Here is a 56,079-nt window from a genome sequence, read left to right as displayed (position 1 = left end):
TTTCACGGTGCCGCACGCCGTGGGCGGCTGCCACCGGGGTGTCGGTGCCGCCGTCGCGAATCGCCCATTACCGACGGGTCCGAAGGCCCGCTGTTATACGCCTATGTCCGTTCTCCGGCTACTCGATCCGTTTCCATGGGAATGGCGTACGGATAGTTCTGATGATTCCGTTCAATACGTTCAACACGCCCGATGCCGCCCCTGAACTCCGGGCGAATCGGGCACATTTCATGCCCGTGCAACATTCGGAGCGGTTCGTCGGAGGCCGGCGCCGGAGTTCCGCGACCGTGCTGTCCTCGGGTGCCGTAAAAATTGGGAGTCTTCAAAGAATCTGCACACCGAATGCGCAGTCGGCACCCGCTCTTCAGTGACCCATCCCCACGCTGACCTGCACGTCAGCGGTTTGGTGTGGGAATGTCCTGTTCGTCGAACGAGGGGTTACCGGTGGGTCGGAAGTGAAACTGGAGAAGGTGTGAAGAAGCTGCCACCAAGTCATGGACATGCGTGCACTTCAGGGAATTCAGGGGGGCGTTGGGGTCCGGATCAGCGGTTCTCGGATTAGCAGCACCACGCGCCCGCATGCTTTGATCCTTCGCACCGCGGAAGTCACACCATCGGTTCCCGATTTCGGGTACCGGACTGCCGCAGCAGCGGCCGGGCCACCCCACCGGACGGTTCGGGCGCAGCTTTTTCGAGATATTCATCCGAAGGGAAACATCATGAACTCCACCCCCCAGGTTCAGACCCAGGAAATCTCCGACGCCGACCTGGACAACGTGTCCGGTGGCCTCCTCAACGGCGCGGTCGGCACCGCCGCCAACACCGTTGACTCGATCGCCCCGGTCTCGGGCGCCGTGGGCACCGCCACCGGCCTGGTCGACGGCGCCACCGGCCTCAACGCCTCGGGCGTCGTCGGCACCGCCACGGGCCTGGTCTCCGGTCTCTGAGTCGAATCCTCTGTGCCGCTGAGCGGTACAGCCGGCTTTGAACGGTGACAACGGCAGGTCGGCGCCCCCTCCTTGCCGACATGCCGGGCCGAGTGCCCCGGATCCCTGGCTCAGCCCGGGACCGGGGCGCCCGGCCGCCACCCGTCTGACACAGACCATTGCAGTTGAGGGAAGAGTGTCGTGCAGTTCCGCCAACAGGCCCTTTCCAAGCTGCAGTCGCCCGAGGAAATCGATCTGCCGGTGCGCTTCGCCCGCCCCCGGGGCTGGCTCGTGCTGACCGTCACGGTCCTGTTCGTGATCGCCGCGTCCGTATGGGCGGTGACCGGCACCGTGTCGTCCACCCTCAACGCACCCGGAATCCTCACCCACGGCCAGGGCAGCTATGTCCTGCAGAGCCCCGTCGCGGGCCAGGTCACCGCCGTGCTCGCCGAAGAAGGCAAGCGGGTGGCCGCCAACACCCCCGTTCTGAAGCTCCGCACCGCCCGGGGCGCCACCGTCGTCCGCACACTCGCCGCCGGCCGGCTGACCACCATGGTCGCCACGATCGGCTCCGTCGTCACCACCGGTGCGGATGTGGCCTCCGTGGAGCGCGTCGCCCACCCCGGCGACCCCCTGACGGCGACGCTGTACGTACCGGCCGAGAGCGGCGCCTCCGTCCCCGTCGGCGCGGCCGTCGACCTCACCGTCCAGTCCGTGCCCAGCCAGCAGTACGGCGTACTGCGCGGGCGGGTCAAGGCCGTCGGCAGGACCGCGCAGACCCGCCAGCGGATCGGCGCCTACCTGGGCAACAGCCAGCTCGGCGAGCAGTTCTCGCAGCACGGCCAGCCCCTCGCCGTCCTGGTGCAGCTCGACCCCGCCCCGCACAGTGGGTCCGGCTACGCCTGGTCGACCTCCGGCGGCCCGCCGTACAAGATCGACTCCATGACGCCGGCCAGTGGCGCCGTCCACCTGGCCGCGCAGCACCCGATCGATTGGCTGCTGCCGTGACCGCACCCCACGACTCCGCAGCCCCGCAGCAGCAGCTGCCGCCTCCCGGGCGCGGCCGGCACCGCCCGGAGCCCGCACCCGGCGCGCGCCGTACCCGCCGCGCCGCGCCGCCCGCTCCGAAGCCCAAGAAGACGAAGTCCGTACGCACCCCCACCATCCTCCAGATGGAGGCCGTGGAATGCGGCGCCGCCTCGCTGGCCATGGTGCTCGCCCACTACGGACGGCATGTGCCGCTGGAGGAGCTGCGGATCGCCTGCGGGGTCTCCCGCGACGGCTCGCGCGCCAGCAACCTGCTCAAGGCCGCCCGCAGTTACGGGCTCCAGGCCAAGGGCATGCAGATGGAACCGGCCGCGCTCGCCGAAGTGCAGGCGCCGGCCATTCTGTTCTGGGAGTTCAACCACTACGTCGTCTACGACGGCCCCTGCCGCCGCTTCGGCCGCCGCGGCGTGCGCATCAACGACCCCGACAAGGGCCGCCGCTTCGTGGCGATGGAGGACTTCGACACCAGCTTCACCGGTGTCGCCCTGGTCTTCGAGCCGGGCGAGGACTTCCGCAAGGGCGGCCGCAAGCCCGGCGTCCTCGGCGCGGTGCCCGCCCGGATGCGCGGCACCACCGGCACCCTGCTGGCCGCGCTGCTCGCCAGCCTGCTGCTGGTCGCGGTCGGCGCGGCGGTGCCCGCGCTGAGCCGTACGTACATCGACATGTTCCTGATCGGCAACCAGACCTCGCTGCTGGGGCCGCTCTTCGCGTCGATGGCCGCGATGGTGGCGCTGACCGCCGTACTGACCGGTCTGCAACAGGCGAATCTGCTGCGCGGCCGCATCATCTCCTCCACCCTGACCAGCGCCCGGTTCCTGCGCCATCTGCTCAGACTCCCGGTCACCTTCTTCGCCCAGCGCAGCCCGGCCGACCTGGTCCAGCGGCTCCAGTCCAACGACGCGGTGGCCGAAACCCTGGCGCGCGACCTCGCCGCCGCGGGGGTGGACGGGATCGTGGTCATCCTCTACGCCGTCCTGCTGTGGACCTACGACCCGCAACTGACGGTCATCGGCGTGGGCATCGCCCTGCTCAACGTCGTCGCCATGCGGATCGTGATCCGGCTGCGGTCCACCCACACCCAGAAGCTGCGCGCCGACACGGCCCGGCTCACCAACACCTCCTACACCGGTCTCCAGCTCATCGAGACGATGAAGGCCACCGGCGGGGAGAACGGCTACTTCCGCCGCTGGGCCGGCCAGCACGCCACCACGCTGGAGGTGCAGCAGCGCCTCGGTGTGCCCAGCGCCGCGCTGGCCGTCGTCGCGCCCACCCTGGCCACGCTCAACAGCGCACTGATCCTGTGGATCGGCGGACTGCGGGCGGTCGAGGGCCATATCTCCATCGGTCTGCTGGTCGCCTTCCAGGCGCTGGTGACCCGCTTCACCGCACCCATCACCCGGCTCAACGGAGTGGCCGGCCGCATCCAGGACTTCGCCGCCGACGTGGCCCGTCTCAAGGACGTCGAGAGCTTCCCCGTCGACACCCTCTACTCGCGTCCCGAGCCGGACGCCGACACCCGCAGGCTCAAGGGCCATGTGACGCTGGAGGGCATCACCTTCGGCTACAGCCCGCTGGACAAACCGCTGCTCACCGGCTTCTCGCTGGCCGTCGGCCCCGGCCGGCAGGTCGCCCTCGTCGGCGGATCCGGCAGCGGCAAGTCCACCGTCTCCCGGCTGATCTCCGGCCTCTACAGCCCCTGGGAAGGCACCATCCGCATCGACGGACAGCGGCTGGAGGACCTCTCCCGCAGTGCGCTGGCCGCCTCCGTGTCCTTTGTCGACCAGGACATCTTCCTCTTCGAGGGCACGGTCCGCGACAACGTGGCGCTGTGGGACCCCTCGATACCGGACGACGCGGTCATTACCGCCCTCCAGGACGCCGCACTCTACGACGATGTGATCGTCCGCCGCCCCGACGGCATCTACAGCCGGGTCGAGCAGGACGGCCGCAACTTCTCCGGCGGGCAGCGGCAGCGGCTGGAGATCGCCCGCGCACTGGTCCGGCGCCCCAGCATCCTGGTCCTCGACGAGGTCACCAGCGCACTGGACGCCCGGACCGAACAGACCATCATGGACAACCTGCGGCGGCGCGGCTGCGCCTGCGTCGTCATCGCCCACCGGCTGAGCACGGTCCGCGACAGTGACGAGATCGTCGTCCTCGACCACGGCGTGGTTGTCGAACGCGGCCGGCACGAGGACCTGGTCGCCGCCGGGGGCCCGTACGCCGAGCTGGTCAAGGAGCACTGACGTGTCATCCGTACCCCCGCCCGCGCTCGTGGGACCGGGCTACACCGACGCGGTGACGCAGGCGCTGGGCGGCGTCGGCACCCCCGTCGACTGCACCGGACTGCGCAACGTGCCCCTGGAGGGCCCGCATGTGCTGTGGCTCGTCACCGGCGGGTGGCTCGACCTCTTCGCGGTCGACGTCGCCCAGGAAGGGCACTGGCACTTCCTCGGCCGGCTCGAAGCGGGCACCCTGCTGCTCGGCCCGGTCGCGGGCCCGCAGCACACCCTGCTCGGCCGGCCGTCACAGGACTGCCGACTGCGCCGGATCCCGCTGCGCGAGCTGCCCCGGTACGAGTACGGCGAGCAGTGGGACACCGGTTCCTACCCGCAGTACGGCACCCAGGGCGGCTACGGCCACGACCCCGCGTACGGCGGCCAGCGCGAGGCACCCTCCGCGCTGGAGCACGCCTTTGCGCTGGGCACGGCCCGCAGCCTGGGCGTGCTGTTCGAGGCACCGCTCGACGGCAGGCCCGCCGACGAGGCGGTGGCCGACGACGACATCCTGTGGATGCCGGTGCCGCCCGGCAGCGTGCAGTACGGCGCCTCCTACAGTGCGGAGGCGGCCGGCGATCTGCTGGTGGACCCCGAGCTGTGGCAGCAGATGGTCAATCAGCAGTACCGGCTGCTGTCCGCCGTCGACCGCTGGATCGAGCACCTGGAACGCGCTCACGAGGACCGTACGGCGGCCGGCATCAAGGCGGGCGAGACCGTCCGCGAGCGGGCCGACCAGGCGCTGATCGCCTCCATCGGCCGCCAGGACCGGGCCGGCCGGGGCGGCACCGGGATGGACCGGGCCGGCGACGACGCCACCTTCGCGGTCTGCCGCACGGTCGCGGAGGCGGCCGGGATCACGCTCACCGAGCCGCCGAAGGGCGCCGCCGCCAACGACCGCATCACCCCGGTCGAACGGATCGCGGTCAGCTCGCGGATCCGCACCCGCGCCGTCCGGCTCCAGGGCCGCTGGTGGCGGACCGACACCGGCCCCCTGGTGGGCCACCGCGCCAAGTCCGGTGCCCCCGTGGCGCTGCTGTGGCGCCGCGGCCGCTACGAGGCGGTCAACCCGGCCTCCGGGCTGCGGATGCGCATCGGCAAGGACAACGCCGACGAACTCGAACCGCGCGCCGTCATGTTCTACCGTCCGCTGCCGGAGCGGCCCATGAACATGTGGCGCCTGATGCGCTTCAGCCTGCGCGGCACACGGCTGGACCTGCGCAATCTGGCCCTCGCCGGACTGGTGACGGTCGGTCTCGGCGCCCTCGTGCCCATCGCGACCGGCAAGGTGCTCGGGGTGTACGTCCCGAGCGCCGACAAGAGCCTGATCGTCCAGGTCTCCCTGGCCGTCATCATCACCAGCGTCGTCTCCGCCGCCTTCATGCTGTTGCAGAACCTCACCGTGCTGCGGATGGAGGGCCGGATCGAGAGCGCGTTGCAGCCGGCCGTGTGGGACAGGCTGTTGCGGCTGCCGACCAAGTTCTTCACCGAACGCTCCACCGGAGAGCTGGCCAGCGCGGCGATGGGCATCAGCGCCATCCGGCGGGTGCTCTCCGGACTCGGCCCGGTGGCCGTGCAGGCCACCACGGTCGGCGCGATGAACCTCGTGCTGTTGCTCGTCTACAGCGTGCCGCTGGCACTGGCGGCCGTCGCCATGCTGCTCGTCATCGGTGCGGTGTTCCTCGCCATGGGCCTGTGGGAGCTGCGCTGGCAGCGACGCCTGGTCAAGCTCGGCAACAAGCTCAACAACCAGGCGTTCCAGACCCTGCGCGGGCTGCCCAAGCTGCGGGTCGCCGCGGCCGAGAGCTTTGCGTACGCCGCCTGGGCCCGTGAGTTCGCCCGCTCCCGCGAACTCCAGCAGAAGGCCGGCCGGATCAAGAACCTGACCACCGTGCTCAACGCGGTCTATCTGCCGCTCTGCTCGCTCGCCATGTTCATGCTGCTGGCCGGACCGGCCCGCGGCAGCATGTCGGCCGGCTCGTTCCTCACCTTCAACACCTCGGTGACCATGCTCCTGACCTCGGTCACCCAGATCACCGGCGCCTTCGTCTCGGCCGCCGCCGCGCTGCCGATGTTCGAGCAGATCCAGCCGGTGCTGGACGAGAAGCCCGAAGTGCGCGGCGCCAGCGCCCAGCCCGGCGCCCTGTCCGGCGGCATCGAAGCCAAGAAGCTGTCCTTCCGCTACACCGACGACGGCCCGCTGGTCCTCGACGAGGTCTCGCTGCGGGTCGAGCCCGGCGAGTTCGTGGCCGTCGTCGGCCCGAGCGGCTGCGGCAAGTCGACCCTGCTCCGGCTCCTCATCGGCTTCGACAAGCCCTCCTCGGGCAATGTGCTCTACGACGGCCAGGACCTGGCCGCCCTGGACCAGGCGGCGGTGCGCCGCCAGTGCGGCGTCGTCCTCCAGAACGCGCAGCCGCTCACCGGATCGATCCTGGACTGCATCTGCGGTGCCGAGTCCTTCACCCAGGAAGAGGCCTGGGCGGCTGCCGAGATGGCGGGCCTGGCCGAGGACATCAAGCGGATGCCGATGGGACTGCACACCATGATCTCCGGCGGTGGGGCCATCTCCGGCGGTCAGCGGCAGCGGCTGATGATCGCCCAGGCACTGGTCCGCCGCCCGCGGATCCTGTTCTTCGACGAGGCCACCAGCGCCCTGGACAACGAGACCCAGCGCATCGTCAGCGACAGCACCCGACAGCTCAGTGCCAGCCGTCTGGTGATCGCCCACCGGCTGTCCACGGTCATGGACGCCGACCGGGTGATCGTCATGGCGGAGGGCCGGATCGTCGAGCAGGGCCCGCCGGCCGAGCTGCTCGCCGACACGGGCGGCCGGCTGCACGATCTGGTGCGACGTCAGCTGGCCTGAGCCCGCCGGACCCCGGTCCGCCGCCTCCCCGGCCGGTCGAGCCTTCCCGTCATCCCCGCGAAGCACCGCATATCGTGCAGGCAGCGAGCGGAGGATGCGATGGCCACCATCAGACACCTGTTCCATGCGATGCCGCCCGACCGGCGCCGGCAGCTGACCGACCTGGCCGTCGAGGTGTCGATGCCGCGTGGCACCCGCCTCTTCGAGGAGGGCCGGCGGGCGGACCGCTTCTGGATCATCCGCAGCGGGCAGATCGCGCTCGACCAGCGCGTGCCGGGGCGCCGGGCGGCGATCGTCGAAACCCTCGGCCGCGACGAACTGCTCGGCTGGTCCTGGCTGTTCCCGCCCTACCTGTGGCACCTGGGAGCGGAGACCGTGGGCCCCGTGGAGGCCGTGGAGTTCGACGCCGGCGTGGTCCGCGCGTTGTGCGAGTCCGATCCCGTCGTGGGCCGGGCGATGTACCGCTATGTTGCCGAGACGGTGGCCGAGCGGCTGCACGGCACCCGCATCCGCCTGCTGGATCTGTACGGCCCCCAGGGCAGCGGCCTCGACCCGTGAGCGCCGTCTCCCGACCCGGTACGGGGTGCCCGACAGGCGCTGAGCACCGCCCGGCCCTTAGGAGGCGCGACCGCGCCCGGGGGCCCGTCGTGACAGACGCCAGCGCAGGAGTACCAGCCCGGCGCACAGCACCCCGGCCCCGCCGAGCGGGTACGCCCACCAGCCGAGATGGTGGAGGCCGGTCAGCAGTGCCACGGCGAGGCAGGCGACGGACAGGACGAGCAGATTGACGTTCCGCCACCCGAACGAACCGGTCGCCGCGGCCACCCGCCGGTCGAAATCCGCATGTCCGGCCCGCTCGTACGCCTCCCGCGCGTACGTCATGGCGTAGGTCTCCTCGACGTGGTTCATGCCTTCGACGAAGTCCGGCTCCGCTCCACGGCGGCCCCGTCTGCGGCGTGGGAAGCGGAGATTCATCATGCCGCGCCTCATGTCGCGTCTCCCTCCTGTGGCCCGCTACGCAAGTGCCAGCGCTGCGCCCAGAAATCCGGCCAGGGATTTCATGAGGTCGACATGGATGTCCTGGAGATCGCTGTCACCGGGCGCGTCGACGGCGAGAACACCGAATTCCCGGCTGCCCGCCACCACCGGTACGGCGATGACGGACCGGTATGTCGTACTGAACTGATCGACCTTGCTCACGAGGCGGGTCCCCTTGCCGACATGGTACGGCGCCCCGCGCTCCAGGATGTCGTGGAGAAAATGGCTGCCGGCCGCGCCGTCGATGATCGGGCGTGGTGTGGGCGGGGCGCCGGCCCAGTCCTCCAGCGTGAACTCGTGCCGGGCGCGGTCGGCGAGGCGGTAGAACGCACACCGGGCCCTCGGGAGGTGGGAGGCGGGGTCCGGCTCGGCGGTCAGGACGGCGGCGCCGACAAGGACGGTCCTGCGGATCACCGCGGACTGCGCGGCTTGTGTGCTCGCGAGACCGGCAGGGGGCGTGGCTCCTGTCCCGGAGTAGGCCGCCGCGTACTCCTGGGAGAGCGTCGCCAGTGCCTCGGAGAGCGGGGCGAGCGTCGAGTGATACGTGAGGGCCAGGGCGGCCGCCGCACGCCCCGCTTCTTTCCGGGCGCGCTCCTTCTCCCGTTCGTTCAGGGCGGTTTCACTGGCCGTCACGAGGACGACGGCCACGGCGAGTACGGCACCGACCCGGAGGATGCTCTCGTGGTTCCTGTCTTGCTGGTCCCCGGCCAGTACCGAGGCCACGAACACCCCAGCGGCGAGTGCGCTGGAGCAGCTCAGCAAAAAGAGCTTCAACCCGTATCTGCGAAGCCAGCCCATCCTGCCCCGTCGTGTCCGTTGTGGTGAAGAGTGGCCGGGCACGGGTCCGCTGAACGGACTCGCACCCACCTTGGACAGACGCCGGCTCCCGCACCAAAGTTCCCGCGCTGTAGGTGAGTTGAGGGCGAGGTACCGGCTCGTACCGGACCCCGGCGGTACGCGGCCGCGCGGACGAACCCGTCGCGGCGCGTCTGGCCCGCCACAAGGCGCTGGCCGACCTCGGCACCCCCGTCCTCGACCGAGCCGTCGCGGCCCGGCTGCTGCCCCGGCCGACGGAGCTGGAGCGGACCCGGGCGGAGCCTGCCGCCCGCCGGCTGCGTCATCCGACCGGGGTGCTGGGGGACTGCTTCGAACCAAGCGAACTGGCGGCCCAGAGGCGCCGCCGGCCCCTCCGGCGGAAAAGGACCCGCCGCCCTGGAACCGCCCCCGGTACCCGGCCGACTACCTGTGCCGGGCAGCGTCTGCGGCTCGCCCGCCGCGGATGCGCCCGCTCTTCACCCTCCGCAACATTGGCGGCGCCGATGACGTCCTGACCGGCGTCACCGGCCCCACCGGCCATCGCGCGAGGCTCAGCCGCACCGTCGACATCGGCCACAACGCCCGGAGCATGGCGATGGTCCGCGCCGCCACCATCCCGGCCGGCGGCGCGCTGACCATGACGCCGACCACCCCGGACGTCATGGTCAGCCCACCGCCACGCCTCGCGCCCGGCGACCGGCTCACCTTCACACTGCACTTCCGCGGCAGCCCGTCGCGGACCGTGGGCGCACGGGCGGTACGTCCCGGCGGGTGACCCCGCCGCGCCGGACACCCCAGGGGCCCATGGGCCGGCCCTCGCCCGCCCATGAGCCCCGTCGCCTCCCGCGTGCGGCCCGTCAGGCCACGGCACCCGCGAAAGCGCGCGGCTCCTCGGCCGGTTCGAGGCGCTCCGCCTCCGCCAGCCGTGCGACCAGCGTCTCCCGGGCGCGCGCCACCCGGGAGCGCACGGTCCCCACGGGGCAGCCCATCACCCCGGCCGCCGCCGCGTACGGAAGCCCCAGCAACTGCGTGAGCACAAACGCCTCCCGCCGCTGCGGCGCCAGCGCCGCCAGCAGTTCGGCCAGCGCGACGCCCTCGTCGAACCCCGGCACACCCCGCGGCTGCATCCGCTCCGCGGCCGTCTGCCAGTCGTCCGTCGCGGCCAGCAGCGGCCGCACCGCATGGGACCGGATACGGTCCGCCACCACCCGCCGGGCGATGGTCAGCAGCCAGGTCCGTGCCGACGACCGGCCCTCGAACCGCGGCAGACTGCGCAACGCCCGGACGTAGGTGTCCTGCACCAGGTCGTCGGCCGCCTGCGGATCGCCGCTGAGATGCGTCACATAGCGCCGCACATCGAGCTGGGTGGCCCGCACGAACTGCTCCACGGCCCGCTCGTCCCCGCTACGGGCGGCCAGCGCCCAGCCCGTCACCGCCTCGTCATCCCGCATCGTGCGACCGCCCCTCGCCGCACACCCGCGCGTCGGGGAGGATGGCCGCATGCTCTGCTCGCGCATCCGTACGGCACTCTCCGCCCGCCTCGACGGCGAGGAACTGCCCGCCGGGCTCACCCCCCGCCGGCTCGACGACCACCTCACCGGCTGCCGGGACTGCCGGCGATGGGACGCGCAGGCACGGACCCTGACGGCCGGCCTCGGCCGCGCCACCGCACACCGCGAAGACGACCCGGCGGCCGCCGATGCGCTGCTCGCCCGGCTGCGGTCGGCCTCCGCAGTGCCGGGAGCGGTGTCTCCCGGTACGACGGACCACGGCGGCACACGGGCCGGCTGACGCGGCGGCCCGGGGGCGCCCGCGCTCCTCGGCCGGGGCGCCGGGAGCGGATGCGGGCAGCAGCGCCACCGGCATCCGGACAGGAAACATCATCTGGAGTCCTTCGCATGATCCGGTCGCCGCGCGCGGCGGGACCGGTGATGTCGAAGCCGGGACGTCTGCGGGCGCGCTCGGCGCCCGGCCGTCCGCCGGCTCGGGAATTCGACCGTGCTGTCAGCCGACAGCCGGCTCATGCGGCGGACCCCGCAACGACCTCGTATGCGCCAGCAGCAGCCGCATCACACGCCGCGGCTCCTGACGGGCGGCGCGGACGGCGGGGCGCGGCTCGGGCAACAGGACCCGCAGGACCAGCACCAACGGCGCGAACAGCCGGGCCGACAGGCTCCGTACGAGCCGGAACGCCGCCCGCTCGCCGCCCCACAGCCACCCCGCACTGAGCAGTGCGACCAGCAGGTGGGCCGCCAGCATGCCGATCGCACTGCCGTGCATCCCCGGCATCGGATCCGCGGGGGCCATGCTGCCCATGTGCTCCATGCCGTGCATGTCCGGCATCCGGCTCGCATGATCCATCGAGGACATGGCCGTCATCTGTTGACGCACCAGATGCAGCAGCTGTGCGCTGTCATGGCCGGAGAGCCGCGTCCCCTGTGCGCCGCACAGCCAGGCCTGCGACCACTGCTGCGCGAGCGCACGCCCGCCCCCCGCGGTATGGGAGATGGCCTGGCCGAAAGAGAAGGCAGTGTGCAGGGCCGCCTGGGTACCGACGGTCAGCAACCCCACCACCAGCGGCCCGCGTTCCCGGCCCGCACAGCACCAGGCACCGGCCGCGGTCCCCACCCCGGCGACGAGCAGCATCCACGCGGGTATCACGGCATCCGACATCACCATGTGCCCCAGCGCGGCGAGCAGCACACAGACCGCCGCGAACACCGCGGCCCGTAGCCCCCTGAGAACCTGCCCCGCATCCATGACAGGCCCATCGTTGCACCCCGGCTCTCCGGCGGAACGACAGGGGCCCCGACCTGCTACATCGGCCGGCCGGCGGGCCCGCACGGAGCGGATGCGACCCCGGTCCGAACTCTCGGCCCGGCCCTCCCGATGGCCCGCCAGGGACGTCAGCAGCCCTCATCCAGCAGCAAACGGGGCGCGGTCGGTCACCCGCCACACCCCGTCAGCCGCTGCCGGGCCCTACTTTCACCGAACCGCGGACCCGGTCACCGGAGCGGGGCCCGAGAGCCGGGCCTCAGGGCCGGGGCCCGACGATCTCCGCACCGTCCCGGACGGTGATGGCGACGGCCGGGCAGACATCGGCGGCGTCCAAGGCACGCTCGTCCTCGTCGATCCGTTCCTTCAGCGGACGGGCATGCTCACCGTCCAGGACGAACAGATCGGGTGCGATGGCGGCGCAGGATCCCGAGGCCATGCACTGCTGCGGGTCTATCTCCACCTTCCAGGTCATCAGCTCACCACCCCACCGGCATGACCCGCGGACCGCGCACCAGCATCTGGCTCTTCCACACCACATCGCCGGCCAGCCGCAGTTCAGGGAACCGGGTGATCAGGGCGATGAGGGCCTCCTGAAGCTCCAGACGGGCCAGCGGCGCGCCCAGACAGTGATGGACACCGTGGCCGAACCCGAGGTGCTGGTTGTTCCCGCCCCGGGAGATGTCCAGCGTCCCCGGTGAGTCGAAACGCAGCGCATCCCGGTTGGCGGCGCCCACCGCCACCAGGACCGGGGTGCCGGCCCGCACCAGCGTCCCGCCGACCTCGACGTCCTCCGTCGCATAACGGGGCTGGCTCGCGCCACTGCCCAGCGGTACGAACCGCAGCAACTCCTCCACCGCCCCGTTGATCAGCTCCGGCTGGGCGCGCAGCAGGGCGAGCTGGCCCGGGTGATCCAGCAGCGCCAGCACGAAGTTGGGGATCTGTGTGGCGGTGGTCTCGTGCCCGGCGACCAGAACCCCGACGCACAGGTCGACGAGTTCGAGCTCGGAGAGCCGGTCGTCGACATCCCGGGCGTCGATGAGCGCCGTCATCAGATCGTCCTGCGGGGCGCGCCGGTGCTCGTCGATCAACTGCGCCATATAGGAGCGGAGTTCTGCAAGATTGGCGTCGAATTCCGCCGCGGTCAGGGAACTTGTCGACAGCGCGGCATCGCTCCACACCCGGAACCGCGGCCGGTCCTCGGCCGGCACACCGAGCAGCCGGCAGATCACGGCGACGGGGATGGGCAGCGCGTAACGGTCCACCAGGTCGGCGGGCGGGCCGGCTGCCGCCAACTCGTCGAGCAGCTCGTTGGCCAGCTGCTTGACCTGCGGCCTGAGCTTCTCGACCTGGCGGACGGTGAACGCCTTGGCCACCAGCGTGCGCAGCCGGGTGTGATCGGGCGGGTCCATGCCCAGGATGCCGCTGTCGCGGCGCCCTTCGGACTGCCGGGGCTCGTCGTGCAGGGCGCCCGCGGCGCGGCTGAAGCGCTGGTCGCCGAGGACGAACCGGGCCTCGGCGTACCGGGTGACGAGCCAGGCGGGCTCGCCGTAGGTCATCCGCACCTTCAGCAGCCCGGGACGGTTGCGGGCCTGCTCGTACTCGTCGGAAAGCTCAAGGCTCTCGGGGATATTGAAGGGGTAGGAGAGGGGTGCTGTGTCGGCTGTGGTCATGGTGACCTCCCTTGTGTAAGCACCTGCTTACATAAGGTAGGCCGCCCCGTCGGGGCGGTCAACGATGCATGCTGGCCGTCACCGTGACGGGCCAACGGAGAGGAGCGGCGATGGCGGAGTCCCCGCAGCACGGCGCGGCGAGCACCTACCGCCGGGACGCACAGGGCACCCGGCTGCGGTTGCTCGATGCCGCCTCGGAGTTGTTCGCCGAGCGTGGCTACGAACGGGCGACGGTGCGCGACATCGCCGCCCGCGCCGGAGCCAATCAGGCCCTGCTGTTCCGGTACTTCGGGTCGAAGAAGGCCCTGTTCGGCGAGGTGATGGCGCGTGGCGGCCAGGAGCAGCTGCGTACCACTCCCGCCGAGCGGCTGTTCGAGGTGGCGCTGCGCGGCATGCTGGCCGGCGGCGGGGAGGGCGCCGACCGCTCGCTGGAGGTGTGTCTGCGCTCCATCGGCGGCAGCGACGAGATTGCGGATGCGCTACGGGGGCTGGGGGAGGAGTACGCGGCGGTGCTCGCCACGCTCTCCGAGTCCGACACCGGGAGCCTGCGCGGCGATCTGGCACTGTCCTGGCTGCTGGGAATCGGCCTGATGCGTGTGGTGGTCGGCAAGGAGCCGCTGGCGAGCGCCGATCCGGACACGGTGTGCAGGCTCGTCGTGGGCGCCCTGGGAGGTCTGTTGGAGAGCCTGCCTCAGGACGGGAAGTCCGACGGGGGAAGCGGTGGTATTCCGGAGTGAACCGGCGAGGCCACGGCGTGGACTGTTGCGGTCCGTGCTGCGTTCCAGTGACTCTGCGGCGGGTCGCAAGTCGATGGACAAAACCCCGCTTATTGTCGATTTTGCAGAGAATATTCATTTTCTGCAGAGTCGAGTGAAGGTGGGAACATGCTCCGTTCGATCCCTCGCGGCCTTGCAGTGGCCGGCCTGGCCGCGGCTGCCCTGGTGGTGCCGACGGCAGGCGCCGCCACCGCCGCAACCCCGGTCCCCAACACCTCGCACAGCGCCAAGTGCTACTCGCACCACTGTGACAGGGGCCACTACGGCGACCGGTACCACAACCGACACCACAACCGTCACCACAACCGTCACCACGGCCACCACCACGGTCGCTTCGGACACGGCGGCCACGACGGCTACGACGGCTTCGGCCGTGACAGCAGCCGCCGCGACGGCTTCGGGCGCGACGGCCGTGACAGCGGATACGAGCGCGACGGCTTCGGGCGCGACGGACTGGGCCGCGACGGCAACGCCCGCGACGGCTTCGGCCGCGACGGCTCCGGCCGCGACGGCTCCGGCCTGGGCAGGGACGGGCTGCTCGGCCTCGGGCTGCTCGGGCTCCTCTAGGACCCGTCAGGTAGTCACGCAGGGGCCCGGGATGGCGATCCCGGGCCCTTCGCATGCCGTGCCGCGTTCCGGGTCGCGCGGGCCGGTGGGCTCTTCTGCGGGGCGGGCGGGCCGGGCGGGCCGCCGGAAAGGCCGCACGTCCGCGCTGTCGGCCGGGCTGCCCGGATAAAAGGAGCCTTGCATTCCGCGGGCCGCCCCCACCGCAGCTCACCCTTCAACGTTTTTTGGAGTCAGGTAAATCGTTGTCATGGGGCTTGCGAAGTGGCAGGATTGCCCTGTCGCATCGCGAATGGGGGATTTGCGGCCACTGGGGGACGGGGGGAAGGGTCCCTTCTGCGTAGTGCGCACCTGACCCGTGCGCCGACCGACAAGCCCATGGGTGATCTCGCTGCTGCGGGTGCGCAGCTTTGCGCTGCCCATTTTCAACGGTTTGGATTCTGGTGATAGCGGAAGAAGTTTATGATCTGGTGCTGGATGATCTCTTCATCCGGCTCGACCAACTGGTGCCTGGGAGTTCAGTCTTCCTCAAACTGGAAGGTCTCAATCCTGCCGGTTCGGTAAAGCTGAAGACCGCCGTCGCGCTGGTAGCGGCGGCCGAGGATTCCGGTCGCGGCTTTCCGCGGACCCGGCTGATCGAGTCGACGTCGGGGAACCTCGGCGTCGCCCTGGCGATGGTGTGCGCGGCAAAGGGCTACCCACTGACCTGTGTCACGGATCCCAACGCCAATGTCCAGTCGAGGCGCCTGATGGAGGTCCTCGGCGCCGAAGTGGTGGTCATCGACGTCCGGGACGCCCACGGTGGCTATCTGCAATCGCGCATCGATTACATCGGTGAGCGCCTGCGCCGCGATCCCGATCTCCACTGGCTGAACCAGTACGCCAACCCGGCCGGGCCGCAGGCGCACCGGGACCGCACCGGCCGGGCGATCCTGGAGGAGATCGGTCATATCGACTACGCGTTCATCGGGGCCGGGACGACGGGAACGCTGATGGGCTGCGCGGAGTACCTCCGCCGGCACAGCCCCGCCACCCGGATCATCGCGGTGGACGCCGCGGGCTCCGTGACCTTCGGCGGGCCGGCCGCCCGCCGTCACATTCCGGGCCTGGGAACGAGCAGGCGTCCGGAAATACTGGACACGCGGAATATCGACGATGTGGTGCTCATTCCCGAATCGGATTCCGTCGAGATGTGCAGGATGCTGGCCGAAGAACGCGGACTGCTCCTGGGAGGGTCGACCGGAACGGTTCTGTCCGCCGTGCAGGATGCGGCAAAGAACATCCCGGACGGCAGCGTCGTGGTGGCGATTTCACCGGACTTCGGCGATCGCTATCTGGAGACCATCTACAACGACGCATGGGTGGCGGAACGCTGGCCCGACATATCCGGTCGGCAGATGTCTCAGGCACCTGCCTGAGAAGGGGGAAGCTTTATGTTCAACTTCGATATAGTTGCCGGAGAGACGGTTCGTCACGTCCTCGACGACAAGCGCGCAGACGTTCTCGGTATTGTGCGCAGCGCCTATCAGGCGCATGAGTCCGGAGATTCCATCAATCCGGACAGCTACTTCCTCCGCTTCCCGGAGAAGCCGGATTCCCGGATCATTGCGCTGCCCGCCTTTCTGGGCGCCGATGTTCAGTTGGCCGGTATCAAGTGGATCGCGAGCTTCCCGGGCAACACACGCATCGGAGCCCCGCGGGCATCGGCCGTTCTCCTTCTGAACGACTACGAGACCGGGTATCCGATCGCCTGTCTGGAAGCCGCGAGCATCAGCTCGGCACGCACCGCCGCCTCCGCGGCCGTCGCGGCGACCGCGCTCCGCCCGGACGGCTTCGAGGGGACCCGGATCGCCGTCGTGGGCGGCGGAGTCATCGCGCGCAACATCTGCGACTACCTTGCCGTCGCGGGCTGCGTCCCGGACTCGTACCTCGTCCACGATCTCGACGAGGCGTCCGGACAGGCCCTGGCCGACCACGTGCGCACCACCCAGAACTGCCCGGCCGTCTTCACCGCCGATCTCGATGCCGCGCTGCGGGCGGACACCGTCGTGTTCGCCACGACCGCGCTGGAGCCCTACGTCAGCACGCCGTTCAAGCCCGGCCAGGTCGTTCTCCACGTCTCCCTGCGTGACCTCGCCCCGGAAGTGGTCCTCGCGGCGGACAACGTCCTCGACGACATCGACCACTGCCTCAAGGCGCAGACGTCACCGCACCTCGCCGAGCAGCGCTCGGGCTCCCGTGAGTTCGTGAACGGAACCCTCGCCGGCGTCTTGAACGGCGAGGTGACGCTCTCCCCGGACCGCCCGGTGATCTTCTCGCCGTTCGGCCTGGGCGTGCTCGACCTGGCCGTCGGGGCGTTCGTCCTCGGCGAGGCCCGTAAGGACGGCACCGCCATCGAGGTGCCCAACTTCTTCGGGGAGACCCGCCGGTGGTGAACCACATACCCCGCTCCGTTGCGATCGTGGGTGCCGGATCGCGCGGTCTGGGCGTCTTCGAACGGCTGGTCGCCCACTGCCTGGACCGCCCGGACCCGCTCACCGTCCACCTCATCGACCCACAGCCCTTCGGCGCCGGATTCCACCTGCCCGGCCAGCCCGACCACCTCCTGCTCAACACCGTCTGCGCACAGTTGACGGCCTTTGCCGACGCGGAGATGGTGGACGGGCCCGTACCGCTGCCCGGTCCCTCGCTCCACGCCTGGTGCCGGCGCCGCGACCTGCGGCTGGCGGACGACGGCTACACCGTGCGCGCGGGAGAAGGCCGGGAGATCCAGCCGAACGACTTCCTGCCGCGCAGACTCCTGAGCGAATATCTCGTCTGGGCGGCGGAGGAGATCGCCGCCGCGGCGCCCGAGAGCCTCACACTGGTCCGGCACCGTACGACGGCCGTCGACATCCTCCCCGGTACGTCGGACACCGAGACGGTGGTCCTCGCCGACGGCAGCCGGATCGCCGCGGACGTCGTGTTCGTGACCGTCGGGCACCACACGCTCTACCGGCCCGCGGCACCCGCACCCGACCCACGACTGGTCACCCGCCCCTACCCGTTGCCCGCGGCACTCGACAGCATCGGGCCGGGCGAACGCGTGGCCGTCCTCGGCATGGGGCTGACCGCCATGGACGTCATCGCCACGCTGACGCTCGGCCGCGGCGGCAAGCACACGACGGACGAGCACGGCATGCGCTATCTGCCCAGCGGCCGGGAGCCGTCGATCGTGCTCACCAACCGGTCCGGGATGCCCTCGCGCAGCCGCCCCCGCCTCCACCCGGGACGGGTGCGCTGCGCACCGCTGGCACTGACCACGGACCGTCTCGACACGATCCGTGCCCGCCATGCGGACCGGCGGCTCCGCTTCACCGACAATGTCCTGCCGCTCATCGAGGCCGAGATGGAACTCGCCTACTACCGCACCGTGCTGGCCCGGGAGACGGGCGACGCCCTGGGCGCTGGGCGGGAGCTCACCCGGCGCTGCGCCGGGGCGGGCCACGAGCGGGTACTGGCTGAGCTGCGTGCACAGTTCGGGCCCACCCCGGTGCCGGCGATCCTGTCAGCGGACCTCGCGGACCGGCGGTGGCCGGGGTACGAGGCCTACCTCGACTGGTTCACCGCCGAGGTCGGTGCCGATCTGGCCGAGGCCCGGGACGGCCTCGGTGTGAGCCCGTTGAAGGAGGCCCTGGAGGTCCTCCGCGACCACCGCGATGTCCTGCGGGCGGTCATCGACGCGCCGGGCGTCGACGACGCGTCCTTGGCCACGTTCTTCGGGGAGTTCGCCCCGCTGGTGAACCGGCTGGTGATCGGCCCTCAGCTCGACCGGTCGGCAGAGCTGCTCTCCCTGATCGACGCGGGGATCGTCCGGCTCGGCCCCGGCCCGCAGCCGAAGATCGTCGCACCGGCCGGAGCGGGCCCCTGGCGGCTGGAATCCACCTGCCTGTCCCAGCCGTTGCGGATGGAGGCCGACCACGTGGTGCAGGCGCATGTGGCCGAACCCGGCGCGGACCGTGCGCCCGGGTCCCTGCTCGGCGCGCTCGTCACCGCGGGCCGCCTCCGCACCCTCGCCCACCGCGGGGCCACGGTGCCCGGCCTCGATGTCACCCGCCGGGGCCAGGGCGTCGACCGCACGGGCACCCCGCAGCCGCACCTGTTCTTCCTCGGCCCGCACACCGAGGGATCCAGTTACTACAACCACTATGTGCCCTCGCCCGGCGTGCCCTCCCGTGCGCTGCTGGACGCGGAACTCGCCCTGGGCACAGCTCTGCCGGCACTGATGACGAGGAAGCGATGAACAACAGCGAGACCTTCACCCCGTGGACGCAGGAGTACCGGCCCGAGACGCGCGCCGCGCAGGGCGACGGCTGGCGCTGTCCGACCACGGGCGCCGTGCCGCCCCCCATCGGACTGGGAGCGACCTACGCGCGCGACAACGAGTACCGTGCGCCCGCCGGTCTGGCGTACCTGCGGGATCAGGGAACACCGGGGTACGAGCAGGTCGAGAACGTCGTGGCGGGACTGGAGGGCGGCTCGGACGCGCTCGTCTTCTCGTCCGGTATGGCGGCCGCCACCTCCGTCTTCCAGGTACTGCCCGCCGGTGCACGGGTGGTGGTTCCGCAGACCATGTACTTCGGACTCACCAAGTGGCTCAGGGAGTTCGGCCCCCAGCGCGGTCTGGAGGTCGTGCAGGTACCGATGAACGACCTGGACGCGGTGGCCGCCGCCGTGACCGCCGCCCCGACCGCACTGGTGTGGGCGGAGTCCCCGGCGAACCCCACCTGGACGGTCACCGATATCGCCGCCTGTGCCGAGATCGCACACGGGGCCGGTGCCCTGTTCGGCGTCGACAACACCGTCCCCACCCCGGTGCACTCCAAGCCGTTCGCGCTCGGCGCCGACCTGATCATGCATTCGGGCACCAAGTACCTCAACGGCCATACGGATGTCGTCGCCGGACTGCTCGTCAAGGCGCCGGAGAGCACGGAGGCCAGGGACGCGATCTGGGAGCGGCTCCAGCTGCACCGCCGGCTGACCGGACCGATACTGGGCCCGCTGGAGACCTACCTCCTCATGCGGGGCATCCGCACGCTCTTCCCCCGTATGCGCCAGATCTCCGCCACCGCGATGGCGGTGGCCGAGCACTTCGCGCAGCACCCCCTCATCCGGCGCGTCGCCTACCCGGGCCTGGCCGCCGACCCCGGCCACGAGATCGCCGCCCGCCAGATGACCGGGGGATTCAGTGGCATGCTCTCCCTGCACGTCGACGGTGCATGGCAGCAGTCCCTGCGGACCGCGAACCACTGCGAACTCTTCATCCGTGCCACCTCGTTGGGCGGCGTGGAGAGCCTGATCGAACACCGCTACACCTTCGAAGGGCCGGGTAGTACCTCGCCGAAGGACATGCTGCGCCTGTCCATAGGTCTGGAGAGCCCCGCAGACCTCGTCGCCGACCTCGAACAGGCCCTTGAAAAGGCCGCTAAGGAAGACCGTTGAGTTCCAAGACCCCCACTCCTCACCCCGACGCCGCACCGCCGGACTCCTCCCCGCCGGCGGGCGCCGCGGTGCCGGAGGGCGCCGTCGAGCCCCCGGCCGCCGGGCCGGGGCGCCGGCCCGGCTTCATGCGCGACGCCTCACTGTCCGCCGTGCTCGCGGGTTTCGTCGCCGTCGTCGTGTCCTACTCGGGCCCGCTCGTCATCGTGCTCGCGGCGGCTTCCGCCGGACATCTGGACACCGCCCAGACCAGCTCATGGGTATGGGCCATCTCCATCGGCAGCGGCCTGACCTGCATCGCACTGAGCCTGCGCACCAAGATGCCGGTGATCACCGCATGGTCGACACCGGGCGCCGCCCTGCTGGTCACGAGCCTGGGCGCCTACTCCTACGCCGAAGCCATCGGCGCGTTCCTCATCACCGGACTGGTGATCACCCTGGTCGGCCTGACCGGGGTGTTCGGGTGGCTGATGCGGCAGGTGCCCACCGCCGTCGTCTCCGCCATGCTCGCCGGCATCCTGTTCTCCTTCGGCACAGGAGTCTTCACCTCCCTCAAGACCGCACCGCTCATCGCCGGTTCGGTGCTGCTCGCCTACCTCCTGGGGAAACGGTGGCTGCCGCGGTACGCCGTGCTGGTCGCCCTGGCGGCGGGCGTCGCGGCCAGCGCGGTCAGCTCCCGGCTGGACATCCACCTGGACCGGATCGAACTGGCCAAGCCGGTGCTGACGACCCCGGAGTTCTCGCTCGCCTCCCTCATCGGCATCGCGGTACCGATGATCCTGGCGACGCTCGCCTCGCAGAACGCACCGGGCATGGCCGTGCTCACCGCATCCGGCTACCAGCCCAAGGACCGCCTCCTGATCGGTTCCACGGGCCTGGTCTCCACGCTCCTGGCCCCGTTCGGCTCCCACGCCATCAACCTCGCGGCGATCACCGCCGCGATCTGCACCGGCCCCGAGTCCCACCGCGACCCGCGGCGCCGGTACGTGGCGGGAGTCTCCTGCGGTGCGTTCTACCTCCTCATCGGGGCGTTCGGCTCCACGCTGGTGGTGCTCTTCGCGGGCCTGCCCAAGGAACTGGTGGCGGCGGTCGCCGGAGTCGCGCTGTTCGGCGCCCTGGCCGGCGGCCTGACCGGAGCGGTGAAGGAGGAGAAGGACCGCGAGGCGGCCCTGATCACCTTCCTCGCCACCGCGTCCGGCGTCACCCTCTTCGGCATCGGATCCGCCTTCTGGGGCCTGCTCTTCGGGGTCATCGCCCACCTCGTCCTGACCCGCTGGCGCCGTACGTCCACGGAACCCGCCTCGTGATCTGAGCGGTCGGTCCGTTCTCCCGCGGCGGCCACGGCGGCACCGAGGCCGCGCTGCCGGGCACCTTTGCGTGTCCGGCAGCCCGCGCCGCCGCGGAGCGCCTCCGGCCTGCCGGGCCACCGGCAGAGCGTTTCCGGCCTGCCGGGCCGCCGGGCGCGGTACGGGAACGGTCAGGACGAGCCGGACGACCCCGCGTCGTCCCGCTTCAGATTCGTCACCTTCTGCGGCAGCGGCCCCGCCCCGTCGGCGAGCGGGGGAGTGGAGCCGGACGTGGTGGTCCCTGCCTTCAGGCTGTCGAGAATGGCCAGCCCCTGGCCGACGATGCCGGAGGCGATCTCGTTCACCCCGTCGGTGCCGTTGAGCACGGTCAGCCGGGAGCCGGAGAGGCCCTCGGCCGCGGCCTTGGCGAGCGCGGGGAGGTTCTCGATGGTGCGGTTGGCGGCGATCAGCTCCTGGTTGCCGTCCCGCAGCGAGCCCGCGAGGGCCGTGTTCGCATCGGCCCGTGCCTGGGCGACGGCCCGCTCGGTGTAGGCGCGGGCATCCGCCTCGAAGCGGACCTGGTCACGCTGTGCCTCGGCCAGGGTGCGCAGCCGGTAGGCCTCGGCGTCCGCCGGGCGGCGCACCTCGGCCTCCAGCCGCTGGGCGGCGAGTGAGGCCTGCCGCTGGGCCAGCGAGGTCTGCTCCTCGATGACCTCCTGCGAGGCCCTGGCCTGCGACAGCGGGCCGGCCTGTGCGGCGCGGGCGTTGTACTGCTCGGTCTCGGCGAGGAAACCGGCCCGCTTGATCGCGGTGTCCCGCTCGTACTCGGCCTTGAGCGCCGCCGCCTGCTGTTCCCGCTCGGTGGCTTCCTGGTCGGCCTTGGCCTGCGCGATCCGGGCCGCGCTGGCGACCGCCGCGGCATGCGGGGCGGCGAGATTCGTGATGTAGCCGGAGGTGTCGGCGATCTCCTGGATCTGGAGGGCGTCGACGACGATGCCGAGCTTCTCCATCTCGGAGTGGCTGCCCTCCTTGACCTCCTGGGCGACCCGGTCCCGCTCCCGGATGATCTGCTCGACGGTCAGCCCGCCGACGATCGACCGCAGGTGACCGGCGAAGATCCGGCCCACCAGCTCCTCCATCGTGGCCTGCTCGTCCAGGAACCGCCGCGCGGCGTTGGCGATCGAGGTCTGGTCGTCACCGACCTTGAAGACGGCGACCGCCCGGACCCCGATCCGGATGCCCTGCTGGGTGACGCAGTCCTCGGAGATCTCCGCCTCCCGCAGCGACAGCGCCAGCACGCTCGCCTTCTGCTTGACGGGCATGACCCAGCAGCCATGACCCGTGACGATACGGAATTGGGCATCCCCGGTCCGGCGCTTCGAGCCGGAGATCAACAGCGCCTCGTTCGGCGCAGGAACATGCCAGAACAACATCGGAAGGCTCCTGGTCCGGTGGAACCGGCCTCGGTCGGTGTGCGGGGACGGCTGCGGGTGACGGAACGCTCACGCGGCCGGCCACGGTCCTTTGGGCGGCCGGTCACGCGGGCAACGGCGCGACGATCACCGACCGCGCCGAGGTGTGGTCCACCACGATGACCTGTGTATGGCGGCTGATGGGCTCGCGGGACCAGGCGGCGAAGGCCTCGCTCCCGCCGCGTACGGGGAGCAGCACCTCGCCCGGTCCGTCGGTCGGGATCGAGACGGTCACCCGCCCGATCACCCCGATCGGGCTGAAGTCCGTGTCATCCGTCGCGCTCACCCGGGCTCCGTCGCTGGTCAAAGCCGCTGCCGGCGCACGAGCCGGGCAGCGGGACATCCTCGACAACTCAACGGTACTCCGGCCGGGACGACGCTTCAGGCCGCCGGCCGGGAGCCTTCGGCGGACACCGGGGTCAGGCGTCGAGACGGGCGGTACGGGCCGCGGGGACGGGCTTTCTCGACGGCAGCACATCGGGCGCACGATGGGGCCGCAGGGCCGTGAGGGCGGTCTCGGTCTCCTCCATCAGCGCGTGGTAGGAGACCAGTCGCTGCCACTCCGGGTCGGCGACCCCGGGTACGGTGGCGGCGCGCTCCGTCCACTGCTTCACGAGCCCGGCGTACACCGGTGTCTGCCTGATGATCTCCGAGGTGATCCACCGCGGCATGTGCCCGGGGCGTGGGAGGGGGGTCTGTCCGTGGCCTGCGACGGTGCCGGAAGAGGGGTCGCTCATGGCCGTAGAAACGATTCTTCCTCCCTGGAGTCACTGCGTATTTTTGCAGCGGCCCGTACTGACACCGTGGAGGCAAGGGCGTATCTCTCTCGAATATCACCTTATGCAGTGATCTATAGCCGGGAAGCGGTCCAATCCGGGCGAGGAAACGTTGTCGCAGTCATGGAACCGAGGGAGTTGTGGGAGCGCCATGCCGTACTCGCACAGGCGTTTTGCAGCAGCGATGACGAGGTCCGCCGTACGCAGGGGCTCCTTGACGAGGCCGAGGCCCGCCGTTCGCGGACCCTGGCCGCCTTCGCCGTGACCGTGGGCAGCGACGCGGTGGTGGCGGAGTTGCTCGGCCTGGAAGAGCGCGAAGTGCGCCTGGCCCGCCGCACGGTGGGCAAGGAAGACGCCCGCGCGGTTGCGCAGAGCCTGCTCGCCCAGGCCCCGCGCGAGCAGCCCCCGGCCCAGCAGGCCGCCACGCACCCGGCCACGCCCCCCGCGCAGCCCGCACCCCCCACGACGCCGCTCGCGACCCATCCCGCGGCCCCGGCAACGGCGGCCCCGGCCCCGGCGCCCGCCCCCCAGCTCACCGAGCCCGCCTGGGCCCCCGCCCTGGACGCCGTCCTGATGAGCAGCTGGCACAACGGAGTTGACCTCACCGCCCTCGCCACCGAACTCGGTCTCGATGTCCGGCTCCTTGTCGCACGCGCCCAACAGCTGTCCGCCGAAAGCCGGCCCGCCCAGCAGGCCCCACCGGACCGCACGGGCCGGCACCGCCGGATGGCCAATCTCCCGCCCTCCCCACCGGCCGAGAGCGCCCATCTCGCCTGGCGTGAGCGGCCGCCGCAGTCCCCACGGGAGCCCTACGAACCGGAGCCCTGGAAGCAGCAGCCGTACCAGAACTACCCGGACCAGCAGGAGTATCAGGAGTACCGGGTGTACGAGGAGCATCCACAGCAGCACCCACACCACGGACACCCCCAGCACCAGCAACAGCACCAACACCACGCACCGCACCAGCAGTACCAACAGCCCCCTCATCCCACCTGGGATGCCAATGCCATCACCGCCGCCCAGCACGACTGGGACGGCATCCTCAGCCAGTGGGAGGCCACCACCTCCACCACGCCACCTCTCTCCGCACCTGGTCAGGGAGGCGTGTGAGGGGCCCCTCCCACGGGCCGCCGAGGTGCACGACGAGCGCCGTGACGCCGATGCCCGACACCGCCTCCAGCAGTCTTCCGGCGTCGATTACAGTGGGCGGCGGGCCGTGACTGGCGCTTGGGTGGAGTACCACCGGGGAGCGGCTCGGCCACTTCTGGCCAGTGCCGCGCGCCTGGGCGATCCGACACGACGCCCAGGAGTACACCATGTCCGAGACCGCCCGCCTCATGGACGGCAGCGCACTGGCCCGCCGCATCGTCGAACAGGCCGCGGAACGCGCGGCGGACCTCACCCGGCGGACCGGAACGTCCCCGTGTCTGGCGACCGTACTGGTGGGCGACGACCCCGCCTCGGTGACGTACGTCCGCATGAAGCGCGCCCGGTGCGAGAAGGCCGGGATCCGCTCCCGGCATGTCGCGCTCCCCGCCGCCACCACGACCGCGGAGCTGGTCGACACGATCACCGCGCTGTCCCACGACCCCGACGTGCACGGCATCCTGCTCCAGCACCCGGCCGGCCCGCACATCGACGAGCGCGCCGCCTTCGAGGCCATCGCCCCCGAGAAGGACGTCGACGGCGTCACCTGCCACTCCTTCGCTGCGATGAGCTTCGGCCTGGACGGCTTCGCCTCCTGCACGCCCGGCGGCATCCTCCGCCTCCTGGACCACTACGACGTCGACCTGGCCGGCAAGCATGCCGTCGTGGTCGGCCGCAGCGCGATTCTCGGCAAGCCCGTCGGGATGCTGCTGCTCGCCCGCAACGCCACCGTCACCTACTGCCACTCCCGCACCACCGACCTCGCGTCGATCACCAAGGAGGCCGATGTCCTGGTCGCCGCCGTGGGGCGGCCCCGCTTCCTGCACGGCGAGCACCTCAAGCCCGGAGCCGTGGTGATCGACGCCGGCTCCAACCCCGGCAACGTCGGTGACGTGGACTTCGACTCGGCGCGTACCCGCGCCTCCCTGATCACCCCGGTCCCCGGCGGCGTCGGCCCGATGACCATCGCCACCCTGCTCACCCAGACCGTCGATGCCGCCACCGCCCAGCTGAAGGCGGTCTGACCGCCGCACGCCCACGTTCCGTAAGGGGCCGAAAGCGTGTGCCCGGCCTGCGGTGATCGTCCTTATGATCGCGAGAGCGGTAGTGATCAGCCCGGAGGGATGAACGTCCATGACGGCACAGCGAGTTGTCATCGTGACGGGCGGCGGTACGGGCGTCGGTGCCGCCACCGCACGGCTGCCGCGGGCGGCCGGACACCAGGCGGTGATCTCCGGCCGGTGCCGCGTGGAGTCGGACGGAGCCGGGTCGGTCGAAAACACCTGCCGGTGCCCTGTTCGTCGGCGCCACATGGCTGACCATCGCGCTGATGAGCCTGGACGACCCGCCGCAGCGGGCCATCGTCGTCGTCAGTGCAGGCCGCTCCCGCAAGATCCATGCTCGCGATCGCCGCCGCGCTCCTGGCCGGGTTCACGGCCGTCACACAGTTCATCGCCTCCGGCAGGGAGTGAGACATCGTCTCGTCGGGTGACACGGGCCCCGAGGGGCCGGTCGGTGGTGACGACGTCGGCGTGCGGCACGGCGGGGGGTCAGGTGCCGGCCGGCTGGGTGGCGCGGGCGAGTTCGCGGCGGAGCCGCATGAAGGGCCGCGGTCGGTTGAGGGCGAGTACCGCGGTCGTGCGTCCGTCGCGTTCGTAGCAGGCGAGGAAGCTGCGGTCGTCGGGGGAGCCCTCGACGAGGCGCGGGGTGTCCGTGGGCAGTCGCCGGCCGGCGAACTGGATGCGTACGCCGTACTGGTCGGACCAGAAGTACGGCAGGCTCCGGTGGGTCGCGACGGTGCTGCCGGCCAGCAGGTTCCGCGCGGCGACGGCGGCCTGTTCGGTGGCGTTGGTCCAGTGTTCGGCGCGGGTGCCGTTCACCCTGGCGACGTCGCCGACGGCCACGACGGCGGGCAGCGGGGTGGCGCAGCCCGCGTCGCACAGCACCCCGTCGTCGAGCGGCAGCCCTGAGTCCGCCAGCCAGGCGGTGTGGGGGCGTACGCCGATGCCGATGACGACCACTTCGGCGGGGAGCAGCCGGCCGTCGGCCAGTTCGACCCCGGTGACGCGGTTCTCGGTGCCGCCGCTGTGCAGCCGGGCGACGCCGGCCCCGGTGAGCAGGGTGACGCCGTGGTCCGCATGGAGAGCGGAGCAGATCCCGGCCATCGTGTCGCCGAGTTGGGGGACGAGGGGGAGCGGGGCGGCCTCGACCACGGTGACGTCGTGGCCGAGGGCGGCGCAGGACGAGGCGACCTCGGCACCGATGAAGCCGCCGCCGATCACCACCACCCTGACCGGGCCCGATGCCAGCTCCGCACGCAGCGCCTGGGCGTCGTCGAGGGTGCGCAGGGTGTGGGCTCCGGCGGGTGCCGGGCCGGGGAGGAGGCGCGGGGTGGCGCCGGTGGCGATGACCAGGCCGTCGGTGGTCAGGGACCGGCCGCCGTCGAGGAGCACGGTGCGCCCGCCGGTGTCGAGGCCGGTGGCCCGGGTGCCCAGCAACCATTCGGCGTCCAGCTCGGCGATCTCCTCGGCGTCGGCCAGGGCCAGTTGACCCTGGTCGGCGGTGGCGCCGGTGAGGAAGTCCTTGGACAGCGGGGGCCTGTCGTAGGGGCCGTGGCACTCGTCCCCGACGATCACCAGGCGTCCGTCGAACCCTTGGGAGCGCAGGGCCCGCGCGGCGTACAGGCCGGCCAGTGAGGCCCCGATGACGGCGACCGACTTCATGCGGCGTTGCCCTCCTCGGCGGCGTGGTGGACGTAGATCATGCCGTTGTCGACGGTCACGGGGTGAGTGCGCACGGCCCGTCGGGCGGGCAGGCAGGTCGCCGCGCCGGTGCGGAGATCGAACGAGGCGGCGTGCAGGGGGCATTCGACCAGGCAGCCTTCCAGCCAGCCGTCCGACAGCGAGGCGTCCTGGTGGGTGCAGGTGTCGTCGATGGCGTACAGCTGCCCGTCGGCGTGGAAGACGGCGATCGGCGGTGCGGTGTCGATGCGTACGGACTCGCCTGTCGGCAGGTCGGCGAGAGGGCAGACAGGAATCACGGGACCCCCTGTAACTGATCGGTATCATCGAGTTTCGCGGTGCGCACGATGAAGCGCTATGCGCAACAGAATCCCGATGGGGAGCGGATGCGTCAAGGGATCCCCGGAATTGCCGGACCGCCGCATCCCGCGCGACGGGTCGGTGATCGGGGCGCCCGGTGTGCCGGTGCCTGCCTGCCGACTGGGCGAGGAGTGGCTGCTCGGGGCCGCCAAGGGTGCGGTTGCCGCGGCCGGGGGGCTGTCGCGGCGGCTGGGAGACGCCTGTTGACCTGGTGACGGGCGGGGAAATGGAGGCGGGGGCGGAGCGGGGGATCCGGCCCCGAAGCTGTGTCCAGGGGCGTAACAAGTCCTTTGCCAAGAGTCGGCCCGTACCTCTTGACGGTGCCGATCCGGCGTTCCCACTATGTCTCTCATCGCGCAACCAGTCGTGCAGTGCGCAACACTGAGGGGTAGGGCATGCCACACGAAGTCCATGCCGTCGTCGCGGCGAAACAAGGCGCGCCGGTCGAGCTGCAGACGATTCTGGTGCCGGATCCCGGCCCGGGAGAAGTGCTCGTCGCCGTGCAGGCCTGCGGTGTCTGCCATACCGATCTGCACTACCGGGACGGTGCGATCAACGACGAATTCCCCTTCCTGCTCGGCCATGAGGCGGCCGGTGTCATCGAGTCCGTCGGCCCCGGCGTCACCGGCCTCGACCCTGGTGACTACGTCGTCCTCGCCTGGCGGGCGCCCTGCGGCAACTGCCGCTCCTGCCGCCGCGGACGGCCCTGGTACTGCTTCGACTCCGGCAACGCCACCCAGCCGATGACCCTGAGCGACGGCACCCCGCTCGCCCCCGCGCTCGGCATCGGGGCGTTCGCCGAGAAGACCCTGGTCGCCGCCGGACAGGCGGTCAAGGTCGACCCCAACGCCCGCCCCGAAGCCGCCGGTCTGATCGGCTGCGGAGTGATGGCGGGGTACGGCGCGGCCGTGCACACCGGGGCGGTGGGCAGCGGTGACACCGTCGCCGTCATCGGCTGCGGCGGGGTCGGCAACGCGGCCATCGCCGGTGCCTCGATCGCCGGAGCGCGCCGGGTCATCGCCGTCGACATCGACGACCGGAAGCTGGACGGCGCCACCCGCTTCGGTGCCACCCACACCGTCAACTCCCGTGGTACGGACCCCATCGAGGCGGTCCGGGGACTCACCGGCGGCCATGGCGCCGATGTGGTGATCGACGCGGTCGGCCGCCCCGAGACCTACCGGCAGGGGTTCTACATGCGCGACCTCGCCGGGACCCTGGTCCAGGTCGGCGTCCCCGAACCGGACATGCGCATCGAGCTGCCGCTCATCGACCTCTTCTCGCGCGGCGGCGCCCTGAAGTCCTCCTGGTACGGCGACTGCCTGCCCAGCCGCGACTTCCCCGTGCTCATCGACCGCTACCTCAGCGGACGGCTCGACCTCGGCGGATTCGTCACCGAGACGATCGCCCTGGACGAGGTGGAGTCCGCGTTCGACAAGATGCGCGACGGCCGGGTACTGCGCTCCGTCGTGGTCCTGTAACGGAGTCACCCACAGTCGGCCACCCGACCAGCAGGAGGAGGGTCATGTCCCGCACGCCCGCAAACAGTTCCCGTGTGGTTGTCATCGGTGCCGGCATCGTCGGCTGTTCGCTCGCCGACGAGCTGACCGCCCGCGGCTGGACCGAGGTCACCGTCCTCGAACAGGGCCCGCTGCCGGCCCCCGGCGGCTCCACCTCCCACGCACCCGGCCTGGTTTTCCAGACCGGCCCGTCCAAGACCATGACCGAGTTCGCCGCCTACACCGTCCGGAAGTTCGGCTCCCTGGAGGTGGACGGGCTGCCCTGCTTCAACCCGGTCGGCGGCCTGGAGGTCGCCACCACCGAGGCCCGCTGGGCCGACCTGCACCGCAAGGCCGGACTCGCGGCCTCCTGGGGCGTACGCGGTGAACTGCTCACCCCGCAGCAGTGCAAGCACCTCTGGCCGATGCTGGACGAGACCCAGATCTACGGAGGCTTCCACACCGCCGACGACGGCCTGGCCCGCGCCGTGCTCGCCTGCCGCGCCCAGATCGCACGGGCCGAGAGCCGCGGCGCCCGCTTCCTGGAGCGGCACACCGTCACCGGAATCGAGCGGGAGGCCGGCCGCGTCACCGGCGTCGTCACCGACCGCGGCACCTTCCCCGCCGACCATGTCGTCTCGGCCGCCGGCTTCTGGGGCCCGGTGATCGGCGCGATGGCCGGGGTGGACGTACCGCTCCTCCCGCTGGCCCACCAGTACGCGACCACCGAGCCGCTGCCCGAGCTCGCCGGCGTCAACGATTCCCGTATGGAGGCGAGCAAGCCGATCCTGCGCTTCCAGGACCGCGACCTCTACTTCCGTGAACACACCGACCGCATCGGCATAGGCTCCTACGCCCACCGTCCGATGCCCGTCGACCCCTTCACCCTCCCCGCTTTCGACGAGGCCCCCGTCATGCCGTCCTCGCTTCCCTTCACCGAGGACGACTTCGCACCGAGCTGGCAGGACAGTGTCGGACTGCTGCCCGCGCTGGGCGCCTCGCGGGTGGCCGAGGGCTTCAACGGTGTCTTCTCCTTCACCCCCGACGGGATGCCGGTCCTCGGCGAGTCCCGTGAACTGCGCGGATTCTGGCTGGCCGAGGCGGTCTGGGTCACCCACTCCGCGGGCGTCGCCAAGGCCGTGGCCGAGTGGATGACGGACGGCCGCCCCACGATCGACATCCACGAATGCGACCTCTACCGCTTCGAGGACGCCCAGCGCTCGCCCGCCTATATCGCCGACCGCGGCGCCCAGAGCTTCATCGAGGTCTATGACGTCATCCACCCGCTACAGCCCATGGAGCAGCCGCGGCCGCTGCGCACCGGCCCCTTCTACCCGCGGCAGCAGGAGCTCGGCGCGTACTTCCTGGAGGGCGGTGGCTGGGAGCGCCCGCACTGGTACGAGGCCAACGCCCCGCTCGCGGAGGGGCTCCGGCTCCCCGAGCGTGACGCCTGGTCGGCGCGCTACTGGTCGCCGATCGCCGCCGCCGAGGCCAGGGCCACCCGCGAAAAGGTCGCCCTGTACGACATGACCCCGCTGCGCAGGCTGGAGGTCACCGGGCCCGGCGCCCTTGCCTTCCTCCAGCGGATGACCAGCAACAACCTCGCCAAGAAGCCGGGCGCGGTCACGTACACCCTGCTCCTGGACGAGGCCGGCGGCATCCGCTCCGACCTCACCGTGGCCCGGCTCGCCCCGGACCGCTTCCAGGTCGGCGCCAACAGCGGATCCGACCTCGACTGGCTGCTGCGGCACGCCCCGGACGAGGGGGTCCAGGTCCGCGACATCACGTCCGGCACCTGCTGCATCGGCGTCTGGGGTCCGCTCGCCCGCGACCTGGTCCAGCCGCTCACCCGCGACGACTTCTCCCACCAGGCCTTCGGCTACTTCAAGGCCAGGCACACCTACCTCGGCCATGTCCCGGTCACCGCGATGCGCCTCAGTTACGTCGGCGAACTCGGCTGGGAGCTGTACACCACCGCCGATATGGGGCTGCGGCTGTGGGACACGCTCTGGGAGGCGGGCCGGGAGCACGGGGTGATCGCCGCCGGGCGCAGCGCCTTCAACAGCCTCCGCCTGGAGAAGGGTTACCGCGCCTGGGGCCATGACATGACCACCGAGCACAACCCGTACGAGGCCGGTGTCGGCTTCGCCGTCCGCCCCGCCAAGGGCGACTTCCTCGGCCGCGAAGCACTGGAGGGCCACAGCGAGGAGACCGCGGCGCGCAAGCTCAGCTGCCTCACCCTCGACGACCCCGGTGCCGTCGTCCTCGGCAAGGAACCGGTCTACGTCGACGGTCAACCGGCCGGCCACGTCACCTCCGCCGCCTACGGCTACACCCTCGGCCGGGGCATCGCCTACGCCTGGCTGCCGGCCGCCGCGGCGGCCCCCGGTACCTCCGTCCACATCGAGTACTTCGGTGAGAAGATCCCCGCGACCGTCGCCCGAGAGCCCCTCTTCGACCCGCAGATGGAGCGCATCCGCAGGTAGGCCGGCCCGTGGCCCCCGGTGATCCGCTCCCCGCCCTCCGTACGCAGAAGGAGCAACCGCATGGCTCCCACCTACGACGTCATCGTCCTCGGCCTCGGCGGCATGGGCAGCGCCGCCGCCCACCATCTCGCCGCCCGCGGCGCCCGGGTCCTGGGTCTGGAGAAGTTCGGCCCGGTGCACCACCGCGGCTCCAGCCACGGTGGTTCCCGTATCACCCGGCAGTCCTACTTCGAGGACCCCGCCTACGTGCCGCTGCTGCTGCGCTCCTACGAGCTGTACGAGAAGCTGGAGCGGGAAACCGGCCGGGAGATCGCCACCCTCTGCGGCGGGGTGATGATCGGCCGCCCCGACAGCCGCACCGTCCGCGGCAGTCTGGAATCCGCCCGCCGGTGGGACCTCCCGCACGAGATGCTCGGCCCCAAGGAGATCCGCCGCCGCTTCCCGACCCTCACCCCCGCCGAGGACGAGGTCGCGCTGTACGAGGCGCGGGCGGGCCTGGTCCGGCCGGAGCACACCGTCGCCGCGCATGTCCGGCTCGCCACCCAGGACGGCGCCGAGCTGCACTTCGAGGAGCCGGTCACCCGCTGGGAGGAGCTGCCCGGCGGCGCCGGGGTCCGCGTCCACACCCCCGAAGACACCTACACCGCGGGGCAGTTGGTGATCTGCCCGGGAGCCTGGGCGCCCCAGCTGCTCACCGACCTGGGCGTGCCGTTCACCATCGAACGGCAGGTCATGTACTGGTTCGCCCCCGACGGCGGCACCGCGCCCTTCGTCCCCGAGCGGCACCCGATCTACATCTGGGAGGACGCGCAGGGCGTCCAGGTCTACGGCTTCCCGTCGATCGACGGCCCCGACGGCGGCGCGAAGGTCGCCTTCTTCCGCAAGGGCACCGTCTGCACACCGGAGACCATCGAACGCACCGTGCACGACCACGAGGTGCGTGCCATGGCCGACCAGATGAGCCCGCGTATCCCCGCCCTGCCCGGCCGTTTCCTCAAGGCCGCCACCTGCATGTACTCCAACACCCCCGACGAGCACTTCGTGATCACCCGGCATCCCGCACACCCGGAGACCGTGACCGTCGCCTGCGGATTCTCCGGACACGGCTTCAAGTTCGTCCCCGTGGTCGGGGAGATCGTCGCCGATCTCGCGCTGACCGGGGCCACCGCGCACCCCATCGAGCTTTTCGACCCGCGCCGGCCCGCCGCCGCGGCCGCTTGAGGAGACCGTCATGACGACCACCCACACCGAGTCCGCACCGGCCCCGGCCGCCACCCCCGCGGCCTCCACCCCCACGGCCGGTACCTCCCCGAGCCTGATCGCCACCCTCGCCGGCCACCACTACACCGACCCCGACATCTTCCGCCAGGAGCAGGAGAAGATCTTCGAGCGGCTGTGGTTCTGCGCGGTACGCAGCGCCGACCTGGAAAAGCCCGGCGCCTTCCGCACGGTCCGGATCGGCCGCGAGAGCGTAGTGATCACCCGCAACCGCGCCGGCGAGCTGCGCGCCTTCCTCAACATCTGCCGGCACCGCGGCGCGCAGCTGTGTACCGAGGAGTCCGGAGAGGTCCGCCGCAACCTCCAGTGCCCCTATCACGCCTGGACCTACGACCTCGACGGCCGCCTGGTGGCCGCCCCCAACCTCCAGAAGATGCCGGACATCGACCGCACCGAACGCGGCCTGGTCACCGTCCCGCTGCGCGAGTGGCTCGGCTACGCCTGGGTGTGCCTGGCCGACGAGCCGCCGTCCTTCGAGGACACGGTGATCGGCGCGGCCGTCGAGCGACTGGGGGACGCCGCCTGTCTCGACCGCTACCGCACCGAAGGACTCGCCCTCGGCAGGCGCCTCACCTATGACGTGCGCGCCAACTGGAAGCTCATCATCGAGAACTTCATGGAGTGCTACCACTGCGGCACCATCCACCCCGAACTCACCGAGGTGCTACCGGAGTTCGCCGACGGGTTCGCCGCCCAGTACTACGTCGGCCATGGCGCGGCCTTCGCCGAGGAGGCCACCGGATTCACCGTGGACGGCACCGAGGGCTTCGGCCGGCTCCCGGGCATCGAGGACACCCAGGACCGCCGCTACTACGCGATCACCGTCCGGCCGCAGGTGTTCGTCAACCTCGTCCCGGACCATGTGATCGTCCACCGGATGTTCCCGATGGCCCCGGACCGCACCGTCGTCGAATGCGACTGGCTGTACCTGCCCGAGGTCGTCGACTCCGGTGCCGATGTCTCCAAGTCCGTCGAGCTCTTCCACCGGGTCAACACCCAGGACTTCGACGCCTGTGAACGCACCCAGCCGGCCATGAGCTCCCGCGCCTACCGCGCCGGCGGGGTGCTGGTACCCAGCGAGCACCACATCGGCGCCTTCCACCACTGGGTCACCGACCGCCTGGAGGGGGAACGTGCCTGACCTGTTCCTCTTCCGCAGGGGCCGCTGAGGGGTGGCAAGGCCCGACCGGGCGGAACAAAAGCCCTGAGCCCCGGCCATATGGTCCGACCACACGCCCTGTGTGACATAGTTTTGGCAAGGGAGCACGGGGCCGAGCCGGGGAGTGGTGGATGTCTGCCGAATGGCGACCTGTGCGGCAGTCGCGCACACATGAGCTCGTGCTGGAGCGCATCGAGGAACGCGTGCTCGCGGGCGAGCTCAAGGCGGGGGACCGGTTGCCGCCCGAGCGCGAGCTGGCACCGGTACTCGGCGTCAGCCGCTCCGCGCTGCGCGAGGCGCTGCGGGTGCTGGAGACGATCGGCGTGCTCGTCGCGCAGGCGGGCCGCGGGCCGGGCGCGGGGGCGCGGATCGTACGGAACCCGGACGACGCGCTGGGCCGGCTGTTGCGCCTGCACTTCGCCCTGGGGAGCTACAGCCTGCACGACGTGCTGGAGGCCCGGGTGGTGCTGGAGCGTTCCAGCTTCGAGGCGGCCGCGGAACACGCTCCGGCGGAGGACCTCGACGAGGCCGAAGCACTCCTGGTGCGTATGCAGGAGCCCGAGGTGGGGGTCGCCGATTTCAACGACCTGGACACCCGGTTCCATGTCGCCATCGCCCGTAGCTCGGGCAATCAGCTCACCTCCACCCTCACCTCGGCCGTACGGGAGTCGGTGCGTCCGCTGATCCTGCGGGCGCTGGAGACGGCGGAGGACTGGGCGGCCACGGCGGGTGCGCTGAACGCCGAGCACACCGAGCTGCTGCGTCTGGTGCGTGCGGGCAAGGGCGCGAAGGCCGCCGACCTGGTCGAAGCGCATATCCGTGGTTTCCACGGCACGTTGGTCGACGAGAAGCCCCAGGCGGAGCAGGCGGAGCTCGCAGGCGGGGCGGGCGAGGCAGATCCGGAAGGCCGGTAAGGCCGGGAAGGCTGAGCCGGCAGGGCGGCCGAGTGCCGGGCCCGTAGGCGTCACCGCGTCAGGACCGGTACAGGGGGGCGGCGGCCCCGCCGCCCCCCACCCGTTCCCCTACGGCAGCATCCAGGACAGCACCGGAAGCGACTGGAGCGCGACCAGGACGCACAGCACCGCCAGCATCGCGACGCTGTATCCGGCGACCTTCCGCAGCAGGGTCCGCTCGGTGCCCGGCTGTTCCACGGCGGTCGCCGCGATGGTCAGGTTCTGCGGGCTGATGAGTTTGCCGACGACACCGCCGGTGGTGTTGGCGGCCACCAGCAGGGTCGGGTCGATGCCCGCCGCCTTGCCCGCGGTCTGCTGGAGCGTGGCGAACAGGGCGTTCGACGAGGTGTCCGAGCCGGTGACGGCGGTGCCGAGCCAGCCGAGCACCGGGGAGAGCACGGCGAAGAACCCGCCGGTGGCGGCGAGCCAGGTGCCGATGGCGAGGGTCTGTCCCGACTGGTTCATGACGTAGCTCAGGGCCAGCACGATGGCGACCGTGGCGATGGCGGTCCGCATGTTCCGCAGGGTGCGTCCGGCGCAGGACAGACCCATGCGCGCGGTCATCGGGAAGCGGTCGGAGTCTTTTGCGCGGCTGTAGATCAGCATCACGAGGAGGCCGGAGAGGAGGAGCAGGGTGCCGGGGTTGCCCAGGACCTCCAGCTTGTAGACCGCGCTGCCCGCGGGGGAGCCGTCGGCGGCCAGGAGAGTGCCGTACAGGCCGGGCCAGTCGAGCTGGAGGGTGAGGGCGCCGAGCAGCTTGGGCATGTCGAGTGCGCCGAGGTGGAGCTTGGCGAGGGCGAAGACCGCGATCACCAGGATGTACGGCAGGACGGCGAGGGAGACGCGGCGGCCGGTGAGCGGTTCGGCCTCGACCCGGGAGCGCTGGTCGTCCGGTGTCGTGGGGGACCAGAAGCGCAGCATGATCACGGCGGCGCCGAAGCCGGCGAGCGCCGCGACGACATCGGTGAGCTCGTACGCGAAGTGGGCCGAGCACCAGAATTGGGCGAGGGCGAACACGGATCCGGTGACCAGGGCGATGGGCCACAGCTGCCGCAGCCCGCGCCGCCCGTCGACGAGGAAGAGCAGGAGCTGCGGGACGAAGAGGGCGAGCAGCGGGCTCTGACGGCCGATGACGCCGGCGAGGTCCTCGGCCGGTATGCCGGTGAGGGTGCCCGCGGTGGTGATGGGGATGGCCATGGCGCCGAAGGCGACGGGTGCGGTGTTGGCGACCAGGACGGTCACGGCCGAGGTGAGCCGCGGCAGCCCGAGCGCCATCAGCATGGCGGCGGTGATCGCGACGGGGGCGCCGAACCCGGCGAGGGCCTCGAGGAGTCCGCCGAAGCAGAACGCGATGAGCATGGCCTGGATGCGCAGATCACCGCGGCCGACGGAGTTGAAGGAGCGGCGCAGATCCTCGAAGCGGTTGCTGGCCACGGTGAGTTCGTAGAACCAGATCGCCGACACGACGATCAGCATCACCGGGAAGAGGCCGAAGGCCAGACCCTGGGTGGCGGAGAGAGCGCCGAGCTGGAGAGGCATCCCGTAGCCGAGGACCGCGACCAGCAGCGCGACCAGCAGGGCGCCGAGGGCGGAGTGCAGCGCGGGGCGCCGGGCCGCCATCAGCAGCACGAAGAAGGTCGCCAGGGGGACCAGACCCAGTAGCGCGGTGGCCGTGAGGCTGTCCCCGACGGCGGCCACGTCGGGGGTGTAGGCCGCCAGGGCGGCGGGTGGTGTGGTGGCCACGGAGTGCTCCTCATCGAGTCATCGAGTTCTGCGCGCCGTCCGGCCTGTCGGAACGTCCCGTCCCCGGCGGGAGCGGCGCGCCCGGTGGCTGAGAATCGCCCTCAGTAGCCCATTGAAGATGTCGCATGTCAATAAGGTCGGACCAAACTTCGCCCGCACTTTTCTTCCTCGGTCCGAAACAAGTATGGTCGGACCATAAGTGAGGGAGGCTCCATGCGCATCGCGCTCTTCGCCACCTGCCTGGGAGACACGCTCTTCCCGGAGGCGGTGAAATCCACCGCGGTCCTGCTGGCCCGTCTGGGGCATGACGTGGTGTTCCCGCCGCAGCAGACCTGCTGTGGCCAGATGCACGTCAACACCGGCTATCAGCGGGAGCCGGTGCCGCTGGTGCGGAACTTCGCCGAGCAGTTCGGCGACCCGTCGATCGAGGCGGTGGTGATGCCGTCCGGGTCGTGTGCGGGCTCGGTCCGCCATCAGCACGAGATCGTCGCCGACCGGTACGGGGACGCCGCGCTGCGCGCCGGGGTCGCCACCGTGAAGACCAAGACGTACGAGCTGTCCGAGTTCCTCGTCGACGTACTCGACGCGACAGACGTCGGCGCGTACTTCCCGCACCGGGTGACCTACCACCCCACCTGCCACTCCCTGCGGATGCTGCGGGTCGGCGAGAAGCCGCTGCGGCTGCTGCGCGCCGTCGAGGGCATCGACCTGGTGGAACTCCCCGAGGCCGACGCCTGCTGCGGCTTCGGCGGCACCTTCGCGGTCAAGAACGCCGCTACGTCCTCCGCGATGCTGCGGGACAAGATGGACCACATCGCCGGCACCGGCGCGAAGGTGTGCACCGCGGGCGACTCGTCCTGTCTGATGCACATCGGCGGCGGTCTCTCACGCATCAAGTCCGGTACGCGGACCCTGCACTTGGCGCAGATCCTCGCGTCCACCCGCACCGCGCCCCATGCCCTGACGGAGGCCGCCCGATGAGGATGCCGACCGACCCCTCGACGCGTGGCACCTTCCTCGGTATGCCCGCAGTCCCCCCGCGCTCCCCGTACGGGACGGGCCATCTGCGGGGCGAGCGCACCTTCCCCGAGGCCGCCCACGACGAGCTGGGCAACGAGCAGCTGCGCCGCAACCTGGGCCGGGCCACCCACTCCATCCGCGCCAAGCGCCTGGACGTCACCGGTGAACTGCCCGACTGGGAGCAGCTGCGCGACGCAGGCTCGGCGATCAAGACCGACACCATGAACCGGCTGCCCGGACTGCTGGAGCAGTTGGAGCGGAAGGTCACCGAGCACGGCGGCACCGTCCACTGGGCGCGCGACGGCGTCGAGGCCAACGAGATCGTCACCCGGCTGGTCAGGCGGACCGGCAGCGACGAGGTCCTCAAGGTCAAGTCGATGGCCACCCAGGAGATCGGCCTCAACGAGCACCTGGCGAGCCAGGGGATCGCCGCCCTGGAAACCGACCTGGCCGAGCTGATCGTGCAGCTCGCCGACGACCGTCCTTCGCACATCCTGGTCCCCGCGATCCACCGCAACCGCGACGAGATCCGGGAGATCTTCCTCCGCCGGATCCCCGGCGTCGACCCCGCGCTGGGCGCCGCCCCCGCCGAACTGGCCGCCGCGGCGCGTGCCTATCTGCGCGAGAAGTTCATGACGGCCGAGGTGGCCGTCTCCGGCGCCAACTTCGGGATCGCCGAGACCGGCACGCTGTCGGTGGTCGAGTCCGAGGGCAACGGCAGGATGTGCCTGACCCTGCCCGAGACGCTGATCACCGTCATGGGCATCGAGAAGGTACTGCCGCGCTTTCAGGACCTGGAAGTCTTCCTCCAGCTGCTCCCGCGCTCCTCGACCGGTGAGCGGATGAACCCGTACACCTCGCTGTGGACGGGCGTGACGCCGGGCGACGGTCCGCAGGAGTTCCACCTCGTGCTGCTCGACAACGGGCGGACGGCGGCGCTCGCGGACACGATCGGGCGCGAGGCGCTCAACTGCATCCGCTGCTCGGCCTGCCTCAATGTCTGCCCGGTGTACGAGCGGACCGGCGGCCATGCCTACGGATCGACCTACCCCGGCCCGATCGGCGCGGTGCTCACCCCGCAGCTCGCCGGTATGCACGCGGCCAAGGACGACCCCAACAGCTCGCTTCCGTACGCCTCCAGTCTGTGCGGAGCCTGCTTCGACGCCTGCCCGGTGAAGATCGACATTCCGTCGCTGCTGGTCGAGCTGCGACACCAGCACACCGAACAGTCCAAAACGACCGCGGAGAAGCTGGCGATGACGGCCGCCGCCGCGGTCATGAAGCGGCCGAAGCTGTTCACGGCCGCACAGAGGACGGCGGGGCTCGGGCGCGTACTGGCGGGACGGGACGGCACGTTCTCCCGTCTGCCGCCGCCGTTCCAGGGCTGGAGCGACAGCCGTGACACCCCCGCCCCGCCCCCGCAGTCCTTCCGCTCCTGGTTCGCCTCCGCGGACGGCGCGGCCACGATGCGGGCCGCGGCGGAGGAAGGCGCACGGCACACCGACGACGATCCGCAGGAGGCGCAGTGACCACGACCGCACGGGAGACGGTGCTCCGACGCGTCCAGGACGCACTGGCCCGCTCCGACCGGCCCGAGGTGACCGTCCCGCGCGGCTACCGCACCGGCCGGTCCCTCCCCGACGGGGAGCGGCTCGCCCTCTTCACCGACCGGCTCGTCGACTACAAGGCGCAGGTGCGCACCTGCACGGCCGGCGCCACCGCGACGGTGATCGCCGAGGTGCTCCGGGCGCGCGGGGCACGGAAGATCGGCGTACCTCCGGGGCTCGACCCGGCCTGGCTGGCCGGGTACGACGGGGAGCTCCGCACCGACTCCCCGGACCTTCCGGCGCCCCGGCTCGACGCCCTGGACGGGGTGGTGACGGCCTCCGCCGTCAGCTGTGCCGAGACCGGCACGATCTTCCTGGACGGCGCCGCGGCGGACCAGGGGCGGCGCGCGCTGACGCTCGTCCCCGACCTGCATGTGTGTGTCGTCGACCTGTCGTCGGTACGGACCGGTGTGCCGGAGGCGCTGGCGCGGCTCGTGCCGGAGCACCCGACCACACTGATCAGCGGCCCCTCGGCCACCTCCGACATCGAGCTGGAGCGGGTGGAGGGCGTGCACGGCCCGCGCACCCTGGAGGTGGTGATCCGTACCGACGTGTGAGTGGTTCCGGTGTGCCGCACCGCGTCCCGTTCGGTCGGCCACCGGCGCTGTCCCCCGGGGCCCCGGCGGTGCGGGGCAGCGGCCGCGCCCGGCGGCACCTGGCGGCCCGTCAGGAACGGTGAGCGCCGCGCGTCGCGGCGGTCGCCCACCATGTAGCCTGCGCATACGGGTTGTATGCAGTTTCCAGTGGCGCAGGGGAGAGCGGGCGATGCAGTCGGGGCGTGAGAAGGCCTACGCGTATCTCAAGGACAGCGTGCTGACCGACCCGGAGATGCAGGACCGGTTCCTGTCCGAGCAGGAGATCGCGGACCGGATCGGCGTCTCCCGCACCCCGATCCGCGAGGCCCTGCTGCTGCTCGCCGCCGAGGATCTGGTGCGGCTGGTCCCCAAGCGCGGGGCGCATATCGCCCCGCTGTCCGGCCGCGAGATCCGGGAGCTGATGGAGATGCGCGGCCTGATCGAGCGCTTCGCCGCGGAGCGGACGACCGAGCGGGGCACCGCACCCGTCGACGAGATGGCGGACATCCTGGCCCACCAGGACACCCTGCGGGGCGAGGACTCCACCAAGGAGTTCATCGCCGCCGACCACCGTTTCCACGCCACCCTCGTCGCCGCCGTCGGCAACACGCTGATGAGCCGCCAGTACGACGCCCTGCGCAGCCGCCAGATCCGGGCCGGCGTCCTCGCCCTCTACCGCTCGGGCAACCGCCAGGACGATGTGCTCGCCGAACACCGCCGGATCCTCGACGGCTTGGTGGCCGGGGATGCCAAGGCCGCCTGTGCGGCCATCGACAGCCACATCCAGGCGACCCAGCGCATCCTGCTGGCCGCTTGACCCCGTCGGCCGGCGCCTACAGCTGCCGGTTGTCCAGCACCGCCACGGCCCGCCGGACCCGGGTGGTCTCCTCGGTGTCCACGTCCCCGAGCAGCAGATCCGGAGCGCTGCCCAGCTGGGCGCGGACGGTCCCGTCGGGGCCGATCAGCGCCGTGTGCCCGACGCCGTTCGGTGCCGCGGCGGGAGCCTCCGGATCGACCTGCGGGTCCGGGGCGGCCTGGTCGACGGCCGCGAGCCAGACCGTCGCGTCCAGGGCGCGCGCCCGCACCAGCAGATCCCACTGCGCGCGCTTGCCCGGACCCGCGGCCCAGGAAGCGGGCAGCAACGACACCGTCGCCCCTGCGTCCGCATGCGCCCGGAAGAGCTCGGGGAACCGCAGGTCGTAGCACGTGGCCAGGCCCACCCGGACGCCGTCGACATCGATGGTGACCACCCGGTTGCCCGGGGCGACGGTGTCGGACTCCCGGAAGCCGAAGGCGTCATACAGATGGATCTTGTCGTAGGACTCCTCGACATCGGGGCCGGTGGCCAGCAGGGTGTTGGCGACCCGCCCGTCGGACGCGGGGGTGAACATGCCCGCCACCACGGTCACCCCCGTCTCCCGGGCAACCGCTCGTACCCCCTCGGCCCACGGCCCGTCCAGCGGCTCGGCCACCGGCGCGAGCGGCACCCCGAACCGCACCATGGCCGCCTCGGGAAGGACCGTCAGCCGGGCCCCCTCGCGCGCCGCGCGACGGACCTGGTCCTGGACGTACGCGAGGTTCTCCTTCGGATCGGTCGATGCCGTCATCTGGCACAGCGCGATGCGCATGCGGATCTCTCTTCTCTCGTGCCGATCGGTACCTTCGGGGCCCGGTGCCGGGCGGCCGCCTCAACGGCCCGGTGCTTCCCGCACCATCCTCCCCGGCGCCGGCCCGGCGCCCTTCGCCAGGCGGGTGTACTCCTCGTCCTCATCGTGCGCCGGATCCCGCCCCAGCAGCACGCCCACGATGGTGACCACGGCGGTACCGGCCAGGTACAGCGCCAGCGGCAGCCAGCTGCCGAACGAGCCCAGCAGCGCGGTGAACAGCAGCGGCGCCACGGCCCCGCCGATCACCCCGGCGAGCGTGTAGGCCAGTGAGGAGCCGGTGTAGCGCAACCGCGGGGTGAACTGCTCGGCGACGAAAGCGGCCTGCGGCCCGTACAGCAGGGAGTGGATCGCCAGCGCCACCACCACGCCCAGCACCAACAGCCCCCAGGAACCGCTGTCCGCCATGGGGAAGAACACGAACGGCCATGCCGCCGCCGCGACCGCACCGCCGAGATACATCCGGCGCCGGTTCCAGCGGTCCGACAGTGCCCCGGCCAGCGGGATCAGCACGATCTGCAACGCCGAGCCGATGAGTACGGCCGCCAGCGCCTTCCCGCGGGGCAGCCCCAGCTGCTCGGTCGCGTAGGTGAGGACGAAGACGGTGAACATCGCATAGAGCACGTCCGGCGCCACCCGGCTGAGGATCGCGGCCACCAGGGCCCGCGGCTGGGTCGTGAACACTTCGCGGACCGGTGCCGCGGGCCGGTCGCCGCTCGCCTCCATGGCCCGGAAGACCGGGGTCTCCTCCAGCCGCACCCGGATCCACAGTCCGAAGACCACCAGGACACCGGAGAGCAGAAAGGCGATCCGCCAGCCCCAGGCCAGGAACTGCTGCTCGGACAGCAGCGCGCCGAGAGCCGCCAGCACGCCGTTGGCCATCAGATTGCCGACGGGCGGGCCGATCTGCGCCGCCGAGGCCCAGAAGCCGCGCCTGCGGGAGTCCCCGTACTCACTGGTCAGCAGCACGGCGCCGCCCCACTCGCCGCCGACCCCGACGCCCTGGGCGAAGCGCAGCAGGACCAGCAGGACCGGCGCGGCCGGTCCGATGGCGGCCTGGGTGGGCAGCAGGCCGATCAGCAGGGTCGCGGTACCGATCAGCATCAGCGTCGCCACCAGCACCTTCTTCCGGCCGATGACATCCCCGAGCCGCCCGAAGACGAATCCGCCGAGCGGCCGCGAGACATAGCCGACCGCGTAGGTGGAGAACGCCAGCAGGGTGCCGGTCAGCGGGTCCGCCGAAGGGAAGAAGAGCCGGCCGAAGACGAGTGCCGACGCGGCCGAGTAGACCGCGAAGTCGTACCACTCCAGCGAGGTGCCGGTCAGGCTGGCGACGAAGGCACGCACCAGCGCACCACGGTCGGGACGGGGTGCCGCACGGGTCTGCGCACTGCGGTGTTCTTCGTTGTCCATGGGTCGGGCCACCTCGGAATCGGTTGCTGCACTGCAGGGCATACTTGCTGTATACAAGGCGTATGCGCAACCCTTCCGAGGGGCGAATTTACTTTCGCGCAACCCACTGTGACCTGGAGGAACCATGGCCGCTCTGACCTTCGAGCTCCCTGACGGCACACGGCGCAGGGTCGAGGTGTCGAGCCTGCTCAACGCCGGTTACGCCGGCCGTAGCCAGGACGATGTGGCCGCCCATGTCGCGGAACTGGCCGAACTCGGCGTGCCCGCACCGTCCACCACCCCCGCCCTCTACCCGGTCGCGCCCTACCTGGGCCAGCAGACCACCCGGGTGCCGGTGCAGCACGCCCGCACCTCGGGCGAGGCGGAGTGGGCGCTCGTCGTCGACGACACCGGAGATCTGCTGCTCACCGCGGCCTGCGACCACACCGACCGCGCACTGGAGGCGCACGGCGTGGCCTGGAGCAAGAACGCCGGGCCCGATGTGCTCGCCCGCACGGCGTGGCGCCTGGCCGAGGTCGCCGACCGCCTCGACACCCTGACCCTGCGCGCCTGGGTCACCCCCGTCGGCGGCCGCGAGGAGCTCCTCGTCCAGGACGGTACGGCGGGCGAGCTGCTCCCGCCCGGCTACTGGACCGAGGTCCTGCGCGAGCGCGGCGAGCTGCGGCCCGGGACGGTCCTGATATCGGGAACGATCCCGATGCGCGAGGGTGTCGACCAGTTCGCGGCCCGCTGGCGCGTCGAACTCGCCGACCCGGCGACCGGCAATGTCATCGCGCTCGCCTACGACGTCGTCCCGATGCCGGAACCGATCGGCTGACCGGCGCCGCGCTCGCCGATGACCCGGTCCACGGCAAAGGGCCGGGCCGGCACCCCGAGGGGGCGCCGGCCTGGCCCGTAGGGGACCGCCCGGCCCCGGGTCCGCCGCGGCCGACGGGGCTCAGACGGCGAGCATGTCCCCGCCCGTGCCGGCGATTTCCTCCGGGCGCAGCAGGGCGGCGAGCCGGTCGGCCGGGAGCAGCCCCTGCTCCAGGACCAGTTCGGCGACGCCGCGTCCGGTGGCGAGGGCCTCCTTGGCGATCGCGGTGGCCGCGGTGTAGCCGATGTGCGGGTTGAGGGCGGTGACCAGCCCGATGGAGTTCTCCACGCTTGCGCGCAGCGTCTCGGTGTTGGCGGTGATGCCCGCGACGCAGCGCTCGGCGAGGGTGCGGCAGGCGGCCCCGAGGTGGGTGATGCTCTCCGAGAGGGAGTGCAGGATCACCGGCTCGAAGGCGTTGAGCTGGAGCTGGCCCGCCTCGGCGGCCATGGTGATGGTGACGTCGTTGCCGATGACCTCGAAGGCGACCTGGTTGACGACCTCGGGGATCACCGGGTTGACCTTGCCGGGCATGATGCTCGAACCGGCCTGTACCGGCGGCAGGTTGATCTCCGCAAGGCCGGCCCGCGGGCCGGAGGAGAGCAGCCGCAGATCGTTGCAGCTCTTGGAGAGCTTGACGGCGACGCGCTTGAGGACACCCGACAGATGGACGAACGCCCCGCAGTCCTGGGTGGCCTCGACGAGGTTGGCGGCGGTGACCAGGGGCAGGCCGGTCAGGGCGGCCAGGTGCTTGCGCGCCGCTTCGGCGTAGCCCTTGGGGGCGTTGAGGCCGGTGCCGATGGCGGTGGCGCCGAGGTTGATCTCGTGGATGAGCAGGACGGCCTCCGCCAGCCGGCTCTGGTCCTCCTCCAGCATCACCGCGTACGCCGAGAACTCCTGGCCCAGGGTCATCGGCACCGCGTCCTGGAGCTGGGTGCGCCCCATCTTGAGGATGTCGCGGAACTCCTCGGCCTTGGCGGCGAAGGCCTCGCGCAGCACGGTCATCGCCTCGAGGAGTTCCCGTACGGCGATGACCGTGGCGACGTTGACGGCCGTCGGGTAGACGTCGTTCGTCGACTGGCTGAGGTTGACATGCTCGTTGGGGTGCAGGTGGTGGTAGTCGCCCTTGGCGTGTCCCAGGATCTCCAGCGCCCGGTTGGCGATCACCTCGTTGGCGTTCATGTTCGTCGACGTACCGGCACCGCCCTGGATGACATCGACGATGAACTCGTCGTGCAACGGCCCGCCGGCCCGGATCTCCCGGCAGGCGGCGGCGATGGCGTCGGCCCGCTGCGGATCGAGCAGCCCCAGGTCTTCGTTGGCCCGGGCCGCGGCTTCCTTGACGGCGGCGAGCGCATTGATCAGGTGCGGGTAGGCGGAGATCGGCGTACCGGTGATGGGGAAGTTCTCCACGGCGCGCAGGGTGTGCACGCCCCAGTAGGCGTCGGCGGGTATCTCGCGGTCGCCGAGCAGATCGTGTTCGCGGCGGTGGCCGGCGGCAGTCATGGTGCAGGTGGTCCTTTGTGAGGTGGGGGAGGTGAGGGGGGAGGCCCGGCCGGTGAAGTGACGCGGGGTCAGATGCCTTGCGGAGTCAGGGAATCCGTCGCCCGCAGCGTCCCGACCGGAGCGCCACCGCCGATGACGGGTGCGGTGGCGAAGGCGGCGAGGACATCGGGGTCGACCCCGCAGTGCGCCAGGGCCGCCGCCGTCACCGGCATCCGCGCGCGGTCGGCACCGTCGGCTATCTTCACGCCGACGGCCCGCCCGTCCGGCAGCGCCGCGATCTGTACCCCCTCGAAGCCGTCCTTGGCGAGCAGACCGGGCACCGCCCGGACCAGGCGGGCAACGTCCCGGCCGCTGCCGGAGACCATCTCCGGGTGCTCGCGCATGGCGTGGGCGATCCGGCCCTCGTCGGTGCCGGGAGCGGCCGTCGCCAGCCGGGCCGCGGCCCGGGTCAGCCCGTGCAGGGAGACGGAGAACAGCGGGGCGCCGCAGCCGTCGACCGTGACCCGGGCGATGCCCTGGCCGGTGAGGTCCTCCACCGTCGCGGCGAGTTCCCGCTGCAACGGGTGCCCGGGGTCGAGGTAGTCGTCCAGGCGCCAGCCCCGGGTGCGGGCCGTCAGCAGCATGGCGGCGTGCTTGCCCGAGCAGTTCTGCGCGAGGCGGGTGGGCCCGAGGCCGCGGCCGATCCATGCGTCCCGTACGGCGGGGTCGTACGGCAGATCGGGGACATTGCGCAGCTCGTCCTCGGCCAGCCCGGCGGTGGCCAGGATGCGCCGGGCCGTGGCCAGGTGCCGCTCCTCACCGGAGTGGCTGGCCGCGACCAGGGCCAGCGCCTCGTCGTCCAGCGGCGGCAGCCCCGCGCGCAGCAGACCGACCGCCTGGACCGGCTTGAGCGCCGAGCGCGGGTAGAACGCGGCCTCGATGTCGCCCGCCTGGAACGCCACGCTCCCGTCGGCCGCCAGCACCACGACCGAGCCGTGGTGGACGCCCTCGACGAGTCCTCCGCGCACCACATGGGCGACGGGGACGTGGGCCGGTACGCGGAGCGCGGGCGGTTCGCCCGGAGTGCGGTGCGGCGGCAGGGTGGTGGTGCTCTGACTCATGATCCGTTCTCGGTGCTTTCGGTGCTGTTGCTGTCTTCGGTGCTGTGGGTGTCTTCGGTGTGCGGGGTGTGTGGTGTGCTGCCGGGGCCCGTCGCGGGCCCGGCGCCGTCGGGGGCCGCCAGCCCGCCGCTCTCGCGCGCCGCGGCGTCCCGGAGGGTGCCGACCCGGCCCCGCACCAGGAACCAGCCCCCGACCAGGGCCGCCACGATCGCGGGCAGCGACAGTACGGTCGTGCGGCCGGCGCCGCCGTCGGCCCACATCAAGACCAGGACGAGGGCGAGAAAGGCCAGCGTGACGCACTCGGTCCAGGGCGATCCGGGGAGCCGGTAGCCGGGGCGGACGAGCAGCCCGGCCTGCGCCTTCCGCCAGAAGAGCAGATGACAGACCATGATCATTGCCCAGGTGCTGAGGATGCCGATCGCCGCGAAGTTCAGCACGATCTCGAACGCCTCGCTCGGCACGACGTAGTTGAGCCCCACGCCCAGTACGCAGACTCCCGAGGTGAGCAGAATGCCGCCGTAGGGGACCTGGCTGCGGCTCATCACCCCGGTGAACCGCGGCGCGGAGCCGGACATCGCCATCGAGCGCAGGATGCGCCCGGTGGAGTAGAGGCCGGAGTTGAGGCTGGACATCGCGGCGGTGAGCACGACGAGGTTCATCACACCGCCCGCGGCCGGTATCCCCACACGGGACAGCACGGTGACGAAGGGGCTCTCGGCGGCCGAGTACGAGCTCCAGGGCAGCAGCATCGCCAGCAGCACCACCGAGCCGACGTAGAACAGCGCCACCCGCCACATGATGGAGTTGATCGCCCTGGGCATGATCTTCTCCGGCTCGGCGGTCTCGCCGGCCGTGACACCGACCAGCTCGACCGAGGCATAGGCGAACACCACACCCTGGATGACCAGCAGCATCGCCAGGGTCCCGGTCGGGAAGAGCCCGCCGTGGTCGGCGATCAGCGAGGGGCCGGGGGAGTGGCCGGCCACCGGGTGCTGGGTGACCAGCAGAAAGATGCCGATCAGCATGAAGACGACCAGCGCACCGACCTTGACGATCGCGAACCAGAATTCCAGCTCGCCGAAGATCTTCACGGAGATGAGGTTCACCGTCAGCACGACCGCGAGCGCGATCAGCGCGATCACCCACTGCGGGACGTCGGAGAACATGCCCCAGTAGTGCGTATAGGTCGCCACCGCCGTGATGTCCGCGATTCCGGTGGTCGCCCAGTTCAGGAAGTACATCCAGCCCGCGACGAACGCCCCCTTCTCGCCGAGGAACTCCCGCGCGTACGACACGAACGCACCCGAGGACGGCCGGTGCAGCACCAGCTCACCCAGCGCGCGCACCACCAGGAACGCGAACAGGCCGCAGACCGCGTACGCCACCGCCAGTGAGGGCCCGGCGCCGGCGAGCCGGCCGCCCGCGCCGAGGAAGAGCCCGGTGCCGATGGCCCCGCCGATCGCGATCATGTTGACGTGCCGGGAGGTGAGGGACTTCTGGTACCCGGCGTCACCGGCGTCCACATGCCCGCCCGACGGCCGCTGTGCGGCGTCCTGTCCTGCTCCCTGTTGCTGCTGCCGTTCCGCCTGCCGGAGGGATTGCTCGCTCACGCGTGATCCTCGTCTTCCGTGGAGGGGGTCGTACGGTGTTGCGGCCGCACGATGGTGGTCAGCGTCGTCTCGACGCGGGCGAGGTGGTGCCGCATGGCTTCCACCGCGTCGTGTTCGGAGCTGTCGACGAGTGCCTCGACGATCGCCCGGTGTTCCCGGTTCGACTGCTCGCGCCGGCCCCCGAGTTCGTTGAGGAAGGCCGACTGGCGGGCCAGCGCATCGCGGATCTCCTCGATGACCCTGCGGAAGACCGGATTGCGGGCCGCCTGCGCGACGGCGAGATGGAAGAGGGAATCCATCGCCACCCATGCGGTGGTGTCGGTCTCCCGCTCCATCCGCTCCAGCAGATGGGTCAGCTGATCGAGGTCCTCCGGCGTTCGGCGCACCGCCGCGTACCCGGCCACCGGGATCTCCACATGCCGGCGCACCTCGAGGAGGTCGCTCGCCGCGTAGTCGCCGAAGGTGGGGTCCGCCACCGCGCCGTCCGAGACGACGAAGGTGCCCTTGCCGGTACGCGAGACCGTCAGCCCCATGGTCTGGAGCGCGCGCAGCGCCTCCCGGAGCACGGGTCTGCTCACTTCCAGCCGCCGGCAGAGCTCCGCCTCGGAGGGGAGCTTGTCCCCGACCGCGTAGTCGCCCCGCTCGATGGCGCCGCGCAAATGGTGCAGGACTGCTTCCATCGCGCTGATCCGCCGGGGCACATCGCCAGCTGTCTGGCTGTCTGACAGGTTCACCCGTGGATCGTCAGTTCCAGCCGGGGGAGCTGTCAAGAGGTGGGGCGCAGGGGATTCCCCATGGGTCGGCCCCCGCGCCCCTTCGTGACGACGCCGCTACTGCGGGTGCGACGCTCGCTGCCCCGGCTGCCCGGTTCCGCGGAAGTCCAGCATGTAGAAGACCTTGTCGTAGCGGCGGCCGCCCATGGCGACGAAGTCGGGGAGGCGGCCGTATTCGCTGAAGCCGAGTGACCGGTAGAGGCCCAGTGCCCTGGTGTTGTCGGCCCGTGCGTCCAGAGTGAGGACCTCGATCCCCGCACCCCGGGCGTCCTCGACCAGAGCGCTGGTCAGCGACCGGCCGATGCCCTGGCCATGAGCCTCCGGCGCCACCGCGAGCTTCTCCAGATCCGCGTGCTGCCGATTGGTCGGACGGGCATAGCGCAACCAGTACCCCAGCCCGACCAGCCGGCCGCCCGCATACGCCGCACGCAGCGCCCCGTCCCCGGACCGTGCGGCGCGCAGCACGCGGTCGACGAGCTCGGCCACCTCGTCCGCGGGGGGCGGGTCGACCCAGCCGAGCGGTGCACCGCCGCGGACCAGGTCCGCCAGGATCCGGTGTGCCGACGCGGCGAAGCCGGCCGCCAGCTCCGGATCGGCGGTCAGTCGTATCGCGTCGAGGATGTCGGGCCCGGGGCCCGTCCCACTGGTCGTCACTGCATTCATGATCGGCAGCCTAGGCGGGTCCGCACGGCCCCGTCCGGCTCGTGCTCCTGGCGGACTCGTCCGCGCGGATTCTGCGGATTCTGCGGATTCCGCGGGGCCTGCCGGGCAGCCGGCCGTACGGACCGTCGTGACGGGACCGGTCAGTGTGCGGCCGCCCATCGGTAGCGGTGCTCGGGGCGTCCGGTGTCCCCGTATTTGAGGGTCAGGGTGATGTGGCCGCCGCGTTCGAGGTGTTTGAGGTAGCGCTGGGCCGTGGAGCGGCTGACACCGGCGCGTTCGGCGACCTCGTGGGCGGACAGCGGGTGTCCGGCCGCGCCCAGGACCCGGCGGATCAGATCGACGGTCGCCGCCGAGTGGCCCTTGGGAAGCTCCGTGTGCGGGGAGTCCGTGGTCCTGAAGGCGCCGAAGATCCGGTCCACCTGCTCCTGGCCGGCCTCGCCGCGGCCGCCCACCCCCTCCACGGTCCGGCGCAGCGTCGCGTAGCCGTCGAGCTTGGCGCGCAGTCCGGAGAAGCCGAACGGTTTGACGAGATACTGCAGCGCACCGCAGCGCATCGCGTCCTGGACCGTGGCGACATCACGGGCCGCCGTCACCATGATCACGTCGGCGCGGTGGCCGAGCTGCCGTAGCCGCCGCACCAGCGCCAGGCCCGTTTCGTCGGGCAGATAGTGGTCGAGCAGCACCAGATCGACATGGGTGCGCTCCAGGGTGGCGAGCGCCTGGGCGGCGGTGTGGGCGCGGCCGGTGACCCGGAAGCCGGCTACCTGGGACACATACGCGGCATTGATCTCGGCGACGTGGAAGTCGTCGTCCACGACCAGCACATCGATCATCGTGGCGCTCCGCCGACCGGGGGTCTTCGCCCATGCGGCTCCGCACGCCCGTGGCGCCGCAGCCGCCGTCGCACTCCTGTCACCGTGGTCTCCCCTTCACCAGTGGTTCTTCTTTCGCCGTGGCTCTCCCGTTTCCCCGTGGCTCTCCCGCCGCCGTGAGCCGACGCTCCGGGGAGTCGTCCTGCCGGGCGAGCGCCTCGGGGAGGACGACGGTGAAGACCGCGCCGCCGCCCGCGCGGGCGGTCACCCGGGCCATCCCGCCGTAGCGCTCGGCGAGCCGGCGCACCAGCGCGAGGCCGATGCCGCGGCCGCGGTGGAAGCCCGCCGGGTGCGCGGACGACGGAGCCCCGGGTGCGGGCGGGGCGGCCTTGGAGGACCAGCCCTCGGCGAAGATCCGCTCCCGCAGCCGCGGCGGCACCCCCGGTCCGGTGTCCGAGACCCGCAGCACGGCCGTGCTGCGCTCGGCCCGCAGCTCCACCTCGACGAACGGCTCGTCGCAGCGGCGCTCCGCGGTGGCGTCCAGCGCGTTGTCGATGAGATTGCCCAGCACGGTCACCAGGTCGCGCGGGTCGACCACCGCATCGGGCAGCAGCGTCGCGGACGACACCCGCAGCGACACCCCGCGCTCGGCCGCGACGGCCGCCTTGCCGACGAGCAGCGCCGACAGCAGCGGATCGTGCACCCGCTCCGCGATCTGCTCCGCGGACGCCCGCTGCGCACTGGCCACTTCGCTGACGAACTCCACCGCCTTTTCGTGCCGGCCGAGCTCCAGCAGCCCGCGCACGGTGTGCAGTTGATTGGCATGCTCGTGGTCCTGGGCCCGCAGGGCATCCAGCAGCCCCTGGGTGCTGTCCAGTTCACGGCCGAGCAGCTCCAGTTCGGTGCGGTCCCGCAGGGTCACCACCGCCCCGCCGTCCTGGGTCGGCATCCGGTTCGCGACCAGCACCCGCCCGCCGCTGACGGCCAGCAGATCCGCGCCGTCCACCCGCCCGGCCAGCACATCCGTCGTCCGGCCCGGCGGCAGCACCTCGTCCAACGCCCGGCCGGCCGCCCGTGCGTCCAGGCCCAGCAACCGCGCGGCCTCGTCATTGACCAGCCGGATGCGGCCGCGCCGGTCGAAGGCGACGACGCCCTCGCGGATGCCGTGCAGCATCGCCTCCCGCTCGTCGAGCAGCGCGGAGATATCGGCGAACGCCACACCGTGCGTACGGCGCCGCAGTCCCCGGGAGAGTGCGACCGCGGCCAGCACACCGACGGCCAGTGCGGCACCCGCATAGCGCAGCAGTCCGGGAATGGTGCCGAACAGCCGCCCGCGGACGCTCTCGTAGGCGATACCGACCGATACGGCACCGACGATCCGGCCGTGGCCATCGCGCAGCGGCACCTTGGCGCGGGCCGACCGCCCCAGCGTGCCGGTGTCGATCTGACGCACCTGCCGCCCGGCGAGGGTCCGGCTCGGATCGGTGGAGACGTGCCGCCCGATCTCGTCGGTGTGGGTGTGGGACCAGCGCACTCCACGGGTGTCCATCACGACGATGTACAGCGCCCCGGTCGCGGTACGGATCCGCTCCGCGTCGGCCTGCACCGGCCCGTGCTCCGTCGGCCCGGTGGTGACCAGCTCCCGGGCGAGGTCCGGGTCGGCGGCGGTGGTCTGGGCGATGGACAGCGCCCGGCGCATCGCCTGGTCGTCCAGCTCGGAGCTGAGCGGGGCGAGGAACAGGCCGGTGGCGAGCACCATGACCCCGGTGGTGAGGGCCACTTGCGCGGTCAGCACCTGCGCAAAGACCCGTCGTGGCCAGCGGATCCGCATGGGGTCTCCCTTGTCTCCGGCCCTCCGCCCTTTGCGGAACCGAATCTTCCTTTTTCATCTCGCGGTGCCCGCACCGTAAGCCGTGCGTGAGCGCGCGCACACCCCCTGGTGAGGACTTAGCCGTTCTAGCGTGAGCAGAATGAGCACAACAGGGTTTGCGCGCAGAAAGGTGGCTTGCGCCCACAAGGCTGCCGCTGTGGCCCGGATCACTCCTAGCCTCCCGAGCCATGAACAGCCACACGAGCCCCGCTATCGAACTGCGGGGTACGAGCAAGGCATTCCGGACTCCTTCGGGGGCGCTGCACACGGCCGTCCGGGATCTGGATCTGGTCGTCGGACGCGGTGAGTTCGTCGCGGTCGTCGGCCCCACCGGGTGCGGCAAGTCCACCACGCTGACGCTGGTCAGCGGGCTGGAAGAGCCCACGGAAGGCGAGGTGCTGGTCGCCGGTGAGCCGGTACGCGGCATCGGCGACAAGATCGGGTTCGTCTTCCAGCAGGACGCGGTCTTCCCGTGGCGCACCGTGCTGTCGAACGTGATGGCCGGGCCCCGGTTCCGCGGCGTACCGAAGGCCGAGGCCAGGCAGCGGGCGCGGGAGTGGCTCGCCCGGGTCGGGCTCACGGCCTTCGAGGACCGCTATCCGCACCAGCTCTCGGGCGGGCAGCGCAAACGTGTCGCGCTCGCCGCGACCTTCGTCAACGACCCCGAACTCCTGCTCATGGACGAGCCGTTCTCCGCGCTCGATGTGCAGACCCGGGCACTGATGTCGGACGAGCTGTTGGAGCTGTGGTCGGGAACCGGAGCCTCCGTCGTCTTCGTCACCCACGACCTGGAGGAGTCCATCGCCCTCGCCGACAAGGTCGTGGTCATGACCGCAGGGCCGGCCACCGTCAAGGAGGTCTTCGAGATCGATCTGCCGCGTCCCCGCAAGGTCGAGACCGTCCGGCTGGAGCCCCGGTTCATCGAGATCTACCGGGAGATCTGGTCCTCGCTCGGCGAAGAGGTCCGGATCACCCGCGAGAGGGGTGCCGCGGATGCCGCCTGAGACCGTCACCGTGGCCAAGTCACCGGCCGGAGCGGGCCCTACGGACCGTTCCCAGGCCAGGGCGCGCGCCGCGCGTCACCACAAACTCCTGGTCCACGGCACCCGGGTGCTGCTGCTCGTCGGACTGATCGGGCTGTGGGAGGGGCTGGCCCGCGCCGCCGTCATCGATCCGTTCAACTTCTCCATGCCCTCCAGGATCTGGGACCAGATGAGCCAGTGGGCGCTGCACGGCACCCCGCAGGGCTCGCTGTGGGAGCAGATCTGGTACACGCTCTACGAAGCGCTGCTCGGCTGGGTCATCGGCGTCATCGGCGGTGTGGTGCTGGGGATCGCGCTCGGCCGGATCCGCTTCCTGGCCGATGTGCTCGGCCCGTACATCAAGGTGCTCAACGCGCTGCCGCGGATCGTGCTGGCCCCCATCTTCCTCATCTGGTTCGGCCTCGGACCGGCCTCCAAGGTCGCCTCCGCCGTCGTCCTCGTCTTCTTCCCGGTCTTCTTCAACGCCTTCCAGGGCGCCCGGGAGGTCGACCGCAACCTGGTCGCCAACTCCCGCATCCTCGGCGCGAGCAACCGCCAGGTCACCCTGCAGGTGGTGATCCCCTCCGCCACCTCATGGATCTTCACCAGCCTGCATGTCAGCTTCGGCTTCGCGCTGATCGGCGCGATCGTCGGCGAGTACATCGGGGCGACCAAGGGCCTCGGCCTGCTGGTCTCGGCGTCCCAGGGCACCTTCAACGCGGCCGGTGTGTACGCCGCCATGGTGATCCTCGCCCTCGTCGCCCTGCTCGCCGAAGGGCTGCTGGCGTTCCTCGAACGGCGGCTCTTCCGCTGGAAGCCGGCCGATGCCGCCGAGGGCCGCTGAACCGCTGGACCGCTGAACCCCGGCCCGTACGTACAGCCCTCTTTCCACCTCACAAGGACGTGACCATGCGTACCCCGCTGAAGCTCTCTGCCGCCGTGGCCGCCGCCGCCCTCGCCCTGACCACCGTCACCGCCTGCGGCGGTTCCTCGGCCGCCGGCTCCGAGGACAAGAACGGCAAGATCAAGATCATGGTGGGCGGCCTCGACAAGGTCATCTATCTGCCCGCGAGACTCACCCAGCAGCTGGGCTATTTCGAGGACGAAGGCGTCCACGTCACGCTGCTGACCGAACCGGCCGGTGTGCAGGCCACCACCTCGCTGGTCTCCGGCGACGTCCAGGGCGTCGTCGGCTTCTACGACCACACCCTCGATCTCCAGGTCAAGGGCAAGCAGGTGGAATCGGTGGTGCAGCTCGCGCACGCCCCCGGTGAGGTCGAAGTCGTCTCCGACAAGGCGGCGGGCGACCTCACCTCGGCCAAGGACTTCAGGGGCAAGAAGCTCGGCGTCACCGGCCTCGGCTCGTCCACCGACTTCCTGACCAAGTACCTCGCGGTGAAGAACGGCGTGCAGACGAACGAGTTCACCCCGGTGGCGGTCGGCGCCGGACAGACCTTCATCTCGGCCCTCCAACAGGCCTCGATCCAGGGCGGGATGACGACGGACCCGACGGTCGCGCAGATCCTGGACAAGAAGCTCGGCAAGGTCCTCATCGACATGCGCACCCCCGAGGGCTCGCAGAAGGCGCTCGGCGGCCCGTACCCGTCCTCCAGCCTGTACATGAACACCGACTGGGTGAACAGCCACAAGGACACCGTGCGGAAGCTGGCCCGCGCCCTGGTGAAGACCCTCAAGTGGATGTCCACGCACACCCCCGAGCAGATCGCCGCGAAGATGCCGTCCGACTACGCGCAGGGCGGCAAGGAACTGTACGCCCAGGCGATCAAGGACACCCTGCCGATGTTCACCGAGGACGGTGTGATGCCGGCCGACGGCCCCGCGACCGTCGAACGCGTCCTGAAGGCCTTCAACCCCAACCTCAAGAACGCCACGGTGGACCTGAAGAAGACCTACACCACCGAATTCGTCAAGAAATAGGGCGGACCGGCGAACCGGCGGACACCACCGCGGCGCGGCTCATACGAAGTTGACCCCCGCCCGGTCCAGCAACGGATCGTCCACCAGCTGCCACAGCGGTACGGCGTAGTTGCCGAAGCCGTAGCGGCCGCCGAAGTGCAGGCCCAGCACACGGTGGTCGGTGAGGTCGATGACGGGTGAGCCGCTGTTGCCGCCCAGCGTGGAACAGTCGTGCTTGATGACGCTCCGGTCCGGCACCAGCTCCGTGGCGGTGCCGGGCTGGAGCCGTTTGACGTTGTAGATGTCCATGAAGATCCGGCGCATCGACTCGGGTTCGTTGCGCCGGCCGTCGTAGGCCGGGTAGCCGACGCAGTACACGGGGCGTCCGGGCAGATCGGCGGGTGCGTCCGCGGCCACCGCCAGGGGAGCGGGCAGCGCGGCACCGGCCGTCGGCGCGACCCGCAGCAGAGCCAGATCGACGTCCTCATGGATGCCCAGCACCTCGACGACGTCGTAGGCGGGGCCGGCGCTCTCCGCATC

General features: G+C 71.2%; 52 protein-coding genes, 1 pseudogene and 1 riboswitch (1 of these 54 cut by a window edge). Of the genes and pseudogenes, 31 read left to right on the top strand and 22 right to left on the bottom strand.

The genetic code is table 11. The features are described from left to right. The first annotated feature begins 719 nt into the window (after positions 1 to 719). The 5 genes from K7C20_RS03575 (at position 720) to K7C20_RS03555 (ending at position 7,673) form a co-directional block, all read left to right on the top strand. Positions 720 to 947: a hypothetical protein gene (locus K7C20_RS03575; RefSeq protein WP_030083197.1), complete on the top strand. Its 228-nt coding sequence runs from the start codon at positions 720 to 722 to the stop codon at positions 945 to 947. A 180-nt stretch (positions 948 to 1,127) separates the two neighbouring features. Next, positions 1,128 to 1,934 (top strand): HlyD family efflux transporter periplasmic adaptor subunit, encoded by an 807-nt coding sequence (locus K7C20_RS03570; RefSeq protein ID WP_053209072.1) that lies wholly within the window; start codon positions 1,128 to 1,130, stop codon positions 1,932 to 1,934. Beyond that, a complete protein-coding gene (locus K7C20_RS03565) occupies positions 1,931 to 4,219 on the top strand; it encodes an NHLP family bacteriocin export ABC transporter peptidase/permease/ATPase subunit (RefSeq protein ID WP_053209071.1) in 2,289 nt (762 codons plus the stop codon). The genes K7C20_RS03570 and K7C20_RS03565 overlap by 4 nt, the downstream gene beginning before the upstream one ends. A gap of 1 nt (position 4,220) precedes the next feature. Continuing rightward, positions 4,221 to 7,115 (top strand): NHLP bacteriocin export ABC transporter permease/ATPase subunit, encoded by a 2,895-nt coding sequence (locus K7C20_RS03560; protein WP_053209070.1) that lies wholly within the window; start codon positions 4,221 to 4,223, stop codon positions 7,113 to 7,115. Between the two features lie 99 nt (positions 7,116 to 7,214). After that, positions 7,215 to 7,673 (top strand): cyclic nucleotide-binding domain-containing protein, encoded by a 459-nt coding sequence (locus K7C20_RS03555; RefSeq protein ID WP_053209069.1) that lies wholly within the window; start codon positions 7,215 to 7,217, stop codon positions 7,671 to 7,673. Between the two features lie 57 nt (positions 7,674 to 7,730). Here K7C20_RS03555 and K7C20_RS03550 read toward each other — a convergent pair whose 3' ends face one another. Together K7C20_RS03550 and K7C20_RS03545 are read right to left on the bottom strand one after the other, a co-directional pair. After that, positions 7,731 to 8,105 carry a hypothetical protein gene (locus tag K7C20_RS03550; protein ID WP_150127199.1) on the bottom strand — a complete coding sequence of 125 codons (375 nt, stop codon included), beginning with the start codon at positions 8,103 to 8,105 and terminating at the stop codon, positions 7,731 to 7,733. Positions 8,106 to 8,129: 24 nt separating this feature from the next. After that, a complete protein-coding gene (locus K7C20_RS03545) occupies positions 8,130 to 8,927 on the bottom strand; it encodes a GAF domain-containing protein (protein ID WP_150127198.1) in 798 nt (265 codons plus the stop codon). A gap of 505 nt (positions 8,928 to 9,432) precedes the next feature. On the opposite strand from K7C20_RS03545, the gene K7C20_RS03540 reads away from it, so the two are divergent. Then, positions 9,433 to 9,744, top strand: coding sequence for a copper chaperone PCu(A)C (locus K7C20_RS03540; protein WP_052414329.1), 312 nt, complete (start codon positions 9,433 to 9,435; stop codon positions 9,742 to 9,744). Positions 9,745 to 9,826: 82 nt separating this feature from the next. Here the strand turns inward: K7C20_RS03540 and K7C20_RS03535 are convergent, their stop codons facing one another. Continuing rightward, a complete protein-coding gene (locus K7C20_RS03535; protein ID WP_053209068.1) occupies positions 9,827 to 10,420 on the bottom strand; it encodes a sigma-70 family RNA polymerase sigma factor in 594 nt (197 codons plus the stop codon). Between the two features lie 49 nt (positions 10,421 to 10,469). Here K7C20_RS03535 and K7C20_RS03530 point away from each other — a divergent pair, with 49 nt between their 5' ends. Next, positions 10,470 to 10,760, top strand: coding sequence for a zf-HC2 domain-containing protein (locus K7C20_RS03530; RefSeq protein ID WP_030083169.1), 291 nt, complete (start codon positions 10,470 to 10,472; stop codon positions 10,758 to 10,760). Between the two features lie 213 nt (positions 10,761 to 10,973). On the opposite strand, the gene K7C20_RS03525 is transcribed toward K7C20_RS03530, so the two are convergent. From K7C20_RS03525 to K7C20_RS03515, 3 genes are all read right to left on the bottom strand, one after another. After that, positions 10,974 to 11,729, bottom strand: coding sequence for a hypothetical protein (locus K7C20_RS03525; protein WP_030083167.1), 756 nt, complete (start codon positions 11,727 to 11,729; stop codon positions 10,974 to 10,976). A gap of 274 nt (positions 11,730 to 12,003) precedes the next feature. Continuing rightward, positions 12,004 to 12,219 carry a ferredoxin gene (locus K7C20_RS03520; RefSeq protein ID WP_030083164.1) on the bottom strand — a complete coding sequence of 72 codons (216 nt, stop codon included), beginning with the start codon at positions 12,217 to 12,219 and terminating at the stop codon, positions 12,004 to 12,006. Between the two features lie 4 nt (positions 12,220 to 12,223). Further along, positions 12,224 to 13,417 (bottom strand): cytochrome P450, encoded by a 1,194-nt coding sequence (locus K7C20_RS03515; RefSeq protein WP_030083162.1) that lies wholly within the window; start codon positions 13,415 to 13,417, stop codon positions 12,224 to 12,226. A 110-nt stretch (positions 13,418 to 13,527) separates the two neighbouring features. Here K7C20_RS03515 and K7C20_RS03510 point away from each other — a divergent pair, with 110 nt between their 5' ends. From K7C20_RS03510 to K7C20_RS03480, 7 genes are all read left to right on the top strand, one after another. Continuing rightward, the gene (locus K7C20_RS03510; protein ID WP_053209067.1) at positions 13,528 to 14,154 is read left to right on the top strand and encodes a TetR/AcrR family transcriptional regulator; all 627 of its coding nucleotides are present in this window, start codon (positions 13,528 to 13,530) and stop codon (positions 14,152 to 14,154) included. Between the two features lie 147 nt (positions 14,155 to 14,301). Then, on the top strand, positions 14,302 to 14,760 hold the full coding sequence (locus tag K7C20_RS03505; protein WP_063781274.1) for a hypothetical protein: 459 nt from the start codon (positions 14,302 to 14,304) through the stop codon (positions 14,758 to 14,760). A 467-nt stretch (positions 14,761 to 15,227) separates the two neighbouring features. Then, positions 15,228 to 16,175 carry a 2,3-diaminopropionate biosynthesis protein SbnA gene (gene sbnA, locus K7C20_RS03500; RefSeq protein WP_048829841.1) on the top strand — a complete coding sequence of 316 codons (948 nt, stop codon included), beginning with the start codon at positions 15,228 to 15,230 and terminating at the stop codon, positions 16,173 to 16,175. Between the two features lie 15 nt (positions 16,176 to 16,190). After that, positions 16,191 to 17,192 carry a 2,3-diaminopropionate biosynthesis protein SbnB gene (gene sbnB, locus K7C20_RS03495; protein WP_030084749.1) on the top strand — a complete coding sequence of 334 codons (1,002 nt, stop codon included), beginning with the start codon at positions 16,191 to 16,193 and terminating at the stop codon, positions 17,190 to 17,192. Further along, positions 17,189 to 19,039, top strand: a complete 1,851-nt coding sequence (locus K7C20_RS03490; protein ID WP_245171070.1) for an FAD/NAD(P)-binding protein — start codon at positions 17,189 to 17,191, stop codon at positions 19,037 to 19,039. Before sbnB ends, K7C20_RS03490 begins: the two co-directional genes overlap by 4 nt. Beyond that, positions 19,036 to 20,238, top strand: coding sequence for a trans-sulfuration enzyme family protein (locus K7C20_RS03485; RefSeq protein WP_030084745.1), 1,203 nt, complete (start codon positions 19,036 to 19,038; stop codon positions 20,236 to 20,238). The genes K7C20_RS03490 and K7C20_RS03485 overlap by 4 nt, the downstream gene beginning before the upstream one ends. After that, positions 20,235 to 21,542, top strand: coding sequence for a benzoate/H(+) symporter BenE family transporter (locus tag K7C20_RS03480; RefSeq protein ID WP_030084737.1), 1,308 nt, complete (start codon positions 20,235 to 20,237; stop codon positions 21,540 to 21,542). Before K7C20_RS03485 ends, K7C20_RS03480 begins: the two co-directional genes overlap by 4 nt. A 170-nt stretch (positions 21,543 to 21,712) precedes the next feature. On the opposite strand, the gene K7C20_RS03475 is transcribed toward K7C20_RS03480, so the two are convergent. From K7C20_RS03475 to K7C20_RS03465, 3 genes are all read right to left on the bottom strand, one after another. Further along, positions 21,713 to 22,954, bottom strand: a complete 1,242-nt coding sequence (locus tag K7C20_RS03475; RefSeq protein WP_030084734.1) for an SPFH domain-containing protein — start codon at positions 22,952 to 22,954, stop codon at positions 21,713 to 21,715. Between the two features lie 103 nt (positions 22,955 to 23,057). Then, positions 23,058 to 23,279: a hypothetical protein gene (locus K7C20_RS03470; protein ID WP_052414346.1), complete on the bottom strand. Its 222-nt coding sequence runs from the start codon at positions 23,277 to 23,279 to the stop codon at positions 23,058 to 23,060. A gap of 133 nt (positions 23,280 to 23,412) precedes the next feature. Next, positions 23,413 to 23,730 carry a hypothetical protein gene (locus K7C20_RS03465; RefSeq protein ID WP_030084732.1) on the bottom strand — a complete coding sequence of 106 codons (318 nt, stop codon included), beginning with the start codon at positions 23,728 to 23,730 and terminating at the stop codon, positions 23,413 to 23,415. 162 nt (positions 23,731 to 23,892) lie between these two features. Here K7C20_RS03465 and K7C20_RS03460 point away from each other — a divergent pair, with 162 nt between their 5' ends. From K7C20_RS03460 to K7C20_RS38045, 3 genes and pseudogenes are all read left to right on the top strand, one after another. Then, a complete protein-coding gene (locus tag K7C20_RS03460; RefSeq protein ID WP_053209065.1) occupies positions 23,893 to 24,879 on the top strand; it encodes a hypothetical protein in 987 nt (328 codons plus the stop codon). Positions 24,880 to 24,975: 96 nt separating this feature from the next. Then, positions 24,976 to 25,064, top strand: a riboswitch (ZMP/ZTP riboswitch). 21 nt (positions 25,065 to 25,085) lie between these two features. Next, positions 25,086 to 25,940, top strand: a complete 855-nt coding sequence (locus K7C20_RS03455; RefSeq protein ID WP_030084727.1) for a bifunctional 5,10-methylenetetrahydrofolate dehydrogenase/5,10-methenyltetrahydrofolate cyclohydrolase — start codon at positions 25,086 to 25,088, stop codon at positions 25,938 to 25,940. Between the two features lie 109 nt (positions 25,941 to 26,049). Beyond that, a pseudogene (locus tag K7C20_RS38045) lies at positions 26,050 to 26,157 on the top strand (dehydrogenase); the annotation flags it as partial. Positions 26,158 to 26,465: 308 nt separating this feature from the next. On the opposite strand, the gene K7C20_RS03450 reads toward K7C20_RS38045, so the two are convergent. After that, entirely contained in the window at positions 26,466 to 27,638 is a 1,173-nt protein-coding gene (locus K7C20_RS03450) for an NAD(P)/FAD-dependent oxidoreductase (protein ID WP_030084725.1), read from the bottom strand. Continuing rightward, the gene (locus K7C20_RS03445; RefSeq protein ID WP_030084723.1) at positions 27,635 to 27,955 is read right to left on the bottom strand and encodes a bifunctional 3-phenylpropionate/cinnamic acid dioxygenase ferredoxin subunit; all 321 of its coding nucleotides are present in this window, start codon (positions 27,953 to 27,955) and stop codon (positions 27,635 to 27,637) included. The genes K7C20_RS03450 and K7C20_RS03445 overlap by 4 nt, the downstream gene beginning before the upstream one ends. Positions 27,956 to 28,013: 58 nt before the next feature. On the opposite strand from K7C20_RS03445, the gene K7C20_RS03440 reads away from it, so the two are divergent. The 6 genes from K7C20_RS03440 to K7C20_RS03415 all read left to right on the top strand — a co-directional run bounded on the left by K7C20_RS03440 (position 28,014) and on the right by K7C20_RS03415 (position 35,352). Beyond that, positions 28,014 to 28,223 (top strand): hypothetical protein, encoded by a 210-nt coding sequence (locus K7C20_RS03440; protein ID WP_150127197.1) that lies wholly within the window; start codon positions 28,014 to 28,016, stop codon positions 28,221 to 28,223. 188 nt (positions 28,224 to 28,411) lie between these two features. After that, a complete protein-coding gene (locus K7C20_RS03435; protein ID WP_053209064.1) occupies positions 28,412 to 29,497 on the top strand; it encodes an S-(hydroxymethyl)mycothiol dehydrogenase in 1,086 nt (361 codons plus the stop codon). A 44-nt stretch (positions 29,498 to 29,541) separates the two neighbouring features. Next, on the top strand, positions 29,542 to 32,001 hold the full coding sequence (locus K7C20_RS03430) for a GcvT family protein (protein WP_053209063.1): 2,460 nt from the start codon (positions 29,542 to 29,544) through the stop codon (positions 31,999 to 32,001). A gap of 60 nt (positions 32,002 to 32,061) precedes the next feature. Beyond that, positions 32,062 to 33,222, top strand: coding sequence for an N-methyl-L-tryptophan oxidase (gene solA / locus K7C20_RS03425; protein WP_030084719.1), 1,161 nt, complete (start codon positions 32,062 to 32,064; stop codon positions 33,220 to 33,222). A gap of 10 nt (positions 33,223 to 33,232) precedes the next feature. After that, positions 33,233 to 34,420 carry an aromatic ring-hydroxylating oxygenase subunit alpha gene (locus K7C20_RS03420; RefSeq protein WP_030084718.1) on the top strand — a complete coding sequence of 396 codons (1,188 nt, stop codon included), beginning with the start codon at positions 33,233 to 33,235 and terminating at the stop codon, positions 34,418 to 34,420. 149 nt (positions 34,421 to 34,569) lie between these two features. Further along, a complete protein-coding gene (locus tag K7C20_RS03415) occupies positions 34,570 to 35,352 on the top strand; it encodes a FadR/GntR family transcriptional regulator (protein ID WP_030084717.1) in 783 nt (260 codons plus the stop codon). Between the two features lie 108 nt (positions 35,353 to 35,460). On the opposite strand, the gene K7C20_RS03410 is transcribed toward K7C20_RS03415, so the two are convergent. After that, positions 35,461 to 37,134 (bottom strand): L-lactate permease, encoded by a 1,674-nt coding sequence (locus tag K7C20_RS03410; protein ID WP_030084715.1) that lies wholly within the window; start codon positions 37,132 to 37,134, stop codon positions 35,461 to 35,463. Positions 37,135 to 37,347: 213 nt separating this feature from the next. Here K7C20_RS03410 and K7C20_RS03405 point away from each other — a divergent pair, with 213 nt between their 5' ends. The 4 genes from K7C20_RS03405 to K7C20_RS03390 all read left to right on the top strand — a co-directional run bounded on the left by K7C20_RS03405 (position 37,348) and on the right by K7C20_RS03390 (position 41,153). Beyond that, a complete protein-coding gene (locus K7C20_RS03405; RefSeq protein ID WP_053209062.1) occupies positions 37,348 to 38,115 on the top strand; it encodes a (Fe-S)-binding protein in 768 nt (255 codons plus the stop codon). Between the two features lie 41 nt (positions 38,116 to 38,156). Next, positions 38,157 to 39,683, top strand: coding sequence for a lactate utilization protein B (locus K7C20_RS03400; protein WP_030084709.1), 1,527 nt, complete (start codon positions 38,157 to 38,159; stop codon positions 39,681 to 39,683). Then, positions 39,680 to 40,318, top strand: a complete 639-nt coding sequence (locus tag K7C20_RS03395) for a LutC/YkgG family protein (RefSeq protein ID WP_053209061.1) — start codon at positions 39,680 to 39,682, stop codon at positions 40,316 to 40,318. The genes K7C20_RS03400 and K7C20_RS03395 overlap by 4 nt, the downstream gene beginning before the upstream one ends. Before the next feature lie 208 nt (positions 40,319 to 40,526). Further along, positions 40,527 to 41,153 carry a GntR family transcriptional regulator gene (locus K7C20_RS03390; protein ID WP_030084705.1) on the top strand — a complete coding sequence of 209 codons (627 nt, stop codon included), beginning with the start codon at positions 40,527 to 40,529 and terminating at the stop codon, positions 41,151 to 41,153. Between the two features lie 16 nt (positions 41,154 to 41,169). On the opposite strand, the gene K7C20_RS03385 is transcribed toward K7C20_RS03390, so the two are convergent. Next, positions 41,170 to 41,964, bottom strand: coding sequence for a carbon-nitrogen hydrolase family protein (locus K7C20_RS03385; protein ID WP_053209060.1), 795 nt, complete (start codon positions 41,962 to 41,964; stop codon positions 41,170 to 41,172). 60 nt (positions 41,965 to 42,024) lie between these two features. Next, positions 42,025 to 43,413 (bottom strand): MFS transporter, encoded by a 1,389-nt coding sequence (locus K7C20_RS03380; protein WP_209443889.1) that lies wholly within the window; start codon positions 43,411 to 43,413, stop codon positions 42,025 to 42,027. A gap of 124 nt (positions 43,414 to 43,537) precedes the next feature. Between K7C20_RS03380 and K7C20_RS03375 the strand changes: the two genes are divergently transcribed. Then, on the top strand, positions 43,538 to 44,230 hold the full coding sequence (locus tag K7C20_RS03375) for a DUF2848 domain-containing protein (protein ID WP_030084697.1): 693 nt from the start codon (positions 43,538 to 43,540) through the stop codon (positions 44,228 to 44,230). A gap of 120 nt (positions 44,231 to 44,350) precedes the next feature. Here K7C20_RS03375 and aspA read toward each other — a convergent pair whose 3' ends face one another. The 7 genes from aspA to K7C20_RS03340 form a co-directional block, all read right to left on the bottom strand. Continuing rightward, positions 44,351 to 45,772: an aspartate ammonia-lyase gene (aspA, locus tag K7C20_RS03370; RefSeq protein ID WP_030084695.1), complete on the bottom strand. Its 1,422-nt coding sequence runs from the start codon at positions 45,770 to 45,772 to the stop codon at positions 44,351 to 44,353. Between the two features lie 68 nt (positions 45,773 to 45,840). Then, a complete protein-coding gene (locus tag K7C20_RS03365) occupies positions 45,841 to 46,872 on the bottom strand; it encodes an asparaginase (RefSeq protein WP_053209059.1) in 1,032 nt (343 codons plus the stop codon). Next, positions 46,869 to 48,482 carry an amino acid permease gene (locus tag K7C20_RS03360; RefSeq protein WP_409351298.1) on the bottom strand — a complete coding sequence of 538 codons (1,614 nt, stop codon included), beginning with the start codon at positions 48,480 to 48,482 and terminating at the stop codon, positions 46,869 to 46,871. Before K7C20_RS03360 ends, K7C20_RS03365 begins: the two co-directional genes overlap by 4 nt. Then, entirely contained in the window at positions 48,479 to 49,216 is a 738-nt protein-coding gene (locus tag K7C20_RS03355; RefSeq protein WP_030084684.1) for a FadR/GntR family transcriptional regulator, read from the bottom strand. The genes K7C20_RS03360 and K7C20_RS03355 overlap by 4 nt, the downstream gene beginning before the upstream one ends. Positions 49,217 to 49,312: 96 nt before the next feature. After that, on the bottom strand, positions 49,313 to 49,918 hold the full coding sequence (locus K7C20_RS03350) for a GNAT family N-acetyltransferase (RefSeq protein ID WP_048829836.1): 606 nt from the start codon (positions 49,916 to 49,918) through the stop codon (positions 49,313 to 49,315). Between the two features lie 140 nt (positions 49,919 to 50,058). Beyond that, on the bottom strand, positions 50,059 to 50,751 hold the full coding sequence (locus tag K7C20_RS03345) for a response regulator (RefSeq protein WP_030084680.1): 693 nt from the start codon (positions 50,749 to 50,751) through the stop codon (positions 50,059 to 50,061). 79 nt (positions 50,752 to 50,830) lie between these two features. Further along, positions 50,831 to 52,561: a sensor histidine kinase gene (locus K7C20_RS03340; protein ID WP_048829835.1), complete on the bottom strand. Its 1,731-nt coding sequence runs from the start codon at positions 52,559 to 52,561 to the stop codon at positions 50,831 to 50,833. Between the two features lie 227 nt (positions 52,562 to 52,788). On the opposite strand from K7C20_RS03340, the gene K7C20_RS03335 reads away from it, so the two are divergent. The 3 genes from K7C20_RS03335 to K7C20_RS03325 all read left to right on the top strand — a co-directional run bounded on the left by K7C20_RS03335 (position 52,789) and on the right by K7C20_RS03325 (position 55,560). Further along, positions 52,789 to 53,604, top strand: a complete 816-nt coding sequence (locus K7C20_RS03335) for an ABC transporter ATP-binding protein (RefSeq protein ID WP_030084678.1) — start codon at positions 52,789 to 52,791, stop codon at positions 53,602 to 53,604. After that, positions 53,594 to 54,466 (top strand): ABC transporter permease, encoded by an 873-nt coding sequence (locus tag K7C20_RS03330; protein ID WP_030084677.1) that lies wholly within the window; start codon positions 53,594 to 53,596, stop codon positions 54,464 to 54,466. Before K7C20_RS03335 ends, K7C20_RS03330 begins: the two co-directional genes overlap by 11 nt. A 65-nt stretch (positions 54,467 to 54,531) precedes the next feature. Beyond that, complete coding sequence (locus tag K7C20_RS03325) at positions 54,532 to 55,560, top strand: ABC transporter substrate-binding protein (RefSeq protein ID WP_030084676.1); 1,029 nt, start codon at positions 54,532 to 54,534, stop codon at positions 55,558 to 55,560. A gap of 39 nt (positions 55,561 to 55,599) precedes the next feature. On the opposite strand, the gene K7C20_RS03320 is transcribed toward K7C20_RS03325, so the two are convergent. After that, a protein-coding gene (locus tag K7C20_RS03320; protein ID WP_053209058.1) for a trypsin-like serine peptidase crosses the window boundary here: on the bottom strand, positions 55,600 to 56,079 show its end. 585 nt of this gene lie beyond the right edge of the window; only the last 480 of its 1,065 coding nucleotides appear in the window; its start codon lies beyond the right edge, outside the window; the stop codon is at positions 55,600 to 55,602.

Origin of the sequence: Streptomyces decoyicus (assembly GCF_019880305.1) — a bacterium.
GTDB classification, from domain to species: domain Bacteria; phylum Actinomycetota; class Actinomycetes; order Streptomycetales; family Streptomycetaceae; genus Streptomyces; species Streptomyces decoyicus.
Note: the sequence above shows the minus strand (reverse complement) of the source record. Positions and strands in the feature narration are given on the sequence as shown.

What these genes read in the sequence shown, in the direction of transcription:
- K7C20_RS03575 (WP_030083197.1), top strand. Translation starts at nt 720, where the DNA reads ATGAACTCCACCCCCCAGGTTCAGACCCAGGAAATCTCCGACGCCGAC.
- K7C20_RS03555 (WP_053209069.1), top strand. Translation starts at nt 7,215, where the DNA reads ATGGCCACCATCAGACACCTGTTCCATGCGATGCCGCCCGACCGGCGC.
- K7C20_RS03550 (WP_150127199.1), bottom strand. Translation starts at nt 8,105, where the DNA reads ATGAGGCGCGGCATGATGAATCTCCGCTTCCCACGCCGCAGACGGGGC.
- K7C20_RS03540 (WP_052414329.1), top strand. Translation starts at nt 9,433, where the DNA reads ATGCGCCCGCTCTTCACCCTCCGCAACATTGGCGGCGCCGATGACGTC.
- K7C20_RS03535 (WP_053209068.1), bottom strand. Translation starts at nt 10,420, where the DNA reads ATGCGGGATGACGAGGCGGTGACGGGCTGGGCGCTGGCCGCCCGTAGC.
- K7C20_RS03530 (WP_030083169.1), top strand. Translation starts at nt 10,470, where the DNA reads ATGCTCTGCTCGCGCATCCGTACGGCACTCTCCGCCCGCCTCGACGGC.
- K7C20_RS03525 (WP_030083167.1), bottom strand. Translation starts at nt 11,729, where the DNA reads ATGGATGCGGGGCAGGTTCTCAGGGGGCTACGGGCCGCGGTGTTCGCG.
- K7C20_RS03520 (WP_030083164.1), bottom strand. Translation starts at nt 12,219, where the DNA reads ATGACCTGGAAGGTGGAGATAGACCCGCAGCAGTGCATGGCCTCGGGA.
- K7C20_RS03515 (WP_030083162.1), bottom strand. Translation starts at nt 13,417, where the DNA reads ATGACCACAGCCGACACAGCACCCCTCTCCTACCCCTTCAATATCCCC.
- K7C20_RS03510 (WP_053209067.1), top strand. Translation starts at nt 13,528, where the DNA reads ATGGCGGAGTCCCCGCAGCACGGCGCGGCGAGCACCTACCGCCGGGAC.
- K7C20_RS03505 (WP_063781274.1), top strand. Translation starts at nt 14,302, where the DNA reads ATGCTCCGTTCGATCCCTCGCGGCCTTGCAGTGGCCGGCCTGGCCGCG.
- sbnB (WP_030084749.1), top strand. Translation starts at nt 16,191, where the DNA reads ATGTTCAACTTCGATATAGTTGCCGGAGAGACGGTTCGTCACGTCCTC.
- K7C20_RS03485 (WP_030084745.1), top strand. Translation starts at nt 19,036, where the DNA reads ATGAACAACAGCGAGACCTTCACCCCGTGGACGCAGGAGTACCGGCCC.
- K7C20_RS03475 (WP_030084734.1), bottom strand. Translation starts at nt 22,954, where the DNA reads ATGTTGTTCTGGCATGTTCCTGCGCCGAACGAGGCGCTGTTGATCTCC.
- K7C20_RS03465 (WP_030084732.1), bottom strand. Translation starts at nt 23,730, where the DNA reads ATGAGCGACCCCTCTTCCGGCACCGTCGCAGGCCACGGACAGACCCCC.
- K7C20_RS03460 (WP_053209065.1), top strand. Translation starts at nt 23,893, where the DNA reads ATGGAACCGAGGGAGTTGTGGGAGCGCCATGCCGTACTCGCACAGGCG.
- K7C20_RS03455 (WP_030084727.1), top strand. Translation starts at nt 25,086, where the DNA reads ATGTCCGAGACCGCCCGCCTCATGGACGGCAGCGCACTGGCCCGCCGC.
- K7C20_RS03450 (WP_030084725.1), bottom strand. Translation starts at nt 27,638, where the DNA reads ATGAAGTCGGTCGCCGTCATCGGGGCCTCACTGGCCGGCCTGTACGCC.
- K7C20_RS03440 (WP_150127197.1), top strand. Translation starts at nt 28,014, where the DNA reads ATGCGCAACAGAATCCCGATGGGGAGCGGATGCGTCAAGGGATCCCCG.
- K7C20_RS03435 (WP_053209064.1), top strand. Translation starts at nt 28,412, where the DNA reads ATGCCACACGAAGTCCATGCCGTCGTCGCGGCGAAACAAGGCGCGCCG.
- K7C20_RS03430 (WP_053209063.1), top strand. Translation starts at nt 29,542, where the DNA reads ATGTCCCGCACGCCCGCAAACAGTTCCCGTGTGGTTGTCATCGGTGCC.
- solA (WP_030084719.1), top strand. Translation starts at nt 32,062, where the DNA reads ATGGCTCCCACCTACGACGTCATCGTCCTCGGCCTCGGCGGCATGGGC.
- K7C20_RS03420 (WP_030084718.1), top strand. Translation starts at nt 33,233, where the DNA reads ATGACGACCACCCACACCGAGTCCGCACCGGCCCCGGCCGCCACCCCC.
- K7C20_RS03415 (WP_030084717.1), top strand. Translation starts at nt 34,570, where the DNA reads ATGTCTGCCGAATGGCGACCTGTGCGGCAGTCGCGCACACATGAGCTC.
- K7C20_RS03405 (WP_053209062.1), top strand. Translation starts at nt 37,348, where the DNA reads ATGCGCATCGCGCTCTTCGCCACCTGCCTGGGAGACACGCTCTTCCCG.
- K7C20_RS03400 (WP_030084709.1), top strand. Translation starts at nt 38,157, where the DNA reads ATGCCCGCAGTCCCCCCGCGCTCCCCGTACGGGACGGGCCATCTGCGG.
- K7C20_RS03390 (WP_030084705.1), top strand. Translation starts at nt 40,527, where the DNA reads ATGCAGTCGGGGCGTGAGAAGGCCTACGCGTATCTCAAGGACAGCGTG.
- K7C20_RS03385 (WP_053209060.1), bottom strand. Translation starts at nt 41,964, where the DNA reads ATGCGCATCGCGCTGTGCCAGATGACGGCATCGACCGATCCGAAGGAG.
- K7C20_RS03380 (WP_209443889.1), bottom strand. Translation starts at nt 43,413, where the DNA reads ATGGACAACGAAGAACACCGCAGTGCGCAGACCCGTGCGGCACCCCGT.
- K7C20_RS03375 (WP_030084697.1), top strand. Translation starts at nt 43,538, where the DNA reads ATGGCCGCTCTGACCTTCGAGCTCCCTGACGGCACACGGCGCAGGGTC.
- aspA (WP_030084695.1), bottom strand. Translation starts at nt 45,772, where the DNA reads ATGACTGCCGCCGGCCACCGCCGCGAACACGATCTGCTCGGCGACCGC.
- K7C20_RS03365 (WP_053209059.1), bottom strand. Translation starts at nt 46,872, where the DNA reads ATGAGTCAGAGCACCACCACCCTGCCGCCGCACCGCACTCCGGGCGAA.
- K7C20_RS03350 (WP_048829836.1), bottom strand. Translation starts at nt 49,918, where the DNA reads ATGAATGCAGTGACGACCAGTGGGACGGGCCCCGGGCCCGACATCCTC.
- K7C20_RS03345 (WP_030084680.1), bottom strand. Translation starts at nt 50,751, where the DNA reads ATGATCGATGTGCTGGTCGTGGACGACGACTTCCACGTCGCCGAGATC.
- K7C20_RS03340 (WP_048829835.1), bottom strand. Translation starts at nt 52,561, where the DNA reads ATGCGGATCCGCTGGCCACGACGGGTCTTTGCGCAGGTGCTGACCGCG.
- K7C20_RS03335 (WP_030084678.1), top strand. Translation starts at nt 52,789, where the DNA reads ATGAACAGCCACACGAGCCCCGCTATCGAACTGCGGGGTACGAGCAAG.
- K7C20_RS03330 (WP_030084677.1), top strand. Translation starts at nt 53,594, where the DNA reads ATGCCGCCTGAGACCGTCACCGTGGCCAAGTCACCGGCCGGAGCGGGC.
- K7C20_RS03325 (WP_030084676.1), top strand. Translation starts at nt 54,532, where the DNA reads ATGCGTACCCCGCTGAAGCTCTCTGCCGCCGTGGCCGCCGCCGCCCTC.